This window comes from Metapseudomonas resinovorans, assembly GCF_002003485.1.
Classification (GTDB): Bacteria; Pseudomonadota; Gammaproteobacteria; order Pseudomonadales; family Pseudomonadaceae; genus Metapseudomonas; species Metapseudomonas resinovorans_D.
In genome coordinates this window covers 1-53,969 of sequence record NZ_BDMA01000011.1, presented here as the reverse complement: position 1 = coordinate 53,969, position 53,969 = coordinate 1, and the positions used below count along the sequence as shown (strand labels likewise).

The following is a 53,969-nucleotide window of genomic DNA, read 5'->3' as shown; positions in this document are numbered from 1 at the left end:
AGCTGGCCAGGATTGCCTTTGCCTTGATGACCAGCCAACAGCCGTATCGGCCCCAGGTCGGCACGGCTGATTGACATGGAATCTCCCACAGAAAAGCGATTACGGAGTCGCTTCGGAGTCCGAATCCACCTGCTCCAACTGCCCCTGGTCCCATCCACCACCCAGCGCGGCGATGAGCTGGACGCTGGTGGTCAGGCGGGTGCCCATCAGGGTCAGGACCGTGCGTTCGTTGCTGAGGGCGGTGGCCTGGTTGGTGACCACACTGTTGTAGTCCACGGTGCCGGCCCGGTACTGGTTGGTGATCAGGCGCAGCGCCTCGCGGGCGGCGTCGAGGGCTTCCTGCTGCACGCCGCTCTCCTCTTCCAGGACGTCGAGCTGGACCATGTAGTCCTCGGCTTCGCGGAAGCTGTCCAGCACAGTCTGGCGGTAGGTCGCGACGGTCTGGTCGTAGCTGGCTTCGGCCTGCGCCACCTGGGAACGGATCAGGCCGCCGTCGAACAGGGTCATGGCGAATTCCGGGCCAATGGACCAGAAACGGTTCGGCGTGGTGATCCAGTCGTGCAGGCTTCCGCTGCGATAACCACCCGCGGCGGTCAGGCTGAGGCTGGGGAAGTAGGCGGACTTGGCCACGCCGATCTGGGCGTTGGCGGCCATCATGTTGCGCTCGGCGGAGGCGACGTCAGGGCGACGCTCCAGCAATTGCGACGGTAGCAGCGTGGGCACGTTCGGCAGGGTCGGCACGCTGTCTACCTCGGCCAGGCTGAACTCCGCCGGCGGCACGCCGATCAGCACGGCGATGGCGTTCTCCAGTTGCGCGCGCTGGTATTTGAGGTCGATGGCCTGAGCTTCGGTGCTCTTCAGCTGGGTGGTGGCCTGGGCCACGTCGGCACGGGTGACGATGCCGGCCCTGTACTGGTTCTGGGTCAGGGTCAGGGCCCGCTGGTAGCCAGCGATGGTGGCTTCCAGCAGGCGCTTCTGGGCATCCAGCACGCGCAGTTGCAGGTAGTTCTGCGCCAGCTCCGATTGCAGGCTGAGGCGCGCGGCGGCGAGGTCGGCGGCACTGGCCTGCATGCTGGCGGTGTCGGACTCCAGCTGGCGGCGCAGCTTGCCCCAAAGGTCGATCTCCCAGTTCACCCCTAGGCTCGCGTCGTAGCTCTTGGACACGCCGCCACCGCCAGAGCTGGTAACGGTGGAGCCGTCGGCCAGACGCACGGTGCTGTCACCACCGCCCTGCCCCGAACGGGTCTTGCCGGCGTTGGCCGTCACCGACGGGAAGAAGGACGCACGGGCGCCACGGGCCAGCGCCTGCGCCTGGCGGTATTGGGCGATGGATTGGGCCAGGGTCTGGTTGGAGGTTTCCAGACGCTGCTGTAGGTCATTGAGGGTGGCGTCGCCGTAAAGCTCCCACCAGCGGCCACGGTGTTCGAGGTCGGCCGGGCTGGCCAGGGACCAGCCCTCGGCATGCTTGAACTGCACGGGCACGCTCTGTTCCGGACGCTTGTAGTCCGGGCCGATGGCGCAGCCACCGAGCAACAGGCCGGCAAGCGCCAGGACCATCGCACGACGCAGGGGTTTCAGGGAATGAGCGGCGGTGTTCATAGCGGTGTTTCCAGAGCGGCGTCAGTGCGCACGCCACGCCAGCGATTGAAGCGATGGCGCAGACGGTCGAGGTAGAGGTAGACCACGGGGGTCGTGTAGAGGGTCAGCAGTTGGCTCAGCACCAGGCCGCCAATGATGGCCACACCCAGAGGCTGGCGCATTTCCGCGCCCTCCGTGCCGCCGATAAGCAGCGGTACGGCGCCGAGAATGGCGGCGATGGTGGTCATCAGGATCGGCCGCAGACGCAGCAGGCAGGCCTGGCGAATGGACTCGTCCGGGCTCATGCCTTCCTGGCGTTCGAGTTGCAGGGCGAGGTCGATCATCATGATGGCGTTCTTCTTCACCACGCCGATCAGCAGGAACAGCCCCAACAGCGAGATCAGGCTGAACTCGCCGCCGGTGAGCAGGATCGCCAGCAGCGCGCCCACGCCCGCCGACGGCAGCGTCGAGAGAATGGTCAGCGGGTGGACATAGCTCTCGTAGAGGATGCCGAGCACCAGGTACACCAGCACCAGGGCGGCGAGGATCATCCACGGCTGGTTCTGCTGGGTGCTCTGGAAGGCATCGGCACTGCCGCCCATGCGCGCGATCACCGAACTGGGCAGGCCGATGGCGGCCACCGCCTTCTCGATGGCCACGGTGGCCTTGTCCAGACTGACGCCGGGTGCCAGGTCGAAGGCAATGCTCTCCGAGGCGAACTGGCCTTCGTGGTTGACGCGGTCTTCTTCCAGGCTGCGCTCGTAGCGGGCGAAGCTGGACAACGGCACGCGCTGGCCATCGGCGGTGACCAACTGGACCTGCTTGAGGGTTTCCGGGTCCTGGGCGTACTTCGGGTTGACCTCCATCACCACCTGGTACTGGTTCAGGGTGTCGTAGATGGTGGATATCTGCCGCTGGCTGTAGGCGTTGTTAAGCGCGGTGGTGACCATGGACATGTCGATGCCCAGACGCTTGGCGGTGTCGCGATCCACTTGCAGGGTGACCTGCTGGGCACCCTCCCCTTCGTTGGCGTCGATGGCGGTGAGTTCCGGCAACCCCTTGAGTGCGGCGGTGACTTTCGGCGCCCAGGTGCGCAGCTCGGACAGCTCGCCGCTCTGCAACACGTACTCGTACTGCGAGCTGCGCTGCTCGCGGCCACCACCGAACTGCAGGTCCTGGTCGGCCATCAGCATCAGCCGGCCGCCGGGCACCTTGGGCAGGTCGGCGCGCAGGCGTTCGATCACCTTCTGCGCCGATGCCTTGCGCTCGGCGATGGGCTTCAGGCGGACGATCATGAAGGCGTTGTTGATGCCGCCACTTCCGCCGATGAAGCCGGCCACGCTCTCCACCGCCGGGTCCTTGAGGACGGCGCGGCGGAAGATTTCCATCTTCGGCTGCATCACGGTGAAGGACAGGCCGTCGTCGCCACGGATGAAGCCGATCAGTTGGCCGGTGTCCTGCTGCGGCAGGAAGGTCTTGGGCACCAGCACGTAGAGGGCGATGTTGCAGCCGATGGTCAGCAGCAGGCTGGCCAGGGTCAGACGCGGATGGCGCAGGGCAACGCTCAGGGTCCGGTCATAGATACCGACCATGCGCGTATGCAGCGACTCGCTCCAGCGTTGCAGGCGGCTGTCCTTGTCCGGCACGTGGGGCTTCAGCCAGCGTGCGCAGAGCATCGGTGTCAGGGTCAGGGACACCAGCAGCGATACGAGGATGGCCACCGCCAGCGTCAGGGAGAACTCGCGGAACAAGCGGTCGATGATGCCGCCCATGAACAGGATGGAAACGAACACCGCCACCAGCGAGAGGTTCATCGACAGCAGGGTGAAGCCGACTTCGCGGGTGCCCTGCAAGGCTGCCTTGAACGGCGCCATGCCGTCGTTGATGTGCCGTGAGATGTTCTCCAGCACCACGATGGCGTCGTCCACCACCAGGCCAGCGGCGAGGATCAGCGCCATCAGCGACAGCACGTTGAGCGAGAAACCCATCAGGTACATCACGGCGAAGGTGCCCACCAGCGACACCGGCACCGCCAGCGCGGGAATCAGCGAGGCGCGCAGGTTGCCGAGGAACAGGTAGACCACAAGGATCACCAGGGCCACGGCAATCAGCAGGGTGCGCTCAGCTTCGTGCAGGGTGGCGCGGATCACCGGCGAGCGGTCCATGGCCAGGTCCAGCTTGACGCTGGCCGGCAGCACCGCCTGCAACGCGGGCAGTTGCTGCTTGATGCTTTCGATGGTCTCGATAATGTTGGCGCCCGCCTGGCGGTTGATCACCAGCAACACGGCCGAGTCGTCGTTGAAGAAGCCGCTGTTGTAGCGGTCTTCCACCGCGTCACGGACCTTGGCCACATCGCCCAGGCGCAGCGCGGCGCCGTCCTGGTAGCGGAGGATCAGCGGCGCGTAGTCGGCAGCCTTCTCCAGCTGGTCGTTGGCACCTACCTGCCAGTGACGGCCGGCATCTTCCACGGAGCCCTTGGGCCTGCGCTGGTTGGCGGCGGCAATGGTGCTGCGCACATCGTCCAGCGCGATGCCGTACTGGGTCAGCAGTTGCGGCTCCAGCTCCACCCTCACGGCCGGCAGCGAGCTGCCGCCGATCTGCACCTCGCCCACGCCCTTAACCTGGGACAGGCTCTGGGCCAGGATGGTGGAGGCCATGTCGTAGAGCTCACCCTTCTCCTTCACGTCGGAGGTCAGCGACAGGACCATGATCGGAGCCTGGGACGGGTTGACCTTCTTGTAGGTGGGCATGCTGCGCATACCGCTGGGCAGCAGGTTGCGCGAGGCGTTGATGGCCGCCTGCACATCGCGGGCGGCGCCATTGATGTCCCGGTCCAGGTCGAACTGCACGATGATCCGCGTCGAGCCCTGGCTGGTGCGGCTGGTCATCTGATTGATGCCGGCGATGGTGCCCAGCGACCGCTCCAGCGGCGTAGTGACGCTGGACGCCATGATCTCCGGGCTGGCGCCGGGCAGGCTGGCCTGCACGGTGATCACCGGGAAGTCCATCTGCGGCAGCGGCGACACCGGCAGCAGGCCGAAACTGACGCTGCCCAGCAGCAGGATCGCCAGGCTCAGCAGCATGGTGGCGACTGGGCGATGGATGAAGGGGGCGGAGAGGTTCACAACTGGACCTCCGCGCGGAGCAAGAGCGCCCTCTCCCCCAGCCCCTCTCCCGCAAGCGGGCGAGGGGAGACAAGCGGTGCCAGGGAGCTGTCTATCTGCGGGCTCACGCTTGCACCCCCGCCGCGCTGCGGCCGGTGAAGCGGCGGGCCAGGCGGTCGAAGGCCAGGTAGATCACCGGGGTGGTGAACAGGGTCAGCACCTGGGACAGCAGCAGGCCGCCCACCATCACCAGGCCCAGGGGCTGGCGCAATTCGGCGCCAGAGCCGGTGGCGAGCATCAGTGGGATGGCGCCGAACAGGGCCGCCAGCGTCGTCATCAGGATCGGCCGGAAACGCAGCAGCGCCGCCTGGTAGATCGCATCCTCGGGGGTCATGCCCTGGTGCCGCTCCGCCTCCAGGGCGAAGTCGATCATCATGATGGCGTTCTTCTTCACGATGCCGATCAGCAGGATGATGCCGATGATCGCGATCAGGCCCAAGTCGTTGCCGGTCAGCAGCAGCGCCAGCAAGGCGCCGACGCCCGCCGATGGCAGTGTGGAGAGGATGGTCACCGGGTGGATGTAGCTCTCGTAGAGCACGCCCAGCACGATGTACATGGTCACCACCGCCGCCAGGATCAGCAGCAGCGTGCTCGACAGCGAGGCCTGGAAGGCCGCCGCTGCGCCCTGGAAGCGGGTCTGGATGCCTTCGGGCATGCCGATGTCCTGCTGCACCCGTTCGATCACCGCCACCGCCTCGCCCAGGGCGACGCCCGGCGTCAGGTTGAAGGACAGGGTCACGGCCGGGAACTGACCGATATGGTTGACCGCCAGTTGCGTCTGGCGCTCTTCCACCTTGGCCAGCGCCGAGAGCGGGACCTGGGTGCCGCCGCTGGTGACGACATGTATCTGCTGCAGCGCCTGCGGGCCGATCATTTCGCCGGCAGCGGACTCCAGCACCACGCGGTACTGGCTGGACTGGGTGAAGATCGTGGAAATCTGCCGCTGGCCGAAGGCGTCATAGAGCGCGTCGGTGATGGCGGAGATTTCCACGCCCAGGCGCCCGGCCATGTCGCGGTCGATATTCACGTACACCTGGAGGCCCTTGTCCTGGAGGTCGCTGGCCACGTCCGACAATTCCGGCTGCTGGCGCAGGGCGTCCACCAGTTTGCCGGTCCACTCGTTGAGCAGGTCGGCGTCCGGGGATTCCATGCTGAACTGGAACTGGGTGCGGCTGACCCGGTCCTCGATGGTCAGATCCTGCACGGGCTGCAGGTAAAGGCGGATGTCGCTCTGCTTGTCCAGCTCGGGCTGCAGGCGTTGGATCACCTCGCTGGCGGTCACGTCGCGATCGCCGTGGGATTTGAGGTTGATCAGCATGCGGCCGCTGTTGAGGGTGACGTTGTCGCCGTCGACGCCGATGTAGGACGTCAGGCTGGCCACCGCCGGATCCTTGAGAATCAGCGCGGCGAGCTTCTGCTGGCGTTCGCTCATGGAGCGGAAGGACACCGATTGCGGCGCCTCGGTGATGCCCTGGATGACGCCGGTGTCCTGCACCGGGAAGAAGCCCTTGGGCACGGCAAGGTAGAGCAGCACGGTCAGCACCAGGGTGCCGACGGCCACCAACAGGGTCAGGCCCTGGTGACGGAGCACCCAGGTCAGGCCACGGCCGTATTGTTCGATCATGCCCTCGATGAAATCGCCGCTGGCCTTGTAGAAGCCACCCTCCTCCTCTTTCTTCTCCCGCTTGAGCAGGCGCGCGCACATCATCGGCGTCAGGGTCAGGGACACCACCAGCGAGATCAGGATTGCCACCGCCAGGGTGATGGCGAACTCGCGGAACAGCCGGCCCACCACATCCGCCATGAACAACAGCGGGATCAGTACGGCGATCAGCGAGAAGGTCAGGGAGATCAGGGTGAAGCCGATCTGCTTCGCGCCCTTGAGCGCGGCGTTGAGCGGCGTCTCGCCCTCCTCCAGGTGGCGGGCGATGTTCTCCAGCATGACGATGGCGTCGTCCACCACGAAGCCGGTGGCGATGGTCAGCGCCATCAGCGTCAGGTTGTTGATGGAAAACCCGGCCAGGTACATCACCGCGAAGGTGCCCACCAGGGACAGCGGCACGGCGATGGACGGAATGATGGTGGCACTCATCCGGCGCAGGAACAGGAAGGTCACCATCACCACCAGGGCGATGGCGAGGAACAGCTCGTGCCGTACGTCAGTGATGGCCGCGCGGATGGTCTGGGTGCGGTCGGTGAGGACGACCACATCGATGCCTGCCGGCAGGTTGGCGGTGATCGACGGCAGCAGCGCCTGGATGCGATCCACCACCTCGATCACGTTGGCGCCCGGCTGGCGCTGGATGTTCAGCAGCACCGCCTCGTTCTGGTTGGCCCAGGCAGCCAGGCGCTCGTTCTCGGCGCCGTCGACGATGCTGGCGACATCCTTCAGGCGCAGGGCGGCGCCGTTGTTGTAGGCAAGGATGAGGTTGGCGTACTCGTCGGCGGACTTCAGCTGGTCGTTCGCATCCAGCATGGAAACGCGGGTCGGGCCGTCGAAGTTGCCCTTGGGCTGGTTGACGTTGGAAGCGCTCACCAGGCTGCGCACGTCCGACAGGTTCAGGCCGTTGGCCGCCAGGGCCTCGGGATTGACGCGAATACGCACCGCCTGACGCTGGCCGCCGGCGATGCTGACCATGCCCACGCCGCTGATCTGCGCCAGTTTCTGCGCCATCCGGGTGTCCACCAGGGTATGCAGCCTGGGCAGCGGCATGGTCTTCGAGCTGATGGCCAGGGTCAGGACCGGAGTATCAGCCGGGTTGACCTTGTTGTAGACCGGCGGCGCCGGCAGGTCGTTGGGCAGCAGATTGGTGGCCGCGTTGATGGCCGCCTGCACCTCCTGCTCGGCCACGTCCAGGTTTATCTCCAGGCTGAAGCGCAAGGTGATGACCGAGGCCCCGCCGGAGCTGGTGGAAGACATCTGGGTCAGCCCCGGCATCTGCCCGAACTGGCGCTCCAGGGGCGCGGTGACGGCGCTGGTCATCACGTCCGGGCTGGCGCCTGGATAGAGGGTCAGGACGCGGATGGTCGGGTAATCCACCTCGGGCAGCGCGGAAACCGGCAGCAGGCGGTAGGCGATCAGGCCGGCGAGGAGGATCGCCAGCATGCTCAGCGTGGTGGCGACCGGCCGCAGGATGAACAGGCGAGAGAGGTTCATACGCCGCCTTTCGTATCCTGGCCTTCAGGCTTGGCGCCCTGCAGCTGTTCGGTGGGTTGCGCCGGAACCTCGTCGGCGTCGTGCACCACTTCCACATCGCTGCCGTCGCGCAGGCGGTCGGTACCTTCCAGCACCACGCGCTCACCCGGTTTCAGGCCGCTCTTGACCACAGTGCGCTCGCCATCGTCCGGCCCGGTCTCCAGCTTGCGGATCTTGACCTTCTTCTCACCGTCCATCACGTAGGCGAAGGTACCCTGGCTGCCGAACTGCACGGCGGCCGTGGGGATCAGCACTGCTTGCGGCAGCAACTCGGCGCGCAGGCGGACATTGACGAACTGGTTGGGGAAGAGGACTTCGTCGTCGTTGGCGAAACGCGCCTTGAGCTTCAGGGTGCCGGTAGTGGTATCGATCTGGTTGTCCAGGCTCTGCAGCACGCCTTCCGCCTGCTTGACCTTGTCACCACGGTCCCAGGCCTCCACCACCAGGGGCTGGCCAGCGCGGAAGCGGCCGACCACTTCCGGCAACTGGCTCTCGGGCAGGGTGAAGGCGACGCTGATGGGCTTGGTTTGGGTAATGACTACCAGCGGCGTGGTGTCGCCGCTGGTGACCAGGTTGCCGAGGTCCACCTGGCGCAGGCCGAGTCGGCCCGAAATGGGCGCGCGCACCTGGGTGAAACCGAGGTTCAGCCTGGCCGAGGCAACGGCCGCCTCGTCGGTCTTGATAGTACCGCGGTACTGCGCCACCAGCGCGTCCTGGGTGTCCAGGGTCTGTTTGGCGATGCTGTCCTCGGCATACAGGCCCTTGTAGCGGGCCAGGTCGATCTCGGCGTTCTTCAGTTGCGCGCGGTTCTGCGCCAGTGTGCCTTCAGCCTGTTGCAGGGCGACCTGGTAGGGACGCGGGTCGATCACCGCGAGCAGGTCGCCGGCCTTGACCTGCTGGCCCTCTTCGAACTGCAGTTTGACCAGTTCACCATCGACGCGACCGCGCACGTTCACCGTGTTCAACGCCGTAACGGTGCCAAGGGCCTTGAGGTACACCGGAAAATCGCCCTGGGTGATGGTGGCGACCCGTACCGGTACCGGTCCCGAGAAGGCACCGAAACCGGGGCGCCCCGCTCCCCCTCGGCCATTCTGGTGGCCGGACTTGGAGGCGGCTTCCGGCCAGAGCCACCAGATCAGGACCAGCAGCGCCAACAGCGCGACGGCGATGACGAGCCAGTTACGGAGGGAACGGGAATTCGGGGATTTCTCAGTGATCGGGGACATGATTCGAGTCGAGGTATGCGAGAGCGTGAACGATAAGCAGTTGAAAGCAGAAGGCAAAGTGGATTTACCGGCTATTTACCTAGGCCTGACGCAGCGAACTATCCTTAATGACCTGCAATTAACCTGTTTTTGCGGTCACAACTGATATCACCGGGCCAGGGAGAGTTCCGTGTTCGAATGTTTCAGGCAGCGTTTTGCTGCCCTCAAGACCCGCGCCGACGTTCACTCCTTGCGCATCGTCCGCCAGCGTTCCGAACAGGCGATGGTGCGTCGTGGCGTCGCCGAACCACCGACCCTTGGCATGGACATGGGGGCGATGCTCAGCGTGCGCGTCGCCGGCGTGGAGGCCTATGCCGCCACCGCTGACCTCAGCCCCGCCGGGCTGCAACGGGCGCTGGACAAGGCCGAGGAGCTGGCCCGGCAGATCGCCCGCTACGCCCTGGTAGACCAGAGCCGGCTCGCGGCGCCGCATAGCAGCGCGGACTATCGGTCCCCCGGACTGGAGCAGCCCTTCCCCAGCCTCGCCGAGCGACTGGAACTGCTGGCCGAAGAATCGGCACGGATTCCCGCTGACCCACGCCTGGTCAACTGGAACCTCTACCTCGACAGCCAGCGCCACGAGCAGCTCTACCTCAACAGCGCCGGCGCCGAGCAATGGCAGGACCTGCGCTTCACCTACCCCGGCATCAGCGTCACCGCCTTCGACGGCAGCGACAGCCAGACCCGCAGCTTCGGTGGCTACGGCAGTGGACAGCAGGGCGGCACCGAGGTGCTGCAGCGCCTGGGCTTCGGCGGCGCCGCCGCGCGCGTTGCGGACGAAGCCCTGCAATTGCTGATGGCGCCCAACACCCCCAGCGAAATCACCGACCTCCTGCTGATGCCGGACCAGATGATGCTGCAGATCCACGAGTCCATCGGCCACCCGCTGGAGCTGGACCGCATCCTCGGAGACGAACGCAACTACGCCGGTACCAGCTTCATAGAACTTTCGGACTTCGGCCGTTATCAGTACGGGTCGCCGCTGCTGAACATCAGCTTCGATCCCGGCATCCCGGAAGAGCTGGCCAGTTACAGCCATGACGACGATGGCCAGCCGGCACGCAAGGAAATTCTCATCAAGGATGGCAAGCTGCTGCGCCCGCTCGGCGGTGCCCTGTCGCAGCAACGCAGCGGCCTACCGGGCGTGGCGAACAGCCGGGCGAGCAGCTGGAATCGCGCCCCCATCGACCGCATGGCCAATCTCAACCTGGAGCCGGGCGACCAGAGCCTGGCCCAGCTCATCGGCGGCATCGAGCGCGGCGTGCTGATGAGCACCAATCGCTCCTGGTCCATCGACGACGCCCGCAACAAGTTCCAGTTCGGCTGCGAATGGGGCCGGCTGATCGAGGATGGCGAACTCCGCGGTGTGGTGAAGAACCCCAACTATCGCGGGATTTCCGCGCAGTTCTGGCGCAATCTCGCCGCCGTGGGCGATGCCAGAACCTTCGAGGTCCATGGCACACCCTACTGCGGCAAGGGCGAGCCCAACCAGGTGGTGCGCGTGGGCCACGCCTCGCCCGCATGCGTCTTCAGACAAGTGGAAGTCTTTGGAGGAGTCCAGTGATGGCCGACGCAGAATCCCGCTTCACCGCCCTGGCCGAAAGCCTGAAGGCCAACCTGCAGGCCGGCGAGGACTTCAGCCTCTGGTATAGCGCCGAGGAGTCCGAGTTCATTCGCTTCAACCGCGCCCAGGTGCGCCAGGCCGGACATGTGACCCAGGGCAGCGGACGCCTGCGGCTGATCCGTGACGATCGCAGCGCGGAGATCGCCATCGCCCTTTCCGGCGACCTGGACAGCGACCGCCAGCACCTGGCCGAGGGTCTCGTGCAGTTGCGCCTGGTGATCTGCCAGCTGCAGCCGGACCCTTACCTGCAACTGGAACGCTCCGCCTGGCATCGTCGCTCGGTGGACGAGGCTGCCCTACCCGACAGCGCCAGCGTGCTGGCCGGGATCAACGAAGCGGCCAACGGCCTCGATCTGGTGGGCATCTACGCTGCCGGCCCGTTGTACCGGGGCTTCGCCAACAGCTTCGGCGCCTACGGCTGGCATACCGCGCATTGTTTCAACTTCGACTGGAGCCTGTTCCACGCCAATCACCAGGCGGTGAAGGCCGATTACGCCGGCGCACGCTGGGATGCCGATGAATTCGCCAACCGCTTCGACAATGCCCGCCGGCAACTGGAGTACCTGGGTAGGCCAGTACGTCACCTGCACCCCGGCGACTACCGCGCCTACCTGGCCCCGGCAGCCCTGGACGAAGTGCTGGGCATGCTCTCCTGGACCGGTTTTTCCGCCCGCGCCCTGGCCAACAAGGAAAGCCCCTTGCAGCGCCTGCAGGATGGCAGCGCCCACTTGAGCCCCCTGCTCAATCTGGACGAACAGGTAGCCGGCGCCCTCGCCCCGGCCTTCGGCCCGGAGGGCGCCCCGCGCAGCGATGTGCCGCTGGTGCGCGATGGCAAGCTGACCGGGCAACTGGTCTATCCCCGTAGCGCGCGGGAGTACGGTCTGCAAGCCAACTGCGCCGACGCCAACGAAGCCACCCAGTCACTGGTGATGGGCGCTGGCACGCTTCCCCTGGACAACGTGCTGGAGCGCCTGGGCAACGGCCTCTATATCGGCAACCTCTGGTACCTGAACTGGTCCGACCTGCCGGCCGCACGCATGACCGGCATGACCCGCTTCGCCACTTTCTGGGTAGAAGACGGCCAGATCCAGGCGCCGGTGGACACCATGCGTTTCGATGACAGCCTGTTCAACCTGCTTGGCGACCAGTTGGAAGAGCTGACCCAGGAGCGCCAGTTGCGGCTGTCCAGCAGCACCTACGGCGAGCGCCAGACCTGGTCGGCCCTGCTGCCAGGTGCGTTGGTTGGGAAGTTGAAGTTGACCTTGTGAGTGCGTTTGGGAGAACGAGCGGAACGGACGCTACCCTCACCCCAACCCCGCTCTGCGCCCCGGCCAGATCGCTTCGCGCTCAGGCGTTCATCGGCAACGGAAGCAGTGCTTCCAAAAGCATGCCTCTTCACCCCAGAGGGAGAGGGAGCTGTCCGTGCACAGCCCCGTAGGATGGGTTGAGGCACGAAACCCATCAATCAACAGCATGGGTATCGCTCCGCTCCACCCATCCTACGAACTGCGAAGGAGATGATCGGTAGGGTGCGCCGTGCGCACCGGGAGCTGCCGGCAGAAGGCGCGGTGCGCGCAGCGCACCCTACGGGGGCTCCCCGTAAAACGGAAAATAAAAAGGGAGGCCATTGGCCTCCCTTCTTCATTCCAGCGTGCCTTACAGGGCAGCGATGGCAGCTGCGTAGTTCGGCTCGTCGGCGATTTCGCCCACCAGCTCGCTGTGCAGCACTTTGTCGTTCTCGTCCAGCACTACCACGGCGCGGGCGGCAATGCCGGCCAGCGGGCCGCTGGCGATAGCAACACCGTAGTCCTTGAGGAAGCTGGCACCGCGCATGGTGGACAGGTTCACCACGTTCTCCAGACCCTCGGCGCCGCAGAAGCGCTTCTGGGCGAACGGCAGGTCGGCGGAGATGCACAGCACTACAGTGTTCGGCAGCTTGCTGGCTTCGACGTTGAACTTGCGCACGGAGGTGGCGCAAGTCGGGGTATCGATGCTCGGGAAAATGTTCAGCACCTTGCGCTTGCCGCTCAGGCTGGCCAGGGTCACGTCGGCCAGGTCGCCGCCGACCAGGCTGAATGCCGGAGCCTGCTGGCCTTGCTGAGGCAGCTGGCCATCGACGTTGATCGGGTTGCCCTTCAGGGTTACTTGAGCCATTGCAAAAGTCCTTGTTTGAGGTGGTGTTGTAGGAAAACGCTGAGTTAACCACGAGCCAGGAAGATTGTCCTGACTTTCGAGTCAGCCAGCGTCGGAAAATCCTTCTGGATGCTAGCGCATTCAATTCCACGGATGAGCGCGGCGGCGCGGTACTCCGTCGGTCAGCCCTGGCTCGCGATGGCCAGGGCCAGCTGCATGTCGCTCAGCGTGGATTGCCGGCAGTGACGCCGCGCGATCAACAGCGCGCTTGCTCGGTTCATGTCATCGGTTCCAGGGCAGAACATCACCCTTGCGCGGGGGTTTCATTGCTCTTCAAGGACCCCAGCAGCACCATCAGGGCGCCGACGTTGATCGCGACATCGGCAATGTTGAAATTGGGAAAGCCCCGCCCTTGCCAATGGAGCAGAACGAAATCGATGACATGCCCGAAGGCGACTCGATCGATCAGGTTGCCGGCGGCACCGCCAAGCACCAGGGCCAGACCGAGGACGTGGACAAATCGGTCATTGGACTGCCTGATGATCCACACCAGAATTGCCACGATGACACCCAGGGCGATGGCGGCGAACAGAATGCGCTGCCAGCCACCCGCATCACCCAGCATTCCAAAGGCAGCACCTGTGTTGTAGGAGAGCTGGAGATCGAAGAAAGGAAGAACAGCTACCGCGCGACCGAACTCCAATGACGCATCGGCCATGTACTTCGTCAGCTGATCAACGACGATCACAATCAGTGAAACCAACAGAAAACCCGATTTCGACCACACCCTGGAAACCAACTCCGCATCTCCCTTCTCACCCCGGCTTAGCAGGGCTTTACCATAAGAAATCCCTTCAATACGCCTGCCCGTCGGCAACAGCGTGGATCGGCGGGACTGGCACTATACACGCCCGCAACGGGTGACCCTCATCGACGGAATCCCGGCCTGCCGCGACGAGGCAGTGGCCTCGGCCGACTGAGCCGCGTTCAAGACTTCGGCCAAAGCACCATCTGGGTACAACGGAACAAGGCAAGCTTCTGACCGGAGGCTTCGTCCGTCACCACCGCATCCCAGACCTGAGTGGTCCTTCCGAGATGCTGCGCGCGCGCCTCACAGCGCAGAGCACCCTTTCTGAGCGTCCCCAGATGATTGCTCTTCAGCTCGATCGTGGTGAAGGAAAGCGCGCCATCCGGCAGATGAGCCATGGTGGCGTAGCCGCAGGTCGTGTCCGCCAGGGCGACGATGGTTGCCGCATGCAGATAGCCATTTGGCGCGAGATACGCGGGCTGGATCGTCATTCGACTGTTCAGCGCCCCCTCTGCCAGCTCGGTCATTTCCACGCCGAACAAACCGGGAAGACACTCGCTGCCAAGGAGGTTGAACTGCTCAATGGATGCATCACTGCGGAGTCTGGTCATTTTCTTCGCTTCTCTGGAATTCGAACCAACTGGAGCACGCAGATAGCACAGGTTGTCGGCACTCCGCACCTCGCGAAACAGAGTGCCAACCGCTTCCTCGGGGACTAGCCCACTAACGCCTTCCCGAAGATCTGCCGTGCAATGACCATGCGCTGGATCTCGTTGGTGCCTTCGTAGATCTCGCTGATCTTGTTGTCCCGGTAGATCTCTTCCACCTTGTAGTGGCTGCCGTCTTCGGAAAGCTCTCGCAAGAAGCCATAGCCGCCGAAGATCTGCACGCCATCGCGCGCCATGTCCCCGGCCGCCTCGGTGGCGTAGAACTTGGCCATTCCCGCTTCCGGTTCAGGAAACTCGACGCCCTGGTCCATCCGCAAGGCGGCCTTGATGTAGAGATTGCGCGCGTTCTCAATCTGCGTTGCGCGCTCCGCCATGCGGAACTGCCAATGCTGGAACGCGCCAAGCTTCTTGCCGAACGCCTCCCGGCTAACGAGATGCGCTGTCGAATGGTCGAAAGCCGATTGCGCCATGCCGACTCCGGTCGCGGCAATGCCAATCCGCCCGAAGGTCAGGGTCGCCAGCGCCAGTCGCAACCCTTGGTTCGGCTCACCGATCCGCCGCTCGACCGGAACCTCCACATCGCTGAAATGCACATCGGCGGTCAGCTGCCCGCGGTTTCCCATTTTCCGATCGGGCTTGCCGATCCGCACGCCGGGCTGGTTGGTCTCCACCACCAGTTCGACCATGCCGTCTTCCTCGCTGCGACAGAGCACGACGATGAAATCGGCAACCGGCGAATTACTGATGAAGCGCTTTTGCCCGTTGATGATGTAGCGATCCCCGTCACGCCGGGCGAAGGTCGAAACGGCCTTGGGCGACAGGTCGGTGCTGGCCAACGGCTCGGTAGTGGCAAAGGCGCCGATCTTGTCACCATTGATCAGCGGCTTGAGATACCGATCCCGGATAAAGTCACTCCCCCTTTCCAGGGTCCGGCCGGCCAGGATGCAGTGCACGTCGAACACGGCGGCAATCGAGTTGCTGTGGTAGGCCAGTTCCTCACAGACGGTGGCCGTCGCCAGCACCCGGTGCTCAAGGCCACGGCCGCCATCACGCGCGGCGAACGGAATCCTGAATATGCCCTGGCGGGCCATCGCATCGAACACATCACGCGGAAAGCTCTCCACGCTCTCATCGCGATGCGCAATCTCATAGGCGCGAGGCGCAACGAACTCGTCGGCGAATGCGCGGACCTCTCTGCGGATCTCGCGCACCACCTCGGAGGACATCAAGTCGTGATAAAGCTCATCGGCCATTCGCTTGGGAAGCATTGCCATCATTCACCTGTCTGGGCTGGGTTGATCGATGGCGTCGAGTCTAAGGAGCGCTTTTGCTCTAGTGGATTGGCGAATTTGACAGTTACTATGCGAAAGAAGACATACACGAGATTCAGCCATGCCCAGCGTCGCCTTGATCACTCTCGAAGGTTGCTATGCCTCCAGCCTGACCGGGCTGATGGACCTCTTCCAGGTCGCCAACGCCCATGCCCGCAAGCAGTTCGGCGAGCACATGAAGCCCTTCGAATGGAAGTTCGTCTCGCTGGCGGGTGGCCCGGTCAATGTCAGCGGGGGCCTGAGCCTGGCCACGGAATCAATAGCCGGCCACGACCAGACATTCGACCTGGTGTATATCCCGGGCGTCTTCTACAGCGGCCAGGAGGCGTTTGAACGTTTCCTCGAATCCCAGGCGAACCTCTGCAACTGGGTCGCCCGGCAATGGCAACAAGGCGCGATCATTGCCGCCAATTGCACCGGCACATTCCTGCTGGCCGAGGTGGGCCTGCTGGACAAGCGCAACGCCACGACCACCTGGTGGCTGGAGCGGCGTTTCCGACAGCGTTACCCGCGCGTGCACCTCGATGTCAGGCACCTGCTCACCGAGGATGAGCGGTTGATCTGCGCGGGAGGGATACCCACCTACCAGCACCTGGCGCTGCGGATGATCGAGCATTTCTTCTCGCAATCCATCGCCTCGCTCTGCGCCAAGACCCTGCTGGTGGATGTGGGTCAAACCGCGCAAGCAGCCTACCTCCCGCTATCGGACACGGAGGACCATGGCGACAGCCTTGTCGCAAAAGCCCAGTATCGATTGCAGCAGGACATGCGAAAGCCCGTGAGCATAAAGTCGCTGGCGGACGAGCTGTCTGTCAGCCAGCGCACACTCACGCGGCGCTTCAATACCGCGCTTGGCATGCAGCCCATTACCTATCTGCAGAATCTCCGGATAGAAGCCGCCAAACAGCTTCTGGAGATCACCGACATGAACATCGAAACCATCATCATTGAGGTCGGATATTCGGACGCCAGTTCGTTCTCCCGCCTGTTCCTGGCTCGAACGGAACTGACGCCTACTACCTATCGCGACCGCTTCAGGCGCACACGCTAGTGCGGCGAGCTCTCCATCGAAGTGCGCGACTCACCGTCATTGAAAAGCCGCACCCGGCCGTTGTACTTCAGGAAGAAATCATCGGCACTGCCCGTGATCTCCGAATAGCGGCCGGTCAAGGCGATCCGCATCATCTCGATTTGCACTTCCTCCTGATGAACCATGTAGTCGAGGAACGCCCTGGCATCTGCCGGCCCCTGTCGTCGCAGTTCTTTCAACCACTCGAGATACTTCAGCGTTTCGCGGTAGACGACCTTCAGCAACAGTCCATGGCACGCCTTCGGTACTGAGGAAACCGCCCAGGCCTTGAGCCTGCTCCCTATTCCCGGCGTCACGCCAAGTCCCCATCGCCTGGCGGCTGCCTCGTAGCGCGGACCGTTGAACACCTCAAGGTCCCGATAGGTTTTCCAGAACAGGCCGCGCGCGTCTCCCTCAAGGCGCTCCGCCATCCGCCCCACAGCCAGAAAAGCAAAAGCACGATTGGCCAGTTCGTGACGAAACCCTTTGATGAACTCTTTGGAAGGCATTCTGATTGGAACCTCATTGAAGAAATCAGGCACAGCCGTAGGGTGCGCCATGCGCACCGATTCGCTGGCTTGGCGGCGTACTGAACAAGGGGACACGGAACTCTTATTCGCGAACCGCCTGGGGCCGCCCTTTCGCGAGCAAGCTCGCTCCTACAAAAAACTGCAGGCAGCACTTCGACGCCGGATGGATCAGTTCCCGGCCGTACCGGCCGCCAGGCTGCCGATGTAGTCGACGATCGCCTTGCGCTCGGCATCTCCACCAATCTGCAGGGCGATGCCGCGCATCCAGATGCCGTGCTGGTCAGCGTGGCCATCGGCGCCGCGCAGGCCCTGGGCGTAATGGCTGAGTTGTCGTTCCAGGTAGGCCGGATCGAGGATGCGCAGGTTTGCGGTCTTGAGATGGGCATAGCCTTCCCCTTCCGGACCGTGGCAGGCGGCGCAGGTGCCCTGGTAGGCGACCTTGCCGCGGGCGTCGGGCTGGGCGGGGGCGCTGACTGGGCCTGCGTCCTGACCGGCGTAGTGCTGGGCCAGGGGTGCGAAGTCGGCCTCGTCGAGGCTCGCTACCACCACGCGCATCTGGGCGCCGTGGCTGTCGCGGGCGTCATAGCCTCGTCGCCCCGCCTTGAAGCCCTGCAATTGCTGGAGCAGGTAGTCCGCCTGCTGGCCAGCCAGCCGGGGGGCGCCGAGCGCCGGATTACCCTGCCCCCGGTCGCCATGACAGGCGGCGCAGGTTTGCAGTGAGGCGAGGTGGGGAGCCGACTCGGCCTGGGCGCGCAGGGTCGCGGCGAGCAGGAGCACGCCGATGCATATAGGGTGCTTCATGTGTTCAGGTTCCCTCGTGTTGTTGTTCTTCTTGCTGGGCAATACGCTCCAGCAGTTCACGGCGGACACGCTCGATATCCGCGGGGGGAGACTGGCGCCAGAGGTGAAGTTCGGCGCCGGTATAGGGCTTGAAGCCAGCCGGCAGCTCGGCCTGACTGAAGGTTTCCAGCATCCAGTTGAGGACCCCGGCCAGCGCCTCGTCGGAGAGCCCCGACAGCGCCGAACCCGGCACCTGCACCAGGTACTCGCGACCGCCGGGCACGCTGAGGAACTTGCCCAGCTGCCCCGGAAAAGCCGGCACCTGCCGCGCCGGGTTGCCGCTGCCGTCCGGCAGGTGGCAGCCCTGGCAATTGAGCATGTAGTCGAACTGGCGCGGTTCGGTGGCCGAAGCGAACGGCGAGCCCATCACGAACGACGCGGCGAGGGCCAGGGCGGCGGTCACGCGAAATGCCATGGCCTACTCCTTCACCCCGATCACCACCGACAGGGAGCAGTGATAGGGCATGTCGGCGTGGCTGCCGGAGCACCAGTTGAGGTCGTTGGAGCTCTGCGGCCGGTACAACGGCGTGTCGCCCTCATCGCGCTGGCACACGCAGCGCCCGCAATTGCCCTTGCCGCAACAGTCGTTGTAGGAGATCACGTAGTCCTTGTCGTCCGCCGGATTGCGGCAGGTGCCGATCCAGGTGATGTCCGAGCGCACGGTGCCGGGCGGGCAACTGGTCGGCGAGCCGCCGCAGCAGCCGCAGAGGAAGCCGTCGATGGCGCAGTAGCGCCAGTAGTCGCAGCTGTTAGGGTCGCCCTCCTCCACCAGGCCACCGCCGGACTGGGCGAAGGCGTTGCTGCGATACACCGGCAGCAGCGTCGCCGCGCCGGCACCGATCATCAGCGTGCCCAGTCCACCGAGAAACCCTCGACGGGAAGTGCCTCGCGCGGTACGCCGGGTGAAAAGTTCGGTGGCTTCGTCAAACCATCGGATCGCCATGCTCAGTGCACCTGCTGGTAAAGGGAATGTTCGGCCGCCTGGCGCGACGCCTGCCAGGCCTGGATCGAGGAAACGCCCAGGGCCTGAGCCTCGAACAGGCTTTCCAGGTGTTCACGGGTGTTGATCAGGCCATGGGTGACCACGGTGCCGGCCGCATCGATCAGCACGGCGTAGGGCAACTTGCTGATCTGGTAGGCCAGGCCCACCTCACGGGACAGCAGGTAGGGAAAATCCTCCAGACGCTGGGCGGCGATGAAGGCTTCATGGGCAGCGGCCTCGCCGTCGCTGGCCAGTACGATGCGCAACCGGGAGCCTTCCTGCCCGCGTACCGAGCGAAGTACCGGCAGCAGGGTCTTGCACACCGGGCAGGTTTCGGAGAGGAAGAACAGCAGGGTCGACTGGCCCCGCTCGCTGGCCCCACCAAGGTTGACCGAACCGCCGGTTAGGCTCGGCAAGGTGAAGCTCGGCGCCGTCTCGCCAGCCTTGATGGATTTGCCGAGAGACAGGGCTCCCACAGGGCGGATGCGTTCGTGCAGCAGGCCGATCTGGCGTGCCAGGGCCCAGACGGCAATGGTCAGGCCGAGGGTGGTCAGCCAGGAGAAGACGCTGGAGATCATCAGTGTATGTGTCATGGCTCGCTCAACTCTTGCAGGGAAGTACGATTGGCGATCAGCAGGTTCGCCAGCAGGTAGAAGGCCAGGCCGCTGAAAACAGCGCCGGCCAGGGTGATGGCGTCGAACCACACCAAGGGACGACCCTGCGCCGGCAGCAGCAGGTTGAGGGCCGGCAGCAGCAGCACCAGGTTGCGCCACACCAGGCCTCCGCTGGGCGCCTGGGGCCGGCCGCCCCAATGGCAGCCGCAATCCTCGATGTCCGCTCCGCGCCGCGCGCCCAGGGCGAGCACCCCGGCATAGAGCGCCAGCAACAGCACGGCAGGCAGCGCCGCCGGCGGCAACCAGAGGCTCATCAGCACGCCGGCAGCGGCAAGCAGTTCGAGGGCCGGCACCAGCACCCTGAGCAGGTCTTGCGTTCGCCCGATCAACTGCCCGCCCAAAGCGACTCCGTAGCCCTGCAGCACCCGAGCGAAGCCCTGGCCATCGCGCACCTTGTGCAGCCCCGCAGAGCCCAGCAGCAGCACCAGGCCGCCCGCGCTGGCAAGGTGGACCATGGGGTCCTGGAGAAAGGCCGCGATCACCATGGCGCTACCACATTCATGAAGCCCAGGGGAATGTCGCCGACGCTGCGCAGGTGTTCGCCGCTGTCGGCGTCGTAGAGGTTGATGCCCTGGCGCAGCAGCGGTCCCAGGCCGGCTTCGCCCTCGGTCAGGTAGATCCAGGCGGTGAACAGCGAGGGCATGGGCACCAGCCAGTCGAGGCTGTAGAGACGCGGCTGCTCGCCCTGGCTGACTCCGATGGCGGTGCTCTGCTCCTTCAGCTCAACGCGCGCCAAACGCCGTTGCGTGGCGATGTCGTACACCCAGACCTCGGTGCCCGGCTTCTGGTAGTTCTCCGGCTTGTCCTGGTGCATCAGCACGAACAGACGCCCGCTGCGCTCGTGCAGCGCGGTGCCATGGTTGCCGGCCACGCCCCAGCCATCGGCACGCTCCTCGTCGCTGACCAGGGACCACTGCCGGGTGGTCTCGACACCCTCGGCGTTCATGCGGATGCCGTAGGCGTTGTTCTGTTGGGAAACGAAGTACCAGGTATCGCCCTGGCGCACCCCGGTGGTGAGGATCAGGTCCTTGAGCGGATCGAAGGCCGGCGCGGTGCGGGACTGCACGCGGACCTGCCCGGCATCGTCGAGGCCGAGGTGGAAGAAGCCGCCATTGCCGCAGATGGCATAGAAGTCTCGCGGCCCCGCCGGGTAGATAGACGCGCAGCCCGGTGTCGCGACTTCGCCGACGAAGCGGTGGGATTCCAGGTCGACGATGGAAATGGACTGGGCCGGGGTGAAGTTGAGCACCAGCAGGAAGCGCTCGTCGTCCGACAGGACGCTGATCCCCGTGGAGATCAGCGCCGTCATGCGCTTGGCGGGAATGGCGATCTCCCGCTTCGGGCTCAGGGTGCGGGCGTCATACACCGTCACCACATCCGAGCGGGTACCGCGCACGCCCCGGCTGAAGTAGATCTCGGAGGCATAGAGCTCGTCTCGCTTGTGGGAGAAGACCAGGCCGTTGGACCACATGCCGGTGTTCAGCACGCCGAGATTGCGGCCGTCGTCGGCGAACAGGTAGGCGCGACCGTCCACCATGCTGGGAGCGTTGCTGCCCCAGATCCAGAACCAGTCCTGCCCATTGTGATCGCCCAGCACTTGCACATGGGCCTGTTCCGGTTGGAACGTCGCCACGGCGGGCAGCGCCAGGACGGCCAGCGATAGGCCACACAGCAGGTTTCGCAATGAAAGCTTCAGCATAGGGTTGTTCCGATGGCTTGGATTGAGGGCCCGGCAAGCAGCGCCGAGCCTGCAGTCTAGGGATGGCGCCACGGCGCAGGCTTGGCTGGCCGCGTCACCTCGTTTGGCATCTGGCGTCAGGGCTGCGGACGGGTGCCGTTCTCCTGGAGCAGCACACCCGAAGGTCCGAACAGCAGCAGGTCACCGCCGGCCTGGGGCGCCAGCGCCGCCAGGTTCAGGCGGTCTTCACGGATCGTGGCGGTGAAGCGCCCTACCCCGGGGTCCGACAGGCCCACCAGCCCGCCATTGCCCACCAGCGCCACGCGCCCGTCAGGCAGTTGGGCCAGGGAGGTAATGGCCTCGTGGCTGCCGCTGTCCAGCTCACGCCAGCTGTCGCCCTGGTCATCGCTCAGCAGCACGCGGCCGCTCATGCCGGCGAGCAGCACGCGGCCGTCGCGCAGACCGAGCCCCGTCCACAGCGAGCCGCTGGCCCCGGTGTCCAGGGTTTCCCAAGACGAGCCGCCATCACGGGAACGGAAGGCGTTGCCCATTTCGGCGACGATGAACAGGCTGCCATTCGGGCCGGGAAAGACCTGGTTGAGGTGGTAGTCGTCCCCTTCGGCGCCCACGCGGAGGCGCTGCCAGCTGTTGCCGCCATCGCGGGTTTGCGCGGCATAGCCGTAGGCGCCGGTGACGAAGCCGTGCCAGGGATTCTCGAACCAGACCGAGAGCAGTACCGGCAGGCCTTCCAGGTCCGCCTGCCGGGTCCAGGTCTCGCCGCCATCCTCGCTGAGCAGCAGCACGCCACCGTGGCCAACGGCCCAGCCATGCTGGGCATCGGCGAAGCTGACGGCGGTGAGCAGCCCATCCACCGGCACGGACTTGGCTTGCCGCCAGGCCTGGCCATCGTCGGAGAGCACCACCACGCCGTGACCGCCCACCGCCGCCAGGCGTTCGCCGGCAAGGGTCACCGCCACCAGCGGGGCGTGTTGGGGTGCGGCCAGGGGCATGGCCGGCTCGGCGCCCTCTTCGGCGTGCGGGCTGCCACCGCTGGCCAGGATCAGCGCCGCCAGCAGCAGGCGCAGGGAGTGAATCGCGAACATCGACAGTCCTCCTCGTCAGTGCGCGAGCAGGGGCGCACGGACCGGCCCCCGTCGTGGAATCAGGGTGTCCAGCATCACGGCGATGGCCGGCAGCAGGGTGATGGCCATGATCATGTTGACCATGAACATGAAGGTGAGCAGCAGGCCCATGTCGGCCTGGAATTTCAGTGCCGAGAAGGACCAGGTGGCGACGCCGACCGACAGCGTCAGCGCGGTGAACACCGTGGCCACGCCCACTTCCCGCAGGCCCTGCTGGAAGGCGCTGACGATGTCCTGCCCTTCGGCGAGATGCATCTGCAGGCGGTTGTAGATGTAGAAGGCGTAATCCACGCCTATACCCACCGCGAGCACCATCACTGGCAGGGTCGCCACGGTCAGGCCGATGTCCAGCGCCTTCATGAACCAGTAGCCGAGGAAGGTGGCCAGGGTCAGCGGCAGGCAACAGGCAACCATGGCCCGCCAGTCGCGATAGACCAGGAACACCAGCAGCACGATGGTCAGGTAGACGTAGAGCATCATCGGCAGCTCGGAGGTCTCCACCACTTCGTTGGTGGCGGCCTGCACCCCGGCATTGCCGCTGGCCAGGCGCACCGTCACCCCGCCCAGCGGATGCTCGGTGCGATAGCGCTTCACGGCCTCCACCACCGCCTTCAGCGTGCTGGCCTTGTGGTCGGCCAGGTAGAGGTTGATCGGCAACAGCGTGCAGTCCTCGTTGTACAGGCGCAGGGCCTCGGGGACTTGGCGCACCGCCTCGCCGAGTGACGACTCGTCCATCGGCAACGCCGCCCACTTCGGGTTGCCTTCGTTGACGCCGGAGGCCGACAGCTTGGTTAGCGCCGGCAGCGACTGTGCCGAGAGCACGCCGGGCACGTTGCCCAGGTACCAGGTGAGGCGGTCCACGTAGGTCATCACGTCGTGGCGGTAGCAGCCGCCTTCGGGGGTTTCCACCGCCACGGTGAAGAGGTCCAGGCCCAGGGCGAAATGGCTGACCACGCTTTCCACGTCCTGGTTGTAGCGCGACTCCGCACGCAGCTCCGGCGCGCCCGGCAGCACGTGGCCGACATGGCGCCCCTGGCTCTGCCAGACCGCCAGGACCATCAGCCCCAGGCACAGCAGGCTGCCGATGGCGGCATTGCGCGGCTCGGCGATCCGACCGAGGCGGACCATGGCGCCGTCACGCCAGCTGCGCAGACGCTCCACGCGCGCCACGTAGGCGGCGTCGAAGCGGAAGTAGCTGGCCAGCAGCGGCAGCATGATCAGGTTGGTGACGATCTTGTAGGCCACGCCCACCGAGGCGGTGATGGCCAGTTCGCGGATCATCGGGATGGGCACCAGGGCCAAGGTGGCAAAGCCGACGAAGGCGGTGATCAGCGCCAGGGTGCCGGGAATCAGCAGGCCGCCGAAGCTGCGTCGGGCGGCAGTCATGCCGTCGGCGCCGGCGCAGACCTCGCGGGAGATGAAGTTGACCTGCTGCACCCCGTGGGACACGCCGATGGCGAACACCAGGAAGGGCACCAGGATCGCCAGTGGGTCCAGCCCGTAACCCAGCAGGGTCAAGGTGCCGAACTGCCAGACCACCGACACCAGCGAGCAGAACAACGGCAGGAAGGTCAGCACCCAGGAGCGCGTGTACCAGTAGACCGCCAGCGCGGTGAGCAGGAAGGCCAGGAAGAAGAAGCCAACGACGCTCCTGGCGCCCGCGCCGATGTCGCCCATCTGCTTGGCGAAGCCGATGATCTGCACGTCGTAGTCGCCATCGGCGAAGCGGGCGCGCACTTCATCTTCCAGCTGCTGGCTGAACGCCAGGTAGTTCAGGCGCTTGCCGGTCTGCGGGTCCGGGTCCGCCAGTTCGGCCATGACCATAGCGCCGGAATGGTCGTTGGCCACCAGGCTGCCGACGAAGCCGCCTATCAGCGTGCGTTCGCGGATGCCGGCGATAGCCTTGTCGTCGAGGGTGCCGACGGTGACGTCGCCGCCGACCACGTCCTCGGCCTTCATGCCTTCTTCGGTGATCTGCACCGCACGGGTATTCGGGGTCCACAGCGAAGTCACGCTGCGGCGGTCGATCCCCGGCATGAAGAACAGCGCCTGGGTCAGGTCATGCAGGCGGGTCAGCGCCGCCTTGTTCCAGATGTCGCCCTGTTTGGCGTGCAGCACCACGATGATGCGGTTGGCGCCGAACAGCACATCGCGGTACTGGTTGAAAGTCTTGATGAAGGCATGCTGCTGCGGCAGCTGCTTGTCGAAGCCGGCAGACATTTCCAGGCGCAGGGCAAACAGCCCCATGACCACGGTGACGGCGACCAATACGCCCAGTGTCGCCAGGCGATGACGGAAGAAGAAGCGCTCGAGCGCCCACACGAGTGAAGCCAACATGGAATGCCTCGATTCAACGCAAGGCCCCGGCGGCGCGCCGCCGGGGCCACCGCTGGGTCAGAACGAGTAGGAAAGGCTGCCGGCGAGAAAGTCGCGGTCGGCCATCAGGTTGTTGTCACCGCCACCCCAGTACTGCACCCACTGCAGGTTGCCCTTCCAGCGGTCGCGGTAGTTGAACAGCAAAGACGTGGTCAGCGACTTGCGCCCCTCGACGAAGGGCATGGCGTTGGGCGTGGTGCCGTTGACGTCGTGGCTGAAATCAAGCTGCGGCGTGACGGTGATGCCGGTGCCGAACAGGTCCGGGTAGTTGATGCCGATCTCGGCCACGTAACCCCAGCTGGTCTTGTCCGGCAGCGAGTAGTCCGGCAGGAAGTACGGCGTCTCACCCGAGGTATCCAGGTCCGGGTAATGGGCGACCACCGCCTCGGCCAGGATGAAGCCGTCGGAAGCCCCCAGGGCGCTCGGGATGAAGCCCAGCGGATCGTTGGCGGAGAAGCTGTAGATGGCGTTGAGATCGGCCTGCCATTTCTTCTCCTCGACGAAGCCTTTGTGCACCCCGGTATCGAAGACGCTGTATTGGTTGAAGGTGCCGGTAAAGGCCTGGCCGAACGGCACCGTCGGGTCGATACCGACGCTGTCGTTGGGTCGATAGGACAGCTCGCCGGCCACGGCCACCGGACCGACCATGGTGTTCATCGACAGGCCGAACAGGTCCTTGTCCTCGCCGTAGTTGATGAAGAAATTGTCCACTGTCAGGTTGTCCGGGTCGGTCAGCGCCGTGTAGCCAACGAAGGGCAGCTTGTCGTGGTAGCGCTGGTAGTAGAAGCCGAACTCGGTCTCGATGGATTCTGCGGTCCAGCGCAGCGCCACGCCGTACTGGCCGCTGTTCTTCGCCTCACGCTCGCCCCCGTAGGGAACCGCCAGCCCGGCGGCCACCAGGGTGGCATCGTCCAGACCGCTCACCAGCGGATCGCCGCAGTGACCGGTGGGCATAACGGCGGCACAGGTCCCCGCGCCGAGGAGGCCGTCCACATAGCCGCTGGGGTAATAGATGGGCCGCCGCCCCTCCCCCACCACATCCGCCGTGGAGAAGTAGGTGCCCACCGGGTCGAGGCCGTAGGCGTTCCATTTGAACTGGTAGTAGCCCTCCAGGCTCAGGGTGTCGGTAAGGCCCAAGCTGAAGGACGCCATGGGAGCGGCGATGAACACCTCCTTCAGCTGGGTGCCCGGGGTGTGGTACTTGGGCAGGCTGAGGGCGTTGATCTGGTTGATGCCGCCGGTGACGAAGATCTCCTCGCCCCAGCTGATCACCTGGTTGCCGGCCTTGATCTTGGCCGGCATGTCGCCCACGTCGAAGCTTTTCGCCACCCACAGGTCCAGCAGGTCGAAGCGCTCGGTCGCGTCGCGCTCGGCCTGGTCGTCCAGCTCGGTGCGGCGCGTGTCGTCCATCTTGAAATCCTTGGCCCACGCGACTCGGCCCAAGGCGCTCCAGCCATCACCGAACTTGAGGCTCAGCTCGTGGGTGCCCTTGATCACATGGGAGAACACATCGTGCTTGTGATAGTTCAGGTTGCCGTCGTCGGCGTTGCTGTAGTTGATGTCGGCGTTGGCATAGCCGTTACCGCGGCTGAGGTTGTAGAAGCGGCCGAGTTCGTTACTGGTGCCGGTGTTGCAGCCGCCGTTGTCGCCGCCCAGCAGGTGGCAGTCCGGGGACTCCAGACGGGTGGCGAAGCCATAGGACAGCGTCGAGTCGAAGCTGCCCGAAATACCGTCCTCGGAGCCGAAGGTGAACGCCTGTCCCTGCTCCGGCCAGAGCAGCCCGGAAGCGGCCATCACGGCCAGGGCGAGCAGATTGCGGACGCACGGGGTCCCTTGCGCTGCCGGGGCAGCGCATTGTTTGTGGTGGTTCATCGAGGGGTTCTCCGGACCGATCAACGCTCGCCGCGACGGCGCAGTTCGCTGGGATTGAACAGACTATCGGTGACGCGCCCTTCCAGGCCCGCCGTCAGGTCGAGGACCTCGCCTTCCTGGGTGAACCCGTCGGCCAGGTAGCGGCGCGCCACCAGGTCATAGCTGACGTATTCGAAACTGGTGCATGCCTGGATGCCGGGGTCGGCCCACTGGCTGCCTTCCTGCACGCGCCAGAGGTTGCCCTTGGCGTCGAACATATCCACGTGCAGCAGGTTCCAGCTGTCCTCGTCGAAGAACATCACCCGCTTGGCGAAGGAGTGGCGCTTGTCCGCCTTCACCGTTGCCTCGACCACCCAGACGCGGTGCTTCTCGTAGCGCTGCACGTCGCGATTCAGGTAGTCCGCGCCCATCAGGTCCTGGTACTTGTTGGCCTTGTCCACCAGTTTGTAGGAGTTGTAGGGCACCACCATCTCCTTCTTGCCGATCAGCTTGAAGTCGTAGCGGTCCAGGGCGCCGGTGAACATGTTGATCTGGTCGACGAAGTACAGGCTGTCGCTGCCGGCGACGGGGTTGTCGTAGGCGAAGGACGGCGCGCGGCGCACCCGGCGCTGGCCCGGGAAGTAGATCCAGGCGTCCTGGGGGCGGTCCAGCAGGCTGTGCAGCAGGTACATCTCACCCGCGCGGGACGACGGCGAGAGCACGTCATACAGCAGCTTGGCCTCGATGTCGTCGGTGTCGGCCGGCGATTTCACTGCCGGGTCGTTATAGGGGTAGAACTCGGTGGCCCACTGTTTCACTTCGAAAAGGTCGCCACCCTTCTCCCGCATCAGCAGGGATATCTGTGCCCGGCGCGCCTTGGCCATGTAGCGCAGCTTGAAGTTCCACAGCACTTCCACGCCGTTCTGCGGCATGGGGAACGGTACCGCCGCACCCACGGCCTGCTCCAGATGCCAGCCATCGCTGCCGATCCGGCTCTGCCCGGCGTTGGCGCGGGTGCGCTCGGCCACCTCGGCCGGAACAGCGCAGCTGCGATGGGTCGGATAAACGTCCAGGCGATAACCCGGATAGGTCTTGATCAGCGCGGCCTGCCCTTCCGGCAGTTGCGCCTGGTACTGGCCGACGTTGCTGGCGTCGATGGAGTACAGCGGCTTGTCGGCACCGAAGGGGTCGCCGTGGCCCGGGGACCAGCCGGCCGGCGGCTTGGTCAGGCCGCCGTCCCAGGCGGGAATGCTGCCATCCGCATTGCCGGCCTTCTCGGCGCCGATGGGGGTGAGGTCACTGCCGAGCCGGCTCGGGTCGACGGAAGAAGCGGCCTGCAGGCCAGTGGCACCGAACAGCGCGCACAGTGCGCCGCCCAGTAAGGAACGCGGGAAGAATCTCATGGGGTTCTCCTGAGGTTTTTGTTGTGATCTTTCAGGAACGCGGCACTCCGCGGACGCGAAGGGTCAGCGGGAGGGCGAGGCCCTAGGCATGGAAAGGAGATGCTGCGTGAATACCGGCATCGAGTCGGTTCTGGGTGTCGTTGCGGTCATCGAACTGGCCCCGCTAATCTTGTTCTTGTTTGGATGAGCGACCTGCTCGTGCAGGGAAAACAAGGCCAGTCATCACGACCTGGCCAAAATCTTCAGGCTCACCTTGGGCACAAAATTATTGGAAGGCCGGCGCCAAGGATTGCCCGCTTGCGCCAGCCCGTTTGGCATCTCGCGCCATCGGTTTCACGACGAATCAGTAACGGGTAAGCGGCGACTGCCGGAACGGCCGCGACCCATTGCCCTTGCGCAACAAGGAGCGGATGATCCGCGCCGGCTCGCTGAGCCGACGAACGTCCACATGCAGCGGGAACAGGCGCATTTCCAGCACCTACCTGATTGAGGCCCCCAAGAGGCACGCCCGGCAACGAGGGGTCGTCGACGACATAACCAGTAAGGCTGTGGAACCAATGAGACCAGTGCGTACAGTCCTCTCAGAGAACTTCTTCCGCCGCTTCAGAGAAGTCTTTGCGCCACATCTCGACGCGGTTGGATTGGATACCCGGTTACTGGAAAGAGCGGACGTCGAGATACCCGGCGAGCAGTACGTCGCGCTCTGGGAAGCCGCCGGAAAGTCGAACCCGAGCATCGGGCTCGTGCTTGGCAACCAGACGGAAGCCGATGATTTCGGCGCGCTCGGACATGCCTTGCACTGCGCCCCCAGCGTCGAAAAATGCCTGAGGACGCTTCACCAGTTCATCGTTGTCTTCGCACAGGAGTCGACATTCAAGTACGAGACGGACGCCCGCTTCGTCTACGTCGATTACCAGGTCTCCGATCCAACCGTCATTCATCGAAGGCAGGATGCCGAGTTCGCCATCGCTTCCGTCTTTCGACAGCTCACCTTGATCACGAACAGCCAGATAAAACCGTCTCGTGTCGATTTCGAGCATGACCGGCCAGCCGACCTGTCGGAGCACAAGCACATCTTCCAGTGTCCGCTCTACTTCAATCAGCCTACGAATCGACTTTACCTGCCCATCGAGACGCTGAAGCTACCGGTGTCGCATGGCAATGAGCGCCTGTACAAGGCACTGGAGCCCTACCTCGAAAAGGAACGCCAGGAGCGCTACATACCGGACGAGCTTCTGGCGCAGATCACCCGCCTGATCGCAGCGGACATGAGCAGCGGCGCGCCCTCCCTCGTCGACATCTGCGAACAGCTCGGCGTCAGCCGGCGGACTCTGCAGCGTCGCCTCAAAGAGCAGGGAATAGAGTTTTCGGCGCTGGTGGAAGATGTACGCCGAGAGTTGGCGCTGGCCTACATGAAGGACTCGGAGTACTCCATGACGGAAATTTCCCTGCTGGTGGGCTATTCCGAGTCGGGCTCCTTTACCCGAGCATTCCGGCGCTGGACCGGACAGTCTCCGCAACAATACCGCGCCGCCAACCGACCCCGGCACTGACCCTCCCCCAGCCAGGTGCTTGCTGCTGTATCCAGCAAGTACCTGAGCCTCTTCATGGCGCGAACTGCTGAAAGTTCTGGCACCCCCTGCCAATTCGCTGCCTGAGCTGCCCGCTACCCTGAGTAGCGCCTCGATCACGCACCTGCCATCCGTGTCCCGCGCGCCCAACCGGACTCCAACGACGTTGCTTTCCCAAGAACATGGCGAAGCCATGCACCAATAAAGAGACTGAAAGCATGACCGACAAGACAGCCTCACCGTCAGATGATAAATCCTTCTGGCAGCATGACTACGGACATTACTCGCCCAACGCGCCCCTGACAGAAAACCTGAAGGCGGACGTGGCAATCATCGGCGGCGGCTACACCGGGCTGAATACCGCCTGGCAGTTCAAGAAGGACAACCCCAACGCTCGCGTCGTCGTGTTGGAAGCTGCGGTCATAGGCTTCGGTGCAAGCGGCCGCAATGCGGGTTTCAGCACGAAACTCTTTGGCCTGGAACCGGAGATGGTGTTGCTCCGCTGGGGCAAGCAGAAAATGATCGATGCTCACCACTATCTGAAAATGGCGGTGGCCCATACCCGGAACCTGATCGAGGAAAACGGCTTTCAATCGGACTACCGCCATACGGGCCTGGTTCGTATCAGCTACTCCGAGATGCAGTTGGGTCGTTTGAAAAAGACCCATCAATTGCTCCAGGACCTCGGCATCGATGGCGACCTGAAGTGGCAGGACAAGACTCAGGTTCAGCAGGACTTCCATTCCGAACGTTTTATCGGCGGGATCTATGAATCCGACACCGGGTACCTGAACCCCTGCAAACAGGTCCGCGAGCTCAAGCGTCTGACCGAGTCGGCCGGCGTTTCAATTTACGAAACCAGCCCGGTCACCCATATCGAAAGGACTGCGTCGGCAATCATCGTCAAAACGCCGGGCGGCAATGTCACGGCCGACAAGATCGTGGTTGCGACCAATGCCTACTCACGGCAGGTTCCAGACACCCGCAAACTCAAGACTCGGCAATTCCCGCTCTGGACCTACCAGGTCGTCACCGAGCCCCTCAGTAGCGATCAGTGGAAGAGCATCGGCTGGAAGGAACGGCAGTCGTTTGGCGATAACCGGCAGATGCTCCATTACTATCGCCCCACCGTGGATGGCCGGATCGTCATAGGTGGTGGTGACGCGGTCGTCTACCGGACGGACCCCATGGACGAAGTGCCCTCGCCCATGAGCTGGCAGCACTGCGAAGCCCATTTGAAATGGATATACCCGCAACTGAGAGACGTGCGCATCGCCTATCGGTGGGGCGGCCCTGTCTCGGTGAACACCGACATGGTCCCCGAGATCAGCTTCATCGATGACGAACGCATCATCTATTCGGGCGGTTGCTTTGGCCACGGCGTAGCCCTGACCCACCTCAACGGCCGAACCATCGCAGACCTGCTCGAAGGCAAGAAAACCGAATTGACCGACTTCTGGATCGTGAACAGAAAGTCCATCTCCATGTCGAGTGACACGCTTTCTTTCCTGGGTGGCAGGGCAGCCCGTGGAGTACTCAAGGCCTGGGATTGGTGGGAAGAGCGAAGCTTGAAGAGCAGGTGATGGAAGCGCCTCGATTCCGGGATCGGCTTGCGCGCCACGTCAAACCGCTGGTGCGCACGGCGCACCCTACACGGTCGTTCGCGAATGAATTCGCTTCCACAATGCCGACCGTAGGGTGCGCTGTGCGCACCGATTCCGGGATCGGCTTGCGCGCCATGTCAAACCACCGGTGCGCACGGCGCACCCTACACGGTCGTTCGCGAATGAATTCGCTTCCACAATGCCGACCGTAGGGTGCGCTGTGCGCACCGATTCGGGGATCGGCTTGCGCGCCATGTCAAACCGCTGGTGCGCACGGCGCACCCTACACGGTCGTTCGCGAATGAATTCGCTTCCACAATGCCGACCGTAGGGTGCGCTGTGCTCACCGATTCCGGGATCGGCTTGCGCGCCACGTCAAACCGCTGGTGCGCACGGCGCACCCTACACGGTCGTTCGCGAATGAATTCGCTTCCACAATGCCGACCGTAGGGTGCGCTGCGCGCACCGATTCGGGGATCGGCTTGCGCGCCATGTCAAACCACCGGTGCGCACGGCGCACCCTACACGGTCATTCGCGAATGAATTCGCTTCCACAATGCCGACCGTAGGGTGCGCTGTGCGCACCGATTTCGGGATCGGCTTGCGCGCCATGCCAAACCACCGGTGCGCACGGCGCACCCTACAGGGCTGTTCGCGAATGAATTCGCTTCCACAAGGCGCACTTAGAAATCCCGCTTGTAGAACAGGTCCAGGGAGCTGGCCAGGCCGCTCGCGGCTTCAAGGTAGAGACGCTTGGTCAGTTCGTAGCGCAGCGCCACCACGCTAGTGGAATCCACCACGCCGAGGCCATATCGGACACTCAAGCGATCGGTGATCTGCCCCACGGCGCCGTCATCATCGAGTTGCAGGTCCTTGAGGCCAAGGCGCTGGGCCAGTTCGCTGGTCAGCGGCGCGCTACCGGAAAGTCCCATCGCCAACGCCGCGCGGCCCACCGCATTGCCATCGCCTTCGCTGGTGTTCATCGGCCGGCCGAGGATCAGGTAGGACAGCGCCTGCTCCTGGCTCATGGCCGGATTGGAAAACACTTCGGTGGCGGGTTCGTCGGCACGGCCATTCAGGCGCACACCCGCAGTGACGTCGCCCACGACGCGCACAGCTTCCACATCCAGATAGGGCTGATCCAGCGGGCCGGCGAACAGCAGACGCGCCCGACGCAGGTCGAGGCGCTGACCGTAAGCCCGATAACGACCGTTCTTCAGCACCAGCTCGCCATTGCCGGTGAGGTTGTCGCCCACCTTGAGGTGGCCCAGGAGGTCCGCGGTCAGTCCGAAGCCGGAGAACTGCAGGCGGTCCTGGCCGACTTCCACGTCCACGTTCATGGCCATCTGCAACGGCTGTTGCTCAGCGTCCTGCTCGCCTACCACGCGGGCATCCGGGGATACCTTGACCGCTTGCGGCGGCAGCTCGCGGACCTTGATCTTGCCACGCGGCACCAGCACCTTGCCGCCGACGGACAGACGATCGCCGGCCAGACCGATGTTCAGGTCCGGCTCCACTTCCAGATTCGCATAGGGCTCCACCACCAGGGGCAGTCGGGTACCGCGCAACGCAAGGTCGACGTCCAGGCCTTGAGTCCAGGCCACACTGCCAGACAGGCTGCCCTGGCCCTGTTCGCCGCTGCGCCATTGCCCGCTCAGCTCCACGCGTTCTCCGGCGATACGGGCATCCAGGCCCAACGCCTCGAAGCTCATGGGCAGGTCGCCGCCACCGATCCGGCCTTCGGCCAGGCGCAGGTTGCCCAGGACATAAGGGGCCTGCAGGGTGCCGCTCAGGCTGCCGGCGCCTTGCAGGCGCCCTTCAAGGGTTTCCACCTTGGGCACGAAGGGACGCAGCACGGCGAGGTCCAACCCGTCCAGGCGGAATTGTCCGGACAGCGGTTTGTTCGCCGGACGTGGGTCGATTCGTGCGTCCAGTTGCAGTTCACCGAGGCCCTGGCCCTGGAAGCTCAACTGACTGTCGATGCGCTGCGGACGCAGGGTGCTATCGAGCAGCAGGCGCTGATAGGGGAAATCGACCCAGCGATCTTCTTCCTTCAGGCGCAGCACGCCGCTGCCCGCATTCAGGGTAATCTGGCCGTTGGGACCGCTGGCAGGCAAGTCGAGCTTGATGTCGGCGTTGAGCTGGCCCTGCCAGGCAAAGTCCTCCGGCAACCAGCGCGCGAGGCTGGCCAGGGGGAAGTCGCGCAGGCGGTAGTCCAGCTTCGGCTCAGGCATCAGGCGCTGCTCTCCGCCGCAGAGGCTCGCCGGGCCCGAGCGCCAGCAATGCGCGCCGAAGTTCAGCTTGCCGTCCGCCAGCCGCTCCAGCCGCGCCGGCGCCTCCAGGCGCCAGTCCTGGCCACCGGCCTGGACCTCGCCCCGCGCCAGTTGGCCGCGCCAATTGCCGCCGTCCAGCTTGCCGTTCATGGCCAGCAACAGGTCGAGCATCGGCCCCTTGAGGTTCATTTCCAGCTGCTGGCGCACCCGGTCGCCGGAACCTTCGGCGGTCAGGGTGCCGAACTCGTTGTCGCCGGAAGCGAGGCCGTTCACCTGTAACTGCACGCGGCCACGCTGGGCGGCGTCCAGTTGGGCATCCAGCTTGAGCGTGTCGAGGCGATTGTCGCCCTGCCCCATCCGTTCCCCGGTCAGCGCAAGCTTGCCCTGCGGGGCCTGCAGCGTGCCGGCGAGATCGAGCCGCCCCTGGACCTTGCCGAAGAGTTTCGGCCAGAGCTGCCCGAGGCGATTCAGGGCGAGGTCGAGGTGGCCGCTGAGCTTCTGGTCCAACTGCCCCCGACCTTCGATGCGGTTGTCGCCCAGACGCACCTGCAGAGCGTTGAGCAGCCAGCGCTCGCCGGCACCTTCGGCCTTGGCCTGGAGCACAGCCGGCTGGCCACGCAGCTGACCACTGAGATCGAGATCGGTATTCAGCTCCAGGCGCTGCTCGCGCCACGCGCCCTTGGACTGCAACTTGCCAGCCAGCTTGCCGGGCAGTTCCGCCAGCCAGTAGGACGGGTCCAGTTCGCTCAGTCTCAGTTGGCTGTCCCACCCCACGCCGTTGGCGAAATCGACTTTCAGCTGGCCCTGCGCCCTGCCCTGTCCGGCTTTGAGCAGCAGGTCAGACAGGGTGACGCTGGCGAGGTCACCGGCCACCGGACTGCCGAGGCTGAAGTCGCCGGCCGGCCCCTTGAAGCGGGCATCGAACCTGCCTTCGTAGCGCGACGCGGCGTAACGCATCTCGGCGTCGAGCTGCTGCATGTCCACGGGAGGTGGTTGCTCCTGGGGGAACAGCCGCTGCCAGGGGAACTCGCGCCATTGCAGGCGAGTGTCGACGGCCAGCTCCTGCTGCCAGTCGACACGGCCCTGCAGTGCCAGGGTCTGCTGGGGATCGCCGGTGAGCAGGAGCTGTTGGATATCCGCGCCCTTGGCATCGACCCGCCCAGCCAGATCCAGCGCTACGGCGCCACCCTCGCCCGGCAGACTGGCCGTGCCCTGCACGGCGTAGCCGGCCGTGATGTCGCCCTTGGCGTTGAGGACCACCTGATTGAGGATCAGGGTATCCGGCAAGTCTGCACTGGCCTTGAAACCGTCGGCGCGCAAGGTCGCGCTGGCCGGCAGGTTCTCCGCCAGGGGACGCAGTTCGCCGTCGAGGTGGCCGTTGAGATAGCCGCTGCTGTCGGCCTGGACCTTGAGCGTTCCCTGCAGATCGCCGTCCGCCCTCAACGCCAGTTTCCAGGGCTTTTCGCCCGGCGCGGGTAGCTGCAGGCTGCCCTGCAGGGCCAGCGGCCAGTTCCCCTCGGGGTGAAGCGTGCCCTGGAGTTCCAGGGCCAGATCATCGCGGCGCAGCTTGAGACGTTCGAGGTGCAGGCCATCCACCTGCCACCGTGCCACCAGCTCCAGCTGCTGAAGCTGGTCATTGCCGTCGAGCAGGAAGCGGCCGATGCGCACCTGCCCGATCTCCAGCGCCAACGGTAATCGCAGCTCCGGCAGGCTGATGGCGCTGCTGCTTTCATCCTGGGAGGGCGGAAGATCGAGGTGGATGCTGTCGCTGGCCAGTTCATTGATGCAGAGGGTGCGACGCAGCAGGCAGGCGGGAGACCAGTCCAGCAGGGGCGCTTGCAGTTCCAGGGCGGTGCCGTCCTGCTGCCAGGACAGCCGGGTGGCGCTCCAGCGCCCACCCAGGGTTCCGCTGAAGTCGTCCACTTCCAGTCCCGGCACATGACCAAGCGCCCAGCGCCCACCGGTCTCGGTGAACAGCAGTGTTGCCGGGATCGCCACCACCGCTGCCAGGACGAGGGCCAGAATCGCAAAACCGTACTTCACCCCGCGCCTCACAATTCAGGCCCCATGGAGAAGTGGATACGGTAGCCGCCCGGATCATCCAGGGCCTTGGCCAGGTCGAGGCGGATGGGCCCCACCGGCGAAACCCAGCGCACGCCGATGCCAGCGCCAGTCTTCATCGCCGCGCTCAGGGAGTCCATCGCGTTACCACGGTCGACGAACGCCGCCACACGCCACTTCTCGGCGACCGGGTACTGGTACTCGGCACTCCCCACCAGCAGGTAGCGGCCGCCGACCTTGTTGCCGTTGCTGTCTTCCGGCGAAAGGGTCTGGTAGTCGTAGCCGCGCACACTCTGGTCGCCACCGGCGAAGAAACGCAGGGACGGCGGGATGGCGTCGAAATCAGTGGTGGCGATGCCGCCAGCCTGTACCCGACCCAGCACGCGATGGCCTCCCGGCAAGGTGTAGAGCCCCTTGGCCATGGCGCTGGCGTAGGTGAAGTCGGTGTCGGAGAGGATGCCCTCCTTGGCGCCGCGTACGTCGAATTGCAGCGAATAGCCACGATTGGGGTCGAGCTTGTTGTCGCCGCGGGTCACGCCGTAGCTGATACCGGGAATGAGGAAGCTGCTACGCCCATCGTCGCTGCCATCGCCGAAATCGAAGGTTTCCTGCTCCCAGCGCAGGGAGACTACCCGTTGCCAGTCACTGGGTAACTTGGACTGCCATTGCCCGCCGATGGTGAAGCGACGGCTATCCACGTCCACCAGATTCTCCCGCTGCAGGCCGGTGGAGAAGCGCAGCGTGTCGGTCAGCGGTGGGTCGAGGGGAATCTCGTACCAGGTGCCTACGTTCTGCCGCACTGGCGAGACTTCCGTCTCCGCTCCCAGGCGATGACCCTGACGGTTGATCCAGTGGCGGGTCCAGTTGGCGCGGGCGCGAGGACCCACGTCGGTGGAAAATCCGACACCCAAGCCAACGGTGCGCGGCTTCACCGCTGTCAGTTTCACCTTGACCGGTATTACCTGACCGGCGCCCTTGACCGGGCTGGCATCCACCCGCACTTCGTCGAAGTAGCCGCTGGCCTGCAGGTTCTGGCTGAGCTTGGCGACCTGGTCGGAGTCGTAGGGCGTGTTGGCCGGGAATGGCACCAGGCGTGCCAGCAGGTCGGGGTCGAAGGGAGTATCGCCATCGAAACTGACAGCACCCAGGCTATAACGCGGGCCGCTGTCATAGACCAGTTCGATATCCGCGAATCCGGCGCGCGGGTCGATGTCCAGTCGCTGGCTCTTGAAACGTCCGTCGAAGAAGCCGTAGCGCAAACCCTGGTTCTGGATCAGCTTCTTGGCGTCCTCGTAGGCGCCATGGTTGAGTTGTGCACCCGCTTTCAGCGCCTTGCTCTCGGGAACGCGAAACACCTTCAGAGCACTGGCCTCGCCTTCGATACGCACCACGACGTTGCGCAGGCGCACCGGTTCACCGGGCACCACCAGCAGATGCAGGGCGGGGTCCTTGCCACCTTCGACGCGGCTGTCGATCTCGGCCTGGTAATAACCGAGCGCCTGGGCGGCCTGGCGCGCCTGGTCCTCGGCCGAACGCCGGAACCGTCGCAGGTCTTCTTCCTTGCGGTCGCCAAGGGCGCCGATGTAGGCCTCGATATTGGCCTTCAACGGCGCATTGGCAGGTTCAACTTTCACGTCCAGCCTGGCCTTGGCCAGCGCCAGAGTGCTTGTGCAGAGCAGGACCAACAGCAGCGGCCCGCGCAATCCTTGGCAGAAATTCATGGGGCGAAATCCTACCACGGCCTTCCGCCCTTTCTGTCGGAAATGCGAGTCAGCCGCTGGCTCGCATCACCGGCCGTGGATTGGGATGGAAGAACACGTGCTCGACCACCGGGCCCAGCGCGACCTCCCCCACCTCCTCGTAGCCCTGACGTTTGTAGAAGTCCAGGTAGCGAACGTTGCCGGTATCCAGCACCACCCCCTGGGAGCCATCGTCCTCGGCACACCAGTTGTGCAGCGCCTCCAGCAGCTGTTCACCGAGATGCCGGCCCTGGAACTCCGGATGGATGCCGAGCAACGGCAGTACGTGGTAGGGCCCCGGCGGCAGGCAGGCGAGCACGGCATCGTGGTAATCGAGATAGCGGCGGGTGCAACGGAAACCGGTGGACAGCAGCATGCGCAACCGCCAGCCCCAGCTTTCGGTGATGTCCAGGCGGCGCTGCGGTGGCGCTATCAGCGCGATGCCCACCAGGCGCTCCTCGATCAGCAGGCCGATGGCCGGCAGCTCTTCAAGGAAATGCTGCTGCACCAGCTCCCGCACCGTAGCGCGGACCCGCTGGTCGTAGCCGGGGCGCTCAGCTTCGAACAGATAGGCGAAGGTGGGTTCGTGGCGGTAGGCGTGGTACAGCAGGGAACGTGCTTCGCGGGCGTAACCGCCGTCCAGCAGGCGCACCTCGACCGGCGCGGTGGGGATGTAACCGGGCATTCACGGCACCTCTTTTGTTATGGGTTCTATCGGGCCAAGAAGGAAATTAGCACCAGATTCCGGGCCCAGCCACGCCGGCTGGCCGGGCGGCCAACCATCGGCTAGCATCGCGTTTTTGCCAGGATGCCTTCGCGATGAAGATCGTTTCTTTCAATATCAACGGCCTGCGGGCACGTCCCCACCAGCTCGAGGCGCTGATCGCCAAGCATCAGCCGGACGTGATCGGCCTGCAGGAAACCAAGGTCGCCGACGAGCAGTTCCCGGTAGCGGAAATCCGCCAGCTCGGCTACCACGTGCACTACCACGGCCAGAAAGGCCACTACGGTGTCGCCCTGCTCTCCCGCCAGGAGCCTATTTCCCTGTTCAAGGGCTTCCCGAACGATGGCGAGGAGGCCCAGCGCCGCTTCATCTACGGCACCTTCGCCGATGCCCAGGGCAACCCGGTCACCGTGATGAACGGCTACTTCCCCCAGGGCGAAAGCCGCGAGCATCCGGTCAAGTTCCCCGCCAAGGAGCGCTTCTACGCCGACCTGCAAGTGCTGCTGGAGCAACAGTTCCAGCCGAGTCAACCGCTGGTGGTGATGGGCGACATCAACATCTCGCCGGAAGACTGTGACATCGGCATCGGTGAAGAGAACCGCAAACGCTGGCTGAAGACTGGCAAGTGCAGCTTCCTGCCGGAAGAACGCGAGTGGCTCGCACGTCTGAAGAGCTGGGGCCTGGTGGACAGCTTCCGCCACCTCAACCCTGAGGTGAATGACCGCTTCAGCTGGTTCGATTACCGCAGCCGCGGCTTCGAGGACGAACCCAAGCGTGGCCTGCGCATCGACGTAATCCTCGCCACCAGCCCGCTGCAGGCACGCATCAAGGACGCCGGCATCGACTACGACCTGCGCGGCATGGAAAAACCTTCGGACCACGCGCCGATCTGGCTGGAATTGGCCTGATATTACTTCCGGAAGAATCACGCTTCACCGATCCACCAGCCGTGGTTAGTGGTGCAGTAGAGGGTGGATGCAGGAGCCAGCTTGCTGGCGAACCTGCTGAGCTCAGTCTTTCGCGAGCAAGAACTGGGCGTCCCCCTCGCTCCTGCACAAGCGCCGAACCATCGCAGCGTGATTCACTCTACGCTCAACGAAAAAGGCCCATCACTGATGGGCCTTTTTCCTTTAGCGCCTGATCATTCAGACTTCTTTCACCATCTGGGTGGTACCCACCTGCATGATGGTTTCGACAGCTCGCTGCAACGCATGCTCCGAATCGTAGAGGTGGCTCCGGACGATCACCTCCTTGTTGACTGCGCACAGCTTGAAGTAGTTCTTGCCGCTGGAATCGATACGCCGTACGAAGCGCTCCTCATGCACGCAATTCTCGCGGAACCGGGCCATGGCCTCCTCTGCGGTGCCGCGGTCCTCATGGATGCCGGTATCCAGAAGGGTCTGCGCGTCGGCCGCCTTCAAACGCAGGCGCCAGGTGCCACCAGTGTTCTTGCGCAGCTCGAACCAACCACTCATCACAACACTCCTTGAACAAGTAAGGGATGCGCTTTTTGCGCCAGCTCGAAGCACCCTCGCGGGGTGTTTCGGGCAGCGGGATACCCTATCCGTTTGCCGAGTTCCGGGTTGCAGGACTCTCCTTACAGAGCTGTAGGAAGCTCCAGGAAATGCGAGGCGAAAATTCCTCATCGGCGGAAAAGGCCCAACGCAGAGCGTTTGTCATATCTCCGTCACCCGGCTGACTTAATCTCGCGGCTCCTTCCACCCCCTTGATACAAGGTGTTTGCCCATGCCGCGCGCTATGACCGCCAGCGACAAGGACATGTGGGGCCGTGGCCTCAGCATGTTGCTGCTCGGTTTCATCTGCTATGCCTTCCCCTGGTCGGTGTTCGCCGCCCAGCCCGAGACCGTCCTGCGCATCCAGGGCTCCAACACCATCGGTGCCAAGCTCGGCCCGGCACTGGTCAAGGGCATGCTGGAAGAGGAAGGCCTGCGCGCCGTTCACCAGACGCCGGGCGACCGGGAAAACGAGGTGCATATCGTGGCCCACGATGCCAAGGGCAAGGAGATTCAGGTGGCACTGGCCGCCCATGGCTCGTCCACTGGTTTCGTCGCCCTGAAGGACAGCAGTGCCGACCTCTCCGCCTCGTCACGTCCGATCAAGGATGCCGAAGCCCAGGACCTGTCCTCGTTCGGCGACCTGCGAAGCCGGCACGCCGAACAGGTGATCGCCATCGACGGGCTGGCCATCATCCTGCATCCGGGGAACCCGCTACGCGCCCTGAGCACCGCCCAGCTGGCCGCAGTGTTTGCCGGCGAGGTAAAGACCTGGGAAGAACTCGGCGGCAAGGGCGGCGCCATCCATCTTTACGCCCGCGATGACCAGTCCGGTACCTACGACACCTTCAAGGAGCTGGTACTGGTGCGCCAGGGCAAGGCCCTGGCCGCCACGGCCCAGCGCTTCGAATCCAACGACAAGCTTTCCGCCGCAGTCAGCGCCGATCCGCAAGGCATCGGTTTCGTCGGCCTCGCCTCGATCAACCAGGCCCGCGCCCTGGCCATTGCCGACGGTGACTCCCTGGCCATGCCGCCCAGCGCCGAGCTGATCGCCACCGAGGACTATCCGCTGTCGCGTCGCCTGTTCCTGTATATGAAGCCGGGTGAACAGAACCGCTGGGCCAAGGCGCTGGTGCAATTCGCCCAGAGCGCTCGCGGCCAGGCCATCGTCGGCCAGAGCGGCTTCGTCGCCCAGCAGGTCCAGGCGATCAAGGTCCAGGCCCAGCAGAACATGCCGGAGAACTACCGCGAGCTGGCCAGCAATGCCCAGCGGCTGTCGGTGAATTTCCGTTTCCAGGAAGGCAGCGCCACCCTCGACAACAAGGCCCAGCGCGATGTGCAGCGCGTGCTGGATTACCTGAAGCAGACCAACAAGCTGGAGCAGAAGGTCGTATTGGTGGGCTTCGGCGATCCCAAGGCCGACCCGCAGCGGGCCGAACTGCTGTCCAAGTTGCGCGCCATGGCGGTGCGCCGGGAACTGACCAAGGGCGGCGTGACCTTGCGGGACGTGACCGGGCTCGGCGACGAACTGCCGGTGGCGGCCAACACGGCCGAGGAAGGACGGATTCGCAATCGTCGGGTGGAAGTCTGGGTGTATTGAGAATAGGAAGTCAGCCGTAGGGTGGACCACGCTTCATCGGTCCACCATTCGAGGCCCTGTTCAGCACCGCCGGTGGATGGAAAAGCGCCATCCACCCTACGGGGCCGGAAGCATGTAGGAGCGGGCTTGCCCGCGAACAACCCGAGTGCGGTCCTTCGCGAGCAAGCTCGCTCCTACAAGACGTTAGAGGCCCCGGGCCTCGCCGCATCAGAAGTCGAAGCGGGTGGTCAGCATGAAGTTGCGCGGATCGCCGTAGAAACCACCGTCGTAGAAGCCCAGATTGCTGAAGTACTTCTTGTCGGTGAGGTTGTTGCCGTTAAGGGTGACCGACAGCTGCTCGGTGACCTGGTACTTGGCCATGGCATCCAGCACCCAATAGCTTTCCTGGGTGTATTCGTAGTCGCTGGCGTTGGTCGCCGGGTTGTATACGTCCTTCCAGATTTTGCTCTGCCAGCTGGCCGAACCACCGATGGTCAGCTTGTTGAACTGGCCCGGCAGGCGGTAGCTGGTGGACAGGCGGAACATGTCTTCCGGCTCGGTGGTGGAGATCTTGTCGTCATCCCCATCGCGCGTGATGCGGTGGGTGTAACCACCCTGCACGTTCCAGTCCGGCAGCACCTCGCCGGCGAGTTCGAGCTCGAAGCCCTTGGTCTTGGCGCCCTGCACCGCACGGTAGACGGACTTGTTGATGACCGGATCGAAGCCGACTTCTTCAGCCAGGTTGTCCTGCTTGACTTCGAAAACCGCGGCGCTGGCATTCAGGCGGCCGTCGAAGAATTCCGCCTTCAGGCCCAGTTCGTAGGCATCGCCCTCTTCCGGTTCGATGGCCTTGCCGTTGGCATCCTGCTCGCTTTCGTGGGGCTTGAAGATGCTGGTGTAGCTGGCATAGACCGAGTAGGTGTCGTTGAGGTCGTAGACCACGCCGGCATAGGGCACCACCACGCCGGTTTCACGCAGGCTCTGCAGCTTGGCGCTCTGGCCTGACGTCAGGTCGGTACCGGTGCTGTCCAGCTTCCAGTTGGAAACACGGGAGCCAAGGATGATCGACAGGTCGTCGGTGGGCTTGAAGCGGCTGGTCAGGTACGCCGCGGTCTCTTTCAGCTCGGTCTTGACCTTGGACTGCGGGCTGCCCCAGTCCGGCTCGGGGAAGTCGCCGTTCCAGTCGAAGATGCCCGGGGCGGGATCGAAGAAGAACGGCCAGTTGGTTTCGTCGGACTCGATGTCGCGGTGGGATAGACCGACCACCAGCTCGTGCTCGCGACCCAGCAGCTGGAACGGGCCACTGGCGTACAGGTCGTAGGCGTTCTGGCTGGTCTCGTATTGGTACTTGCCGCGCCAGACGAACATGCCGGTGCCGTCTACCGGATTCGGGTTGCCGCTAGCGGCCGAACCCAGGGTGATGGGCGAGTCGGTCTCGGTGCGGCTGATCGAGGCCTTCACCATCCAGTCGTTGGCCAGGCGCTGTTCCAGGGTCACGAAGGCGTTGTCGGTGGTGTTGTCCCACTCACTCCACTTGGTGCCCGGGTTGTGCGAACGGGACATGTTGAGCTCGTTGCCATTGCTGTCGAGCAGCGGCACCGAAGAGCCCCAGGAGGAACCATCCGGGCGGTTGGTCTGGCGGCTGAGGCCCGCGCTCAGAAGGGTGTCTTCGGTGATGTCGGTTTCGAGGATGCCGTAGAACACCTGCTTCTTCTCGGACAGGTGATCCATGAACGACTGGCCGTCCTCGTAGGCGGTGACGAAGCGGCCGCGCACGTTGCCTTGGGGGGTCAGCGAACCGCCGATGTCGAACTCGCTGCGGTAGGTGTCCCAGCTGCCGGCGCCGGCGGAGATGTAGCCGGAGAGTTCCCTGGTCGGACGCTTGCGCACCAGGTTGACGGTGGCCGAGGGGCTGCCGAAGCCGCTGAGTAGGCCGGTGGAGCCCTTGAGGACTTCCACGCGGTCGTAAATCACCATGTCGGCCTGGTCGATACCGTTGCCGAAGCGGAAGGCGGCCGGAATGCCATCGATCTGGAAGTTGTCGATCTCGAAGCCACGGGACTTGAAGCTGGCGCGGCTGCTGTCGAGCTTGTTGATGGTGATGCCAGGAGTCTTCGACAGCACATCGCCAATGCTGGTCAGGTTCTGGTCATCCATCTGCTGACGGGTGATGACACTGACCGATTGCGGAGTCTCGCGAGGCGACAGTGACAGCTTGGTGGCGGTGCGTGTCGAGCCGGTGGTGTAGGAGCCGGTACCCTCGGTGGTTTCCCCGAGGCGGTTGTCGGTGATGGACGTAGCCACCAGTTCCAGCGATCCATTGCCTTCCTGCTCCTCGGCCAGCACCACGCCTGCCTGTAACGCCAGGGTCACGCCCAGGATCGCCACGGACAACGGATGACGCTTGAGCCGCGCGACACCGGCATCCCCAGCCGATTCCGTCGCATTGAACGCATTTTGCTGTTGCACTCTCAAACCCCTAGGATGGTCTGTCTTGTTGGCTGGCTAACCAACGGTCTTCTTTTTTTCGCGCGGCGCGCGTCACTGGCACCCGCAACTCAACCGTGCAGGCGCGATCGCATCTGACGGCGGATGCGGAAATTATCATCAAATAATAATCATTTACAAATGTAAATTACGACGATTCGCATGCGTTTTAGGGACTTTCTTAGAAGAGGCAAAGAATTGTTACAGCGGCTCCGTTCCTCCCATACCCGGCCACCGGTAGGCTTTTCCATGTGACGCCGGGCCCCTCTGACGGCTTGCCAGCCGCCATGTCGGAGTCACGTTTTATCAACGACATAAGGAGGGGCTCATGGCAGCTCTGCACGCGTTTCTCACAGCCGACTTCCTCGGCACCGCCACCTGGTTGTGGCTCGTCTTCCTCGGAATAGTCCTCGCCCTGCTGGTCTTCGACCTCGGGGTGCTGCACCGTGACCAGCACGAAATCGAGGTGCGCGAAAGCCTGCTGCTCTATGGCGGCTATTTCGGCGTGGGTGTGCTGTTCGGTATCTGGGTGTGGTTCGAACTGGGCGCGCAAAGCGCTATCGAGTTCTACACCGGCTTCCTGGTCGAGCAGTCGTTGTCCATGGACAACGTCTTCGTCATGGCGATGATCTTCGGTTTCTTCGCCATCCCCCGCCGTTATCAGCACCGCGTGCTGTTCTGGGGCATCCTCGGCGTGGTGGTGCTGCGCGCCATCATGATCGGCCTGGGTAGCGCCCTGGTGAAGGAATTCGACTGGATCCTCTACGTGTTCGGCGCCTTCCTGCTGTTCACCGGCGTGAAGATGCTCTTCTCCAGGGAGGAGTCTCACCCGGACCTCGCCAACAACCCGGTACTGAAGTTCGTCCGCCGCCACATCCGCGTGACCGACGACCTGCACGGCTCGCACTTCTTCGTGCGCCTGAAGCAGGCTGGCGACAGCAAGGCCCTGCTCTACGCCACACCTCTGTTCCTGGCCCTGGTGCTGATCGAGCTGGCTGACCTGGTGTTCGCGGTGGACAGCGTCCCGGCGATCTTCGCCATCACCCAGGACCCGTTCATCGTCTACACCTCGAACATCTTCGCCATCCTCGGCCTGCGTGCCCTGTACTTCGCCCTGGCGGCCCTGATGCACCGCTTCGTGTACCTGAAGTACGCCCTGGCCCTGGTCCTGATCTTCATCGGCGGCAAGATTTTCCTGCACGGGTTCATCGGCAAGATTCCCCCGCTGCTGTCCCTTGGCGTAACCTTCGGTCTACTTGCCGGCGGCGTGCTCCTGTCCCTGTTGAAGACTCGCGATCGCCCGGCCCAGAACTCGGGAGACCTGGGGAAAGATGGATGAAGTGCGAATTGAGCCCTTCGAGAAAAGCGGTCGTATTTACTGGCGCGTACGCCTTGGGCATCGCAGCCTGACGTTCCAGGAGGAACTCGCCGCGCGTGCCTTCGCTGCGCAGCTGCATCTGCGGATGGGCTGGTTGAAGGCCAGGAACCCAGTGCCGGAGAAGGACTAGGTACGGACATGCAGGGTGGACATCGCTCTTCATGTCCACCAACGCACCGACTGCCACGTCAATGGTGGATGTAAAGAGCGACATCCACCCTACGAATCGGCGCCACAACAGTCTCTGGAAAGCGAAAAAGGCCCGCGCGATGCGGGCCTTTTTCATGGCGATCAGTGACTGCTGCGCAGCATTTCCTTCGGTACGTACTTGCCGATCTCGAACTTGCCGATGGCGGCACGGTGCACTTCGTCCGGGCCGTCGGCCAGGCGCAGCGTGCGCTGCATGGCGTACATGTAGGCCAGCGGGAAGTCGTTGGAAACGCCGGCGCCGCCGTGGATCTGGATAGCGCGGTCGATCACCCGCAGGGCGACGTTGGGCGCCACGACCTTGATCTGGGCGATCTCGCTCTTGGCGACCTTGTTGCCGACGGTATCCATCATGTACGCCGCCTTCAGGGTGAGCAGGCGGGCCATGTCGATTTCCATCCGCGAGTCAGCGATCTTGTCGACGTTGCCACCCAGGCGAGCCAGCGGACGGCCGAAGGCGGTACGGCTGACGGCGCGCTTGCACATCAGTTCCAGGGCGCGTTCAGCCATGCCGATGGAGCGCATGCAGTGGTGGATACGACCCGGGCCAAGGCGGCCCTGGGCGATCTCGAAGCCACGGCCCTCACCCAGCAGCACGTTCTCGTAGGGCACGCGCACGTTTTCGAAGACCACTTCGGCGTGGCCGTGGGGCGCGTCGTCGTAGCCGAACACCGGCAGCGGGCGCACGATCTTCACCCCGGGGGTGTCGGTGGGCACCAGGATCATCGAGTGCTGCTGGTGACGCGGCGCGTCCGGGTTGGACAGGCCCATGAAGATAAGGATCTTGCAGCGCGGATCGCAGGCGCCCGAGGTCCACCACTTGCTGCCGTTGATCACCCACTCGTCACCCTGGCGCACGGCGCGGGCTTCCATGTTGGTGGCGTCGGACGAGGCCACGCCCGGCTCGGTCATGGCGAAGGCGGAGCGGATCTCGCCGCGCAGCAGCGGTTCCAGCCAGCGGCGCTTCTGCTCTTCGTTGCCGTAGCGCACCAGCACTTCCATGTTGCCGGTATCCGGCGCGGAGCAGTTGAAGGGCTCCGGGCCCAGCAGCGAGCGGCCCATGATTTCGGCCAGCGGCGCGTATTCCATGTTGGTCAGGCCCGCGCCGAGTTCGGACTCCGGCAGGAACAGGTTCCACAGTCCTTCCGCCTTCGCCTTGGCTTTCAGCTCTTCCATGATCGCGGTGGGCTGCCAGCGGTCGCCTTCGGCAACCTGCTGCTCGAATACCGGCTCGGCCGGATAGACGTAGGTGTCCATGAATGCGGTGACGCGTTCACGCAGTTCCTGGACCTTCGGGGAATAGGCGAAATCCATGCGGGGCTACCTTTTTGCGGGGCTGTTAGTGAGGTCTGGTAAGGATGCTAGAACAGGGCGTAAGATTTCCCTAGTCTATTTTCGGCATCTATGAACATTCATCACCGATATATGATCCGCTGATAAAAACAACTTTCAGGAGCACGCCCGGCATGAATTTGAACAAGGTAGACCTCAACCTCTTCATCGTCTTCGACGCCATCTATACCGAGGCCAACCTGACCCGCGCCGGCCAGATCGTCGGCATTACCCAGCCTGCCGTCTCCAACGCCCTCGCCCGCCTGCGCGAGACCTTCAACGACCCACTGTTCGTGCGTACCGCCCAAGGCATGGTGCCCACGCCCATGGCGCAGAACATCATCGGCCCGGTGCGCAATGCCCTCCAGCTGTTGCGCGTTTCGGTGCAGGAAAGCCGCACCTTCAACCCGGCGCAGGCGAACAAGACCTACCGCATCAGCATGACCGACCTCACCGAAACGGTGATCCTGCCGCCGCTGTTCCAGCGCCTGCGCCGCCTGGCGCCGACCGTGCAGATCGAAAGCTTCCTGGCCAAGCGTCGCGAAACCACCAAGGAACTGGCCGCCGGCCGCCTGGACTTCGCCGTGGACGCCCCGCTGAACACCGACCCGCAGGTGCGCCACGTCAAGCTGATGGAAGACCGCTACGTCTGCGCCATGCGCCGCGGCCACCCGCTGGCCAAGGAAAAGATCACGCTGGACGAGTACCTGTCGCTCTCGCACATCCACATTTCCAGCCGCCGCAGCGGCCTGGGCTACGTGGACCTGTCACTGGGCAAGATGGGTATCCAGCGCAAGGTAATCCTGCGCTCGCAGCACTACCTGATGGCCTCCACCGTGTTGCACGGCACCGATCTGGCCATCACCGTCCCGGAACGCTTCGCCCGCCGCCAGGACCTGCACTACGTGAACCTGCCGGTGCACGACGTGCCCGCCCTGGAAACCCACCTCTACTGGCACGAAAGCACCGACCAGGACCCGGCCAACCGCTGGATGCGCGAGCAGATCATCGAAATCTGCCAGCAGGTGACGGCGCAGGAGCAGAAGGAGCGGGCGTGAACCCGTGGGGGCCTGTTGGGGTTGAACAACCTGTAGGGGCGAATTCATTCGCCAAGGGCAGCGTAGCTGCCCCCTTCGGCATTGCAGGGCAGACCTTCGGCCTGCATGGCGATTGAAATCGCCCCTACAAAGACTGCGCCCTGATTGGACTCAGCGCCCAAACTCCGGCTTCCTCTTCTCGATGAAAGCCCCCATGCCTTCCTTCTGATCCGGTGTGGCGAACACCGCCTGGAACATCCGCCGCTCGAAGCGCAGCCCCTCGCCCAGCGAGCCTTCGTCCACCCGGTTCACGCACTCCTTGAGCATCATCACCGCCGTGCGCGACTGCGCGGCGATGCGGCTGGCGCTGTCCAGGGCTTCCTCCAGCAGCTCGGCGGCGGGCACCACCCGCGCCACTACGCCGCAGCGCTCGGCTTCGATGGCATCCATGCTGCGTCCGCTCAGCAGCATCTCCATGGCCTTGGCGCGGCCCACGAGACGGGTCAGGCGCTGGACGCCACCGGCCCCCGGAATCACCCCCAGCTTCACTTCAGGCAGGCCGAAGCGCGCCGTGTCGGCGGCAATGATGAAGTCGCACATCAGCGCCAGTTCGAAACCGCCGCCCAAGGCGTGGCCGGCCACGGCGGCGATGATCGGCTTGCGCCGCTGCGCCACGCGGTCCCAGCGACCAAGGAAGTCGTCGAGATAAGTGCCGGGGAAGCACAGGCTGGCCATTTCCTTGACGTCCGCACCGGCCGCGAAGGCCTTGGCGGAACCGGTGATCAGCACGCAGCCGATGGCAGCGTCCCGCTCGAAGCCGTCGAGCACCTGGTTCAGCTCATCGATGAGCTGGGTATTGATGGCGTTCAGCGCCTCGGGGCGATTGAGGGTGACCAGGCCGACAGCGCCGGCCTGCTCCACCAGCAGGGTCTGGTAGGTCATATCGAATTCCTTCAAATGGGATGGGCAGGTCTGCGACCTGCATAGCGATTGAAATCGCCCCCACAGCAGGTCGGTGCGGACCTTGTAGGGGCGAATTCATTCGCCAAGGGCAGCGCAGCTGCCCCAGAGGGTCAGAGGCTGCGCGCAATCACCATGCGCTGCACATCCGAGGTGCCTTCGTAGATCTGGCACACCCGCACGTCACGGTAGATGCGCTCCACCGGGAAGTCCTTCAGGTAGCCGTAGCCACCGAGCGTCTGGATGGCCGCCGAGCACACCTTCTCGGCCATCTCCGAGGCGAACAGCTTGGCCATGGACGCCTCGGTCAGGCAGGGCATGCCGGCTTCGCGCAGGCTGGCGGCGTGGTGGACCATCTGCCGCGCCACGGCGATCTGGGTCGCCATGTCGGCCAGGCGGAAGGCCACGGCCTGGTGCTCGATGATCGGTTTGCCGAAGGTCTTGCGCTCATGGGCGTAGTCGCGTGCCGCCTCGAAGGCCGCGCGGGCCATGCCGACGGATTGCGCGGCAATGCCAATGCGTCCGCCTTCCAGGTTGGACAGAGCGATCCGATAACCATCGCCCTCCTCACCCAGTCGAAGGGACGCCGGGATACGCACATCATCCAGTTGGATCTGGCAGGTATCGGAGGCGTGCTGGCCGAGCTTGTCCTCCACCCGCACCACCTGATAGCCGGGGGTATCGGTGGGGACGATGAAGGCGCTGATGCCCTTCTTGCCGGCCTGCGGATCGGTCACGGCGAAGACGATCACCATCCCCGCATGACTGCCCGAGGTGATGAACTGCTTGGCGCCGTTCAGCACGTAATGATCGCCGTCGCGGCGGGCTCGGGTGCGCAGGTCGCTGGCATCCGATCCGGCCTGGGGCTCGGTGAGGGCGAAGGCGCCGATCATCTCGCCGGTGGCCAACGGACGCAGGAAGCGCTCCTTCTGCTCCTGGCTGCCGTACTTGAGAATGGGCATGCAACCCACCGAGTTGTGCACGCTCATGATGGTGGAGCAGGCGCCGTCGCCAGCGGCGATTTCCTCCAGCGCCATGGCATAGGCGAGGTGACCGGTGGCCGCACCGCCCCACTCTTCCGGCACCAGCATGCCGAGGAAGCCCAGCTGGGCCATTTCGCGAATTGCCTCGGCGGGGAAGCGGTGTTCGCGGTCCCAGGACTCGGCAAAGGGTTTCAGCCGCTCCTGGGCGAACTGCCGGGCCATATCGCGAATCTGGATTTCGTCTTCGTTCGGGATCATCGCCCTGCCCTCACTTGATGAGTTCGATTGCGACAGCAGTGGCCTCGCCGCCACCGATGCACACCGATGCCACGCCACGCTTGAGGTCGTACTGGGTCAGCGCGTTGAGCAGGGTCACCAGCACCCGCGCGCCGGAGGCGCCGATGGGATGGCCCAAGGCGCAGGCGCCGCCGTGGACGTTGATCTTGTCGTGGGAGATGTCCAGGTCACGCATGGCGACCATCGGCACCACGGCGAAGGCTTCGTTGACTTCGAACAGGTCGACTTCGCCCAGGCTCCAGCCGGTACGGGTCAGCAGGCGCTGGATGGAACCCACCGGTGCAGTGGTGAAGAGGTTCGGCGCCTGGGCGAAGGACGCATGGCCGGCAACATGGGCCAGCGGCTTCAGGCCGCGCTTTTCCGCTTCCTCCAGACGCATCAGCAGCAACGACGCCGCGCCGTCGGAAATGGAGCTGGAGTTGGCCGCGGTGACGGTGCCGCCCTCGCGGAACGCCGGCTTGAGGGTTGGAATCTTGTCCAGGCGTGCCTTCGGCGGCTGCTCATCCTGGTTGATGGTCACCACGTCGCGGCCGGATTTCGCTTCCACCGGGACGATCTCGGCGGTGAAGCGGCCGTCGGCCATGGCCTTCTGGGCACGGGTCAGGGAGGCGATGGCGAAATTATCCTGCTGCTCGCGGGTGAAGCCATAGGCCTGGGCACAATCCTCGGCGAAGGTACCCATTAGGCGGCCCTTGTCGTAGGCGTCTTCCAGGCCGTCGAGGAACATGTGGTCGAGCACCTTGCCGTGGCCCATGCGGTAACCGGAACGGGCACGCTCCAGCAGGTAGGGCGCATTTGACATGCTCTCCATGCCCCCGGCCAGCACCACATCGGCACTGCCAGCACGCAGCAGGTCATGGGCGAGCATCACGGTCTTCATGCCCGAGCCGCACATTTTGTTCACCGTGGAGCAGACCACGCCCTGGGGCAGGCCAGCGCCGAGTGCGGACTGGCGTGCCGGGGCCTGACCCTGGCCGGCCTGCAGCACGCAGCCCATGATCACTTCATCCACGGCGTCGCCCTTCAGGCCGGCGCGTTCCAGCACGGCGCGGTTGACGGCGGCGCCCAGTTGCGCAGCGGTCATGTCCTTGAAGTCACCGAGGAAGCCGCCCATGGCGGTACGGGCAGCACTGACGATAACGATGGAATCCTTGTTCATGGCGTCCTCCTTATTTCGCGGCCATACGGATAGCGCCGTCGAGGCGAATCACTTCGCCATTGAGCATGGCGTTCTCGACAATGTGGCGGACCAGAGATGCGTACTCGGCCGGACGACCAAGGCGCGGCGGGAAAGGCACGGCAGCACCGAGGGAGTCACGGACCTCCTGCGGCATGCCGGCCATCATCGGGGTTTCGAAGATACCGGGAGCGATGCACATCACGCGGATACCGTGGCGGGCAAGCTCGCGGGCGACCGGCAGGGTCATACCGACCACGCCGCTCTTGGAAGCGGAATAAGCAGCCTGGCCAATCTGGCCGTCGAAGGCGGCAACCGAGGCGGTGTTGATGATCACGCCGCGCTCGCCCTCTTCATTGGGCTGCCCTTGGGACATGGCCTCGGCGGCCAGGCGCAGCATGTTGAAGCTGCCAACCAGGTTGATGCTGATGGTCCGGGCGAAGCTGTCCAGGCCATGGGCACCGTTGCGGCCGATGACCTTCTCGGCTGGCGCGACACCCGCGCAATTGACCAGCCCGTGCAGGCCGCCAAAGGCCTCCACTGCGGCTGCCACGGCGGCGCGGGCATCTTCTTCACGGGTGATGTCGGCTTTCACGAAGCGGGCATTGGCGCCCAGTTCTTCGGCGCGGGCATTGCCGGCGTCGGCATTGATATCCACCAGCACCACCTTGCCGCCCTGCCCCACCAGTTCGCGGGCAGTGGCCAGGCCGAGACCGGAGCTGCCGCCGGTCACCAGGAAAACGGAATTCTCGATACGCACGATTGCTACTCCTCGGGGGTTCAGTTGGCGGCGGCCGCCTGGGCCTTGGCGATCTCCTGGTTACGCAGGAGGAAACGCTGGATCTTGCCGCTCGGGGTCTTGGGCAATTCCGCGACGAACTCGATTTCGCGCGGATAGGAATGGGCAGACAGGCGCTTGCGCACGTATTGCTGCAGGGCGTCGGCCAGTTCAGCGTCGGCGCTGTGGCCGGCGTGCAGCACGACGAAGGCCTTGACCAGTTCGGTGCGCTCCGGGTCGGGCTTGCCGATCACCGCAGCCTCGATCACCGCCGGGTGCTCGATCAGTGCGCTCTCCACATCGAAGGGGCCGACGCGGTAGCCGGAGGTGGTGATCACGTCATCGGCGCGGCCGACGAAGCTGATGCTGCCATCGTCGTTCAGCTCCACGGTGTCACCACTCAGATAGTAGTCACCGACGAAGGCCTTGGTGGCCATCCCCTGATAGCCGGGGAACCAGAACAGCGGCGAGCGCGGCATGTCCAGGGCGAGGATGCCGGGCTGGCCGACGGGAAGCTCGCGGTGCTGTTCGTCCAGCACCACCACGCGGTGGCCGGGCATGGCGAATCCAGCGGCACCGAGGCGGACAGGGTGTTCCAGCGCATGGTGGTTGCACAGCACCATGCCCAGTTCGGTCTGGCCGTAGTGGTCGTGGATGGTGCAACCCAGGCCCTCGCCGAACCAGCGGATCACCTCCGGGGTCAGGGGCTCTCCGGCGCTGCTGACGGCACGCAGATTGCCTTTGATCGCAGCCTCTACCTCGTCGCGGGCAGCCAGCAGCAGGCGGTAAGCCGTGGGCGAGCCGGCCAGGTTGGTGATTCCATGCTCGCGGATGATCCGGCAGGTGCTTTCTACGGTGAAACCGCCCTCGTAGAAGGTGGTGGCGTGGCCCATGGCGAGCGGGCCGGTCACCGCGTAGTAGAGGCCGTAGGCCCAGCCCGGATCGGCCAGGTTCCAGAACTTGTCGTCCGGGCGCAGATCGACCGCGTCACGCATATAGCTGACAAAGGCGACGATGGCCTTCAGCGGTACGGCCAGCGGTTTCGCCAGGCCGGTGGTGCCGGAGGTGAACATCAGCAGGAAAGGATCGGACGCTTTGCGCAGCACCGGCTCGAAGCTGTCCGGCTGGCGCTCCAGTTCGGCCCAGAAGTCATCGCCCACCGTCAGCACTGGCGGCACGCCTTCCACTTCGTCCAGCTTGGGGCGGTTGGTGAGGTCGGTGACCACCAGCTTCGAACCGGCGCCTTGCACCCGATGCTCGATGGCCTTGGGCCCGAACGCGGTGAACAGCGGCTGGTAGACGGCACCGGCACGCCAGGTGCCGAGGATGGTGATCAGAAGTTCCGGGGTACGCGGCAGCATGCCGGAAACGCAGTCGCCCGGGCGCACGCCACGGGCTTGCAGGAGGTTGGCGAAGCGCGCCGCGGCTTCCTTGAGTTGGGCGAAGGTCCAGGTGGCTTGTTCACCGTTGCGCCCCTCCCAGACCAGCGCGACGCGACCCGGCTCGGCGTGGCGGTCGCAGCATTCGACGCAGGCATTCAGGGCGTCGAGATCGCCCGCCAGGGTGGTGGACGCGGCGCTGGCGTAGTCGAACTCGTGGGCAGCGGTGAAGTAATCGCGCATCGGGTGAACTCCCAGGTTGTTTTTGTTGGAGTAACGGGATGGTCGCGCCGGGGGGCGATTGCGGCAATGTCGAAAGGCATCAATCTGGGTGAGCGGAATTGACAGGGGGATTGGGAGGGCAGGACTGCGTCCTGCTTTCGCGAATGAATTCGCTCCCACAGAAGAGCCGCGCATTGCCGGCGAGCACGGAGTCGCCGGCACGTGTCACCCCTCTCCACTTCAGGGAGAGGGGCAGGGGAAGAGGGAAGTCAGGCGCAGCTGAGTGTTCGTAGGGCAGACCTGCAGTCTGCTTGGCGAATGAATTCGCCCCTACAGAAGCGGAAGACCAGCCCGC

The 53,969-nt window shown here is 64.5% G+C and carries 40 protein-coding genes; 10 read left to right on the top strand and 30 right to left on the bottom strand.

Annotated features, from left to right (window positions below):
• Window positions 1-99: 99 nt before the first annotated feature.
• From MnOB_RS02760 to MnOB_RS02745, 4 genes are all read right to left on the bottom strand, one after another.
• A complete protein-coding gene (locus tag MnOB_RS02760; protein WP_077521777.1) occupies window positions 100-1,599 on the bottom strand; it encodes an efflux transporter outer membrane subunit in 1,500 nt (499 codons plus the stop codon).
• Window positions 1,596-4,703 carry a multidrug efflux RND transporter permease subunit gene (locus MnOB_RS02755; RefSeq protein ID WP_077521775.1) on the bottom strand — a complete coding sequence of 1,036 codons (3,108 nt, stop codon included), beginning with the start codon at window positions 4,701-4,703 and terminating at the stop codon, window positions 1,596-1,598. The genes MnOB_RS02760 and MnOB_RS02755 overlap by 4 nt, the downstream gene beginning before the upstream one ends.
• A gap of 103 nt (window positions 4,704-4,806) precedes the next feature.
• On the bottom strand, window positions 4,807-7,899 hold the full coding sequence (locus MnOB_RS02750; protein WP_077521773.1) for an MdtB/MuxB family multidrug efflux RND transporter permease subunit: 3,093 nt from the start codon (window positions 7,897-7,899) through the stop codon (window positions 4,807-4,809).
• Window positions 7,896-9,164, bottom strand: a complete 1,269-nt coding sequence (locus tag MnOB_RS02745; RefSeq protein ID WP_077521771.1) for an MdtA/MuxA family multidrug efflux RND transporter periplasmic adaptor subunit — start codon at window positions 9,162-9,164, stop codon at window positions 7,896-7,898. The genes MnOB_RS02750 and MnOB_RS02745 overlap by 4 nt, the downstream gene beginning before the upstream one ends.
• Window positions 9,165-9,333: 169 nt before the next feature.
• Between MnOB_RS02745 and MnOB_RS02740 the strand changes: the two genes are divergently transcribed.
• Window positions 9,334-10,767, top strand: a complete 1,434-nt coding sequence (locus tag MnOB_RS02740; RefSeq protein ID WP_077521769.1) for a TldD/PmbA family protein — start codon at window positions 9,334-9,336, stop codon at window positions 10,765-10,767.
• Window positions 10,767-12,095, top strand: a complete 1,329-nt coding sequence (locus tag MnOB_RS02735; protein WP_077521767.1) for a TldD/PmbA family protein — start codon at window positions 10,767-10,769, stop codon at window positions 12,093-12,095. The genes MnOB_RS02740 and MnOB_RS02735 overlap by 1 nt, the downstream gene beginning before the upstream one ends.
• 388 nt (window positions 12,096-12,483) lie before the next feature.
• Here MnOB_RS02735 and tpx read toward each other — a convergent pair whose 3' ends face one another.
• From tpx to MnOB_RS02715, 4 genes are all read right to left on the bottom strand, one after another.
• Window positions 12,484-12,981, bottom strand: coding sequence for a thiol peroxidase (gene tpx, locus MnOB_RS02730; RefSeq protein ID WP_077521765.1), 498 nt, complete (start codon window positions 12,979-12,981; stop codon window positions 12,484-12,486).
• Window positions 12,982-13,264: 283 nt separating this feature from the next.
• Entirely contained in the window at window positions 13,265-13,723 is a 459-nt protein-coding gene (gene lspA, locus MnOB_RS02725) for a signal peptidase II (RefSeq protein WP_234358191.1), read from the bottom strand.
• Between the two features lie 224 nt (window positions 13,724-13,947).
• Window positions 13,948-14,379, bottom strand: a complete 432-nt coding sequence (locus MnOB_RS02720; protein ID WP_077521761.1) for a PaaI family thioesterase — start codon at window positions 14,377-14,379, stop codon at window positions 13,948-13,950.
• A gap of 104 nt (window positions 14,380-14,483) precedes the next feature.
• The gene (locus tag MnOB_RS02715; protein ID WP_077521759.1) at window positions 14,484-15,713 is read right to left on the bottom strand and encodes an acyl-CoA dehydrogenase family protein; all 1,230 of its coding nucleotides are present in this window, start codon (window positions 15,711-15,713) and stop codon (window positions 14,484-14,486) included.
• A gap of 115 nt (window positions 15,714-15,828) precedes the next feature.
• Between MnOB_RS02715 and MnOB_RS02710 the strand changes: the two genes are divergently transcribed.
• The gene (locus tag MnOB_RS02710; protein ID WP_077521757.1) at window positions 15,829-16,818 is read left to right on the top strand and encodes a GlxA family transcriptional regulator; all 990 of its coding nucleotides are present in this window, start codon (window positions 15,829-15,831) and stop codon (window positions 16,816-16,818) included.
• On the opposite strand, the gene MnOB_RS02705 is transcribed toward MnOB_RS02710, so the two are convergent.
• The 11 genes from MnOB_RS02705 to MnOB_RS02655 form a co-directional block, all read right to left on the bottom strand.
• Entirely contained in the window at window positions 16,815-17,345 is a 531-nt protein-coding gene (locus MnOB_RS02705; RefSeq protein ID WP_077521755.1) for a hypothetical protein, read from the bottom strand. The genes MnOB_RS02710 and MnOB_RS02705 overlap by 4 nt on opposite strands.
• 189 nt (window positions 17,346-17,534) lie before the next feature.
• Window positions 17,535-18,167 carry a c-type cytochrome gene (locus tag MnOB_RS02700; RefSeq protein WP_077521753.1) on the bottom strand — a complete coding sequence of 211 codons (633 nt, stop codon included), beginning with the start codon at window positions 18,165-18,167 and terminating at the stop codon, window positions 17,535-17,537.
• Window positions 18,168-18,171: 4 nt separating this feature from the next.
• On the bottom strand, window positions 18,172-18,621 hold the full coding sequence (locus tag MnOB_RS02695) for a c-type cytochrome (protein WP_077521751.1): 450 nt from the start codon (window positions 18,619-18,621) through the stop codon (window positions 18,172-18,174).
• A gap of 3 nt (window positions 18,622-18,624) precedes the next feature.
• Entirely contained in the window at window positions 18,625-19,143 is a 519-nt protein-coding gene (locus MnOB_RS02690) for a methylamine dehydrogenase light chain (RefSeq protein ID WP_371578820.1), read from the bottom strand.
• A gap of 8 nt (window positions 19,144-19,151) precedes the next feature.
• Window positions 19,152-19,781: a redoxin domain-containing protein gene (locus MnOB_RS02685; RefSeq protein WP_077521747.1), complete on the bottom strand. Its 630-nt coding sequence runs from the start codon at window positions 19,779-19,781 to the stop codon at window positions 19,152-19,154.
• Window positions 19,778-20,347, bottom strand: a complete 570-nt coding sequence (locus MnOB_RS02680) for a MauE/DoxX family redox-associated membrane protein (RefSeq protein ID WP_077521745.1) — start codon at window positions 20,345-20,347, stop codon at window positions 19,778-19,780. The genes MnOB_RS02685 and MnOB_RS02680 overlap by 4 nt, the downstream gene beginning before the upstream one ends.
• On the bottom strand, window positions 20,341-21,561 hold the full coding sequence (locus MnOB_RS02675) for an amine dehydrogenase large subunit (protein ID WP_077521743.1): 1,221 nt from the start codon (window positions 21,559-21,561) through the stop codon (window positions 20,341-20,343). Before MnOB_RS02675 ends, MnOB_RS02680 begins: the two co-directional genes overlap by 7 nt.
• A 116-nt stretch (window positions 21,562-21,677) precedes the next feature.
• Window positions 21,678-22,643: a WD40/YVTN/BNR-like repeat-containing protein gene (locus MnOB_RS02670; protein ID WP_077521741.1), complete on the bottom strand. Its 966-nt coding sequence runs from the start codon at window positions 22,641-22,643 to the stop codon at window positions 21,678-21,680.
• A gap of 15 nt (window positions 22,644-22,658) precedes the next feature.
• Complete coding sequence (locus MnOB_RS02665; protein WP_077521739.1) at window positions 22,659-25,019, bottom strand: efflux RND transporter permease subunit; 2,361 nt, start codon at window positions 25,017-25,019, stop codon at window positions 22,659-22,661.
• 57 nt (window positions 25,020-25,076) lie between these two features.
• The gene (locus MnOB_RS02660) at window positions 25,077-26,930 is read right to left on the bottom strand and encodes a DUF1302 domain-containing protein (protein WP_077521737.1); all 1,854 of its coding nucleotides are present in this window, start codon (window positions 26,928-26,930) and stop codon (window positions 25,077-25,079) included.
• Between the two features lie 20 nt (window positions 26,931-26,950).
• A complete protein-coding gene (locus MnOB_RS02655; protein ID WP_077521735.1) occupies window positions 26,951-28,312 on the bottom strand; it encodes a DUF1329 domain-containing protein in 1,362 nt (453 codons plus the stop codon).
• 557 nt (window positions 28,313-28,869) lie between these two features.
• Between MnOB_RS02655 and qhpR the strand changes: the two genes are divergently transcribed.
• Together qhpR and MnOB_RS02645 are read left to right on the top strand one after the other, a co-directional pair.
• Window positions 28,870-29,865, top strand: a complete 996-nt coding sequence (gene qhpR / locus MnOB_RS02650; protein WP_077521779.1) for an AraC-like transcriptional regulator QhpR — start codon at window positions 28,870-28,872, stop codon at window positions 29,863-29,865.
• Window positions 29,866-30,101: 236 nt separating this feature from the next.
• Window positions 30,102-31,466, top strand: a complete 1,365-nt coding sequence (locus MnOB_RS02645; protein ID WP_077521718.1) for an NAD(P)/FAD-dependent oxidoreductase — start codon at window positions 30,102-30,104, stop codon at window positions 31,464-31,466.
• A gap of 704 nt (window positions 31,467-32,170) precedes the next feature.
• On the opposite strand, the gene MnOB_RS02640 is transcribed toward MnOB_RS02645, so the two are convergent.
• From MnOB_RS02640 to MnOB_RS02630, 3 genes are read right to left on the bottom strand one after another with little or no spacing between them, the layout of a single operon-like run.
• Window positions 32,171-35,815 (bottom strand): translocation/assembly module TamB domain-containing protein, encoded by a 3,645-nt coding sequence (locus tag MnOB_RS02640; RefSeq protein WP_077521716.1) that lies wholly within the window; start codon window positions 35,813-35,815, stop codon window positions 32,171-32,173.
• Window positions 35,812-37,542 (bottom strand): autotransporter assembly complex protein TamA, encoded by a 1,731-nt coding sequence (locus tag MnOB_RS02635; RefSeq protein WP_077521714.1) that lies wholly within the window; start codon window positions 37,540-37,542, stop codon window positions 35,812-35,814. Before MnOB_RS02635 ends, MnOB_RS02640 begins: the two co-directional genes overlap by 4 nt.
• A gap of 49 nt (window positions 37,543-37,591) precedes the next feature.
• Window positions 37,592-38,245, bottom strand: coding sequence for a GNAT family N-acetyltransferase (locus MnOB_RS02630; protein ID WP_077521712.1), 654 nt, complete (start codon window positions 38,243-38,245; stop codon window positions 37,592-37,594).
• Window positions 38,246-38,379: 134 nt separating this feature from the next.
• Here MnOB_RS02630 and xthA point away from each other — a divergent pair, with 134 nt between their 5' ends.
• Window positions 38,380-39,192 carry an exodeoxyribonuclease III gene (gene xthA, locus MnOB_RS02625; RefSeq protein ID WP_077521710.1) on the top strand — a complete coding sequence of 271 codons (813 nt, stop codon included), beginning with the start codon at window positions 38,380-38,382 and terminating at the stop codon, window positions 39,190-39,192.
• A 237-nt stretch (window positions 39,193-39,429) separates the two neighbouring features.
• On the opposite strand, the gene MnOB_RS02620 is transcribed toward xthA, so the two are convergent.
• A complete protein-coding gene (locus MnOB_RS02620) occupies window positions 39,430-39,759 on the bottom strand; it encodes a YegP family protein (RefSeq protein ID WP_077521708.1) in 330 nt (109 codons plus the stop codon).
• Window positions 39,760-40,030: 271 nt separating this feature from the next.
• On the opposite strand from MnOB_RS02620, the gene MnOB_RS02615 reads away from it, so the two are divergent.
• Window positions 40,031-41,398: a substrate-binding domain-containing protein gene (locus MnOB_RS02615; protein WP_077521706.1), complete on the top strand. Its 1,368-nt coding sequence runs from the start codon at window positions 40,031-40,033 to the stop codon at window positions 41,396-41,398.
• Window positions 41,399-41,605: 207 nt separating this feature from the next.
• Here the strand turns inward: MnOB_RS02615 and MnOB_RS02610 are convergent, their stop codons facing one another.
• A complete protein-coding gene (locus tag MnOB_RS02610; protein ID WP_077521704.1) occupies window positions 41,606-43,846 on the bottom strand; it encodes a TonB-dependent siderophore receptor in 2,241 nt (746 codons plus the stop codon).
• Window positions 43,847-44,192: 346 nt separating this feature from the next.
• Between MnOB_RS02610 and MnOB_RS02605 the strand changes: the two genes are divergently transcribed.
• The gene (locus MnOB_RS02605) at window positions 44,193-45,203 is read left to right on the top strand and encodes a TerC family protein (protein WP_077521702.1); all 1,011 of its coding nucleotides are present in this window, start codon (window positions 44,193-44,195) and stop codon (window positions 45,201-45,203) included.
• Window positions 45,196-45,372: a hypothetical protein gene (locus MnOB_RS28980; RefSeq protein ID WP_199824437.1), complete on the top strand. Its 177-nt coding sequence runs from the start codon at window positions 45,196-45,198 to the stop codon at window positions 45,370-45,372. The genes MnOB_RS02605 and MnOB_RS28980 overlap by 8 nt, the downstream gene beginning before the upstream one ends.
• 161 nt (window positions 45,373-45,533) lie before the next feature.
• On the opposite strand, the gene MnOB_RS02600 is transcribed toward MnOB_RS28980, so the two are convergent.
• Entirely contained in the window at window positions 45,534-46,763 is a 1,230-nt protein-coding gene (locus tag MnOB_RS02600; protein ID WP_077521699.1) for an acyl-CoA dehydrogenase, read from the bottom strand.
• Window positions 46,764-46,915: 152 nt separating this feature from the next.
• On the opposite strand from MnOB_RS02600, the gene MnOB_RS02595 reads away from it, so the two are divergent.
• Window positions 46,916-47,839, top strand: a complete 924-nt coding sequence (locus MnOB_RS02595) for a LysR family transcriptional regulator (protein WP_077521697.1) — start codon at window positions 46,916-46,918, stop codon at window positions 47,837-47,839.
• 150 nt (window positions 47,840-47,989) lie between these two features.
• Here MnOB_RS02595 and MnOB_RS02590 read toward each other — a convergent pair whose 3' ends face one another.
• From MnOB_RS02590 to MnOB_RS02570, 5 genes are all read right to left on the bottom strand, one after another.
• Window positions 47,990-48,760, bottom strand: coding sequence for an enoyl-CoA hydratase-related protein (locus MnOB_RS02590; RefSeq protein WP_077521695.1), 771 nt, complete (start codon window positions 48,758-48,760; stop codon window positions 47,990-47,992).
• 131 nt (window positions 48,761-48,891) lie between these two features.
• Window positions 48,892-50,019 (bottom strand): acyl-CoA dehydrogenase family protein, encoded by a 1,128-nt coding sequence (locus MnOB_RS02585; protein ID WP_077521693.1) that lies wholly within the window; start codon window positions 50,017-50,019, stop codon window positions 48,892-48,894.
• Between the two features lie 10 nt (window positions 50,020-50,029).
• Complete coding sequence (locus MnOB_RS02580) at window positions 50,030-51,217, bottom strand: acetyl-CoA C-acyltransferase (protein WP_077521691.1); 1,188 nt, start codon at window positions 51,215-51,217, stop codon at window positions 50,030-50,032.
• A gap of 10 nt (window positions 51,218-51,227) precedes the next feature.
• Window positions 51,228-51,995 carry a 3-hydroxyacyl-CoA dehydrogenase gene (locus MnOB_RS02575; protein WP_077521689.1) on the bottom strand — a complete coding sequence of 256 codons (768 nt, stop codon included), beginning with the start codon at window positions 51,993-51,995 and terminating at the stop codon, window positions 51,228-51,230.
• A 20-nt stretch (window positions 51,996-52,015) separates the two neighbouring features.
• A complete protein-coding gene (locus MnOB_RS02570) occupies window positions 52,016-53,635 on the bottom strand; it encodes an acyl-CoA synthetase (RefSeq protein ID WP_077521687.1) in 1,620 nt (539 codons plus the stop codon).
• Window positions 53,636-53,969: the final 334 nt, after the last annotated feature.

Excerpts from the sequence above, each read along its gene's own strand:
- MnOB_RS02760 (WP_077521777.1), bottom strand. The coding sequence starts at position 1,599 with ATGAACACCGCCGCTCATTCCCTGAAACCCCTGCGTCGTGCGATGGTC.
- MnOB_RS02750 (WP_077521773.1), bottom strand. The coding sequence starts at position 7,899 with ATGAACCTCTCTCGCCTGTTCATCCTGCGGCCGGTCGCCACCACGCTG.
- MnOB_RS02745 (WP_077521771.1), bottom strand. The coding sequence starts at position 9,164 with ATGTCCCCGATCACTGAGAAATCCCCGAATTCCCGTTCCCTCCGTAAC.
- MnOB_RS02735 (WP_077521767.1), top strand. The coding sequence starts at position 10,767 with ATGGCCGACGCAGAATCCCGCTTCACCGCCCTGGCCGAAAGCCTGAAG.
- tpx (WP_077521765.1), bottom strand. The coding sequence starts at position 12,981 with ATGGCTCAAGTAACCCTGAAGGGCAACCCGATCAACGTCGATGGCCAG.
- MnOB_RS02720 (WP_077521761.1), bottom strand. The coding sequence starts at position 14,379 with ATGACCAGACTCCGCAGTGATGCATCCATTGAGCAGTTCAACCTCCTT.
- MnOB_RS02715 (WP_077521759.1), bottom strand. The coding sequence starts at position 15,713 with ATGATGGCAATGCTTCCCAAGCGAATGGCCGATGAGCTTTATCACGAC.
- MnOB_RS02710 (WP_077521757.1), top strand. The coding sequence starts at position 15,829 with ATGCCCAGCGTCGCCTTGATCACTCTCGAAGGTTGCTATGCCTCCAGC.
- MnOB_RS02705 (WP_077521755.1), bottom strand. The coding sequence starts at position 17,345 with ATGCCTTCCAAAGAGTTCATCAAAGGGTTTCGTCACGAACTGGCCAAT.
- MnOB_RS02700 (WP_077521753.1), bottom strand. The coding sequence starts at position 18,167 with ATGAAGCACCCTATATGCATCGGCGTGCTCCTGCTCGCCGCGACCCTG.
- MnOB_RS02695 (WP_077521751.1), bottom strand. The coding sequence starts at position 18,621 with ATGGCATTTCGCGTGACCGCCGCCCTGGCCCTCGCCGCGTCGTTCGTG.
- MnOB_RS02685 (WP_077521747.1), bottom strand. The coding sequence starts at position 19,781 with ATGACACATACACTGATGATCTCCAGCGTCTTCTCCTGGCTGACCACC.
- MnOB_RS02680 (WP_077521745.1), bottom strand. The coding sequence starts at position 20,347 with ATGGTGATCGCGGCCTTTCTCCAGGACCCCATGGTCCACCTTGCCAGC.
- MnOB_RS02675 (WP_077521743.1), bottom strand. The coding sequence starts at position 21,561 with ATGCTGAAGCTTTCATTGCGAAACCTGCTGTGTGGCCTATCGCTGGCC.
- MnOB_RS02670 (WP_077521741.1), bottom strand. The coding sequence starts at position 22,643 with ATGTTCGCGATTCACTCCCTGCGCCTGCTGCTGGCGGCGCTGATCCTG.
- MnOB_RS02665 (WP_077521739.1), bottom strand. The coding sequence starts at position 25,019 with ATGTTGGCTTCACTCGTGTGGGCGCTCGAGCGCTTCTTCTTCCGTCAT.
- MnOB_RS02660 (WP_077521737.1), bottom strand. The coding sequence starts at position 26,930 with ATGAACCACCACAAACAATGCGCTGCCCCGGCAGCGCAAGGGACCCCG.
- MnOB_RS02655 (WP_077521735.1), bottom strand. The coding sequence starts at position 28,312 with ATGAGATTCTTCCCGCGTTCCTTACTGGGCGGCGCACTGTGCGCGCTG.
- qhpR (WP_077521779.1), top strand. The coding sequence starts at position 28,870 with ATGAGACCAGTGCGTACAGTCCTCTCAGAGAACTTCTTCCGCCGCTTC.
- MnOB_RS02645 (WP_077521718.1), top strand. The coding sequence starts at position 30,102 with ATGACCGACAAGACAGCCTCACCGTCAGATGATAAATCCTTCTGGCAG.
- MnOB_RS02635 (WP_077521714.1), bottom strand. The coding sequence starts at position 37,542 with ATGAATTTCTGCCAAGGATTGCGCGGGCCGCTGCTGTTGGTCCTGCTC.
- MnOB_RS02630 (WP_077521712.1), bottom strand. The coding sequence starts at position 38,245 with ATGCCCGGTTACATCCCCACCGCGCCGGTCGAGGTGCGCCTGCTGGAC.
- xthA (WP_077521710.1), top strand. The coding sequence starts at position 38,380 with ATGAAGATCGTTTCTTTCAATATCAACGGCCTGCGGGCACGTCCCCAC.
- MnOB_RS02620 (WP_077521708.1), bottom strand. The coding sequence starts at position 39,759 with ATGAGTGGTTGGTTCGAGCTGCGCAAGAACACTGGTGGCACCTGGCGC.
- MnOB_RS02615 (WP_077521706.1), top strand. The coding sequence starts at position 40,031 with ATGCCGCGCGCTATGACCGCCAGCGACAAGGACATGTGGGGCCGTGGC.
- MnOB_RS02605 (WP_077521702.1), top strand. The coding sequence starts at position 44,193 with ATGGCAGCTCTGCACGCGTTTCTCACAGCCGACTTCCTCGGCACCGCC.
- MnOB_RS28980 (WP_199824437.1), top strand. The coding sequence starts at position 45,196 with ATGGATGAAGTGCGAATTGAGCCCTTCGAGAAAAGCGGTCGTATTTAC.
- MnOB_RS02600 (WP_077521699.1), bottom strand. The coding sequence starts at position 46,763 with ATGGATTTCGCCTATTCCCCGAAGGTCCAGGAACTGCGTGAACGCGTC.
- MnOB_RS02595 (WP_077521697.1), top strand. The coding sequence starts at position 46,916 with ATGAATTTGAACAAGGTAGACCTCAACCTCTTCATCGTCTTCGACGCC.
- MnOB_RS02590 (WP_077521695.1), bottom strand. The coding sequence starts at position 48,760 with ATGACCTACCAGACCCTGCTGGTGGAGCAGGCCGGCGCTGTCGGCCTG.
- MnOB_RS02585 (WP_077521693.1), bottom strand. The coding sequence starts at position 50,019 with ATGATCCCGAACGAAGACGAAATCCAGATTCGCGATATGGCCCGGCAG.
- MnOB_RS02580 (WP_077521691.1), bottom strand. The coding sequence starts at position 51,217 with ATGAACAAGGATTCCATCGTTATCGTCAGTGCTGCCCGTACCGCCATG.
- MnOB_RS02570 (WP_077521687.1), bottom strand. The coding sequence starts at position 53,635 with ATGCGCGATTACTTCACCGCTGCCCACGAGTTCGACTACGCCAGCGCC.